Below are 57,671 nucleotides of genomic sequence, written 5' to 3'. Positions count from 1 at the left end.
GCGGACCGCCAGCCCGAGTTCACCCAGCTCGACATCGAGATGAGCTTCGTCAACCAGGACGACGTCATCCTCCTCGCCGAGGAGGTGCTGTCGTCGCTTTGGAAGCTGGTCGGGCACGAGATCAAGACGCCGATCGCGCGCATGACGTACGCGGAGGCGATGCGTCGCTACGGCTCCGACAAGCCGGACCTGCGCTTCGGCGTCGAACTGGTCGAGTGCGCCGAGCTCTTCAAGGACACCACGTTCCGGGTATTCCAGCAGGAGTACGTCGGCGCGGTCGTCATGCCCGGCGGCGCGAGCCAGCCGCGTAAGCAGCTCGACGCCTGGCAGGAATGGGCGAAGCAGCGCGGGGCAAAGGGTCTGGCGTACGTGCTCGTCGGCGAGGACGGCACGCTCGGCGGACCGGTGGCCAAGAACCTCACCGACACCGAACGCGAGGGCCTCGCCGCGCACGTCGGCGCGAAGCCGGGCGACTGCATCTTCTTCGCCGCCGGCACCACCAAGTCGTCCCGTGCGCTGCTCGGCGCCGCGCGTGGCGAGATCGCCCGCAAGCAGAACCTCATCGACCCGGACGCGTGGGCTTTCGTGTGGATCGTCGACGCACCGCTGTTCGAGCCGACCGCGGACGCCACCGCGAGCGGCGACGTCGCGCTCGGCTACAGCGCCTGGACGGCGGTGCACCACGCGTTCACCTCGCCCAAGCCGGAGTCGATCGACACGTTCGACACCGACCCGGGGTCCGCGCTCGCCTACGCCTACGACATCGTCTGCAACGGCAACGAGATCGGTGGCGGCAGTATCCGTATCCACCGCAAGGACATTCAGGAGCGAGTGTTCAAGGTGATGGGCATCTCCCACGAGGAGGCCGAGGAGAAGTTCGGCTTCCTGCTCGACGCGTTCGCGTTCGGCGCCCCGCCGCACGGCGGCATCGCGTTCGGCTGGGACCGCATCACCGCCCTGCTGGCCGGTGTCGATTCGATCCGCGAGGTCATCGCGTTCCCGAAGTCGGGCGGCGGCGTCGATCCCCTGACCAATGCTCCGGCTCCGATCACCGCGCAGCAGCGCAAGGAGTCCGGGGTGGACGCCAAGCCGGAGCCGAAGGGCGATGCCGCGGCGGCCGAGCCCGACGCACCCGCAGCCAAGTAGGCGGGCCCGCCGGCGCGATCTGCCGGCAGGACTCGATTGACCGGACGACGCGGAACAGCCGGGGGACACGATGTTGCACCTGCGAGTGATCTGTCCGGCCGAGCGCACCGAGGACGTCCTCGGTGTGCTCGCGGCGGAACCCGGCGCCACCCACGTGGTGGTGCTGCGCGCCGCCGCGATCGACCCCGCCGGTGACGCGATCCAGACCGACGTGGCCCGCGAGTCCGCGAACGACGTGATCGACGCGCTCGAGGCCCTGGGAATCGATCGCACCGGCGCGATCACGGTGGTGCCCGTCGAAACGGTGCTGTCGAAGTCCGCACACGACGCGGAGAAGGCGGCTCCGGGCGATCCCGCGGACAGCGTCGTGTGGGAGGAACTGGTCAGCCGGACGCGCGAGGAGTCGACACTCAACGGCACCTTCCTCGCGTTCCTCACCATCGCCTGCCTGCTGGCCGCGGTGGGTGTGGTGACCGACTCGCCGATCACCGTCGTCGGGGCCATGGTGGTGGGACCGGAGTTCGGTCCGCTCGCCGCGCTCGCCGTCGCGCTGATGCGGCGCAAGCTCGGTCTGGCCCGGCGATCGCTGATCGCCCTGCTCTTCGGTTTCCCATTCGCGATGGCGGCGACGCTGGTCGCGACGCTGCTGATGGAGCGGGTCGGCTGGATGGACTTCGAGAGCATCGAGTCCCTCGACCAGGTCGACTTCATCTACCGGGTCGGACCGCTCTCACTGATCGTCGCGCTCCTCGCCGGCGCGGCAGGCATGCTCGCGCTCGTGTCCGCGAAGTCGGCGGCACTCGTCGGCGTCTTCATTTCGGTCACCACCGTCCCCGCGGCGGGATTCGCCGCCGTCGCGGTCACCGTGGGCGAATGGCGCGTCGCGGCGCTGGCGGCGCTGCAACTCGGTGTCAACATGGTGGGCATCGTGATCGCAGGCGTCCTGGTTCTGGCACTGCGATTGCGCAGCGGCGGCGATCCCCGCCGGCTCCTCGAGCAGGCGCGGAAAGAGCGGTCCGTGGCACAGAGGCGGAGGGCCTGATGATCGTGTCGCCCCACGACGGCGCGGGCTACGACGAACTCTTCGACGACGGCGGCGACGTCCGGGACCCGTGGGCGGAGCTGGCCCAGGACTTCACCGGAGGCGGGCCGGACTCCGTCCGCCGCCTGCAGTCCCGCATCCGGCTTCTCGTCGACAACCACGGGATCACCTACAACCCCCTCGACGGATCGGACGCCCCGACCGTGCCGCCGCGGTGGGAGATCGACGCGGTCCCGCTGATCGTGGCGGCCGAGGAATGGGAGCAGCTCGCGGCGGGCTTCGTGCAGCGCTCCCGCCTCCTCGACGCAGTACTCGCCGATCTGTACGGACCGATGGCGCTCGTCCGGAGCGGCGCCGTGCCGGCCCGCACGGTGTTCGGACACCCGGGGTACGTCCGTGCGGCGCACGGCATCACGGTGCCGGGCCGCCATCAACTGTTCCTGCACGGACTCGACGTCGGCCGCGGGGCCGACGGCACGTTCCACGCGCTGCGCGACCACACGCAGTCGCCGGCAGGCGCCGGCTACGCGATGGCGGACCGCCGCGTCGTCGCCCGGGCGATGCCCGGCATCTACGAGAGCGTGGGCCCGCGTCCGCTGTCCTCCTTCGCCCAGTCGATGCGGCTGGCGGCGATCGACGCCGCCCCCGCGGGCACCGAGGACCCCCTGGTCGTGGTCCTCAGCCCCCGTACCCGGTCCGAGGCGGCATTCGATCAGGCGTATCTCGCGACCGTCCTCGGCTTCCCGCTCGTGGAGAGCGCCGACCTGGTGGTCCGCGACGGCCACGTGTGGATGCGCTCGCTCGGCAACCTGGAACGCGTCGACGTGATCGTCCGGCGGGTGGACGCCGACCTCGCCGACCCCCTCGACCTGCGCCCCGACTCCCGGTCGGGCGTGGTCGGGCTCGTCGAGGTGCTGCGACGGGGAGCGGTGACCGTCGTCAACCCTCTCGGCAGCGGAATCCTCGAGAACCCGGCCCTCACCCGGCTGCTCCCGGACCTGTGCCGTCGTCTCCTCGACGAGGACCTACTCCTGCCGTCGGTGCCGAGTTTCTGGGGTGGCGACCGGTCGGAGCTGTCGCACATCCTCGCGAACGTCTCGTCGATGGTGCTGCGCGCGGTGCACGGGGGGTCGCCGATCGTGCCCGCCGAGCTCGGTGCCGCCGACCGGGACACCCTGCTGGACCGGGTGCGGGCCGAACCCGAGCGGTGGGTCGGGCAGATCGTCCCGGACCCCTCGTATGCGCCGGCGGCCGACGGATCCGGGGACGTCTTCCTCGCACCGGTCGGGGTGCGGCTGTTCAACGTCGCGCAGCAGGTCGGATTCACCCCCATGGCCGGAGGTCTCGGCACGTCCCTCGTTCCCGGGGCCGAGCGCGGCGACCGGCGTCACGCCGGCGCGAAGGACGTCTGGATCCGGCTGGCCCAGCGCACCGCGTCCACCGATCCGGGGGACGCCGCCGACCGCGACGGGGAAGCCCTGCCCACGTATGCGGCGACGACGTCCGACCTGATGACGTCGCCGCGCGCACTGACCGAACTGTTCTGGATGGGCCGGTTCGCCGAGCGCGCCGAGGGTGCGGCACGCCTGATGATCGCCGTCGGCGAGAAGTACCGCGACTACCGTCTGCGACCGTGGCTCGCGGGCGGCGGAAGCCTCCCGATCCTGCTCGACACGGTCCTACGGGTCGCCGACGCCGGGAACCGCCCGCAAGGGCCCGATCGCGGTGCCGAGGCAGGCTCGGATCCGGTCGCCGACCAGCCGCGGGTGCGCTCGGAGTTCCGTTCGCTGACGGTCGACCCCGACCGGGACGGGTCGCTCGCGCATGCGGTCCGCGGCGTCGAGCAGGCCGCGCGGGCCGTGCGCGGGCAACTGTCGAACGACATCTGGGCCGTCCTCAGTTCCGTCGAACGCGCACTCGGGCAGGTCGCCGCCGACACGGCCGACGACGGTTCCCTGCTGTTCGAGGCGCAGTCCGCCGTACTCGGCGGGATGCTCGCACTGTCCGGAGTCGCCGCGGAATCGCTGGTGCGGGACACCGGCTGGCACGTCATGGACATCGGCAAACGGATCGAGCGGGCATCCACCCTGATCGCGCTGGTGGAGTCCACGCTGCGACGGAGGACGGACCCGGCGACCGAGCGGGCGGTGATCGAATCGCTCCTCGTCGCCACGGAGAGTTCCGTCGTCTACCGCCGCCGCAATCGGAGCATCCGCCCGGCCGCCGTGGCCGAGTTGCTGCTGTTCGACGTGAAGAACCCGCGGTCGCTGGCGTTCCAGCTCGAGGCGCTCCGTGCGAATCTGGCTGCACTGCCGGACGCCTCGGGTGCGTCGCGTGCGGAGCGGCTCGTCGAGGACATGGTCAACACCGTGCGACGCGTCGATCCTGCTCGACTCGAATCGGTCGACGCGAACGGGTCCAGGAAGGAGCTGGGTGAGCTGACGACCACGATGCGCGCACTGCTGAGCGAACTGTCCGACGTGATGCTGAAAGGTCAGCTGTCGCTGCCGGGCGGCACCCAGCCGCTGTGGGGTAGCGGGACCACGTGGAGCGCCGCGCAGGGCGGGGTTCCCGCATGACCGATGTGTCGCCCCGCGCGGACGGGGCAGCGGAACGGCCGGTGCTGCGCCGATACAAGATCACCCACCGCACCACGTACACGTACTCGGGGCCGGTGTCCTCGTCGTACGGCCGGGGTTATCTCCTGCCCCGCGACACCGAGGAACAGCGATGCGTGAGTTCCGTCGTCGACATCTCGCCGGCGCCCGCAGACCGTTCCACCGGGTCCGACGTGTACGGCAACCGGGACCTGTACTTCCAGGTGAGCACGCCGCACGAGGAACTGGTCGTGGCGGCCGAATCCGAGATCGAGGTCTACGGACCCGACAAGACCCGACTCGCCGCCGCACCCGCGAACGCGCCGTGGGAGTTGTCCCGCCCCGTGGGAACCGAGGGAGCGATGGCGCAGGAGTTCGTGCTCGACCTCGAACCCCCCGAGATCAGCGACGCGGTCCGCGAGTACGCGGCGCCGAGTTTCCCGCCGGAACGGCCCCTCGCCGACGCGGTGGTCGATCTCACCACGCGCATCCATCGCGACTTCCAGTACAAGTCGGGGTCGACGTCGATCTCCACGCGCGTCGCGGAGGTGCTCGAGAAGCGGTCGGGGGTGTGCCAGGACTTCGCCCGGCTCGCCATCGCCTGCCTGCGCTCGCGCGGACTGGCGGCCCGGTACGTGTCCGGCTATCTGGCGACGCAACCGCCGCCCGGCAAGGAACGGATGATCGGCGTCGACGCGACCCACGCCTGGGCGGCCGTGTGGATGCCGGGGGACCGGTGGCTCGCCTTCGACCCCACCAACGACCAGCTGGTCGACGAGCGGTATACCGTGGTCGCGTGGGGCCGGGACTACGCGGACGTGCCGCCGCTGCGCGGTGTCATATACACAGAGGCACGAAACAGCACCATTGCGGTGTCGGTTGACGTGGCGCCGATCGAAGTGCTCGCGCCGGATCAGCCGAAATGCTGAAATTCATCCGGGCTTCCGGTGGAGGACTCGATGATCCGTGTCACTAGCAGGTAAGTTGGTCCGCGATGACTGCAATACTGGCAGACCCCGTTTCAGAGGTAGTTGCCGCAGCCGAGAAGCTGCTCACCCGTCGCACAGGGGCACCCGTGACACTGGTGGATCCCGTGGATCTCGGCGGTAGTGGCCGCACCATCGTGCTCCGCGTGCGCGTGGCGGAGAATCCGTTCTCCCTTCCACGGACGTTGGTGATCAAGCAGGTCCGCGAGGAGTCCGGGGTGTCCGGCGCGCGGGCCGTCGATCCCGACGATCTCACCGGCGACAGCCGCAGCGCCTTCCTCCGGGAGGCCGTCTCGTACCAGTTCGCCACGGCGCTGGCGACGGACAGCCGCCCCGGAGCCGAACTGCTCGCATCCGACCTCGACGCCCGGCTCCTCGTGCTCAGCGACCTCGGGGACGCCACCCCGATCAGCGCCCTGCTCGAGCACTCCGACTCCGACACCGTCACCAACACCCTGATGGCGATGGCCCAGGCGCTCGGCCGCATGCACGCGGCCACCGTGGGCCGCGAGGAGGACTTCACCGCGCTGCTGCGCCGCGCCGAGGTGGCGCACTGCGACGACACCGTGGCCGAACAGGTGGAGCGCGCGGTGCCCGCCGTGCCCGGCCTGCTGTCCGAGATCCTCCGCGTCGATGTCTCCCCGGACCTGACCGATCAGGTGGCGCGTGCCGCGAAGCTGTTCGAGAGCGGCCGGTTCCGGGCGTTCAGCCCCTCCGACCTGTGCCCGGACAACATCATCGTCAACGACGAGGGCGTGCGGTTCCTCGACTACGAGTGGGGCGGTTTCCGCGACGCCATGCTCGACATCGCGTACGCGCTGGTCTCGTTCCCCGGCTGCCTGTGCAGCATCGAACTGTCCGAGGACCGGACGCAGGCGATGATCGAGGCCTGGCGTGCGGAAGTCGTGGGGATGTGGCCTGCGCTCGCCGACGACAACGTGCTCGCCGCCCGCATGGTCGAGGCGCAGCTGATCTGGGTGTGGCTCAGCACCTACCTGTTCCTACCGGAGAACCACACCCGCATCGCCGCCGTCCGCGAACACCACCTGTCCGTGCCGCGGTCCGAGGCGCTGACCCAGCGCTGGGACAAGCTGGCCCGCTCGGCCGATCACGCCGGGAACACGGTGGTCGCCCACCACGCCCGCGTCATCGCCGACAAGATCCGGGGACTGTCCGTCGGCTGACCCACGGTCCGGCCGGACTGGGTCGGACGGTGCGGTTCCAGTAGCGTCGAACTTGTGAGCGATCTTTTCGGTTCGGATGTCGGCGAGGACGAGTCGGCAGGCCTGTTCGAGACGGCGCAGCCCGACGAGGCGGCATCGGCCCCGCGATCGGTTCCCGGTCCCGTGTCGGTCGACCACCACGCACCGCTGGCCGTGCGGATGCGTCCCCGCACGCTCGGCGAGGTGGTCGGGCAGCAGCATCTCCTGGGCCCCGGCGCGCCGCTGCGGCGCCTCGTGGAGGGGTCGGGGGCCGCGTCCGTCCTCCTGTACGGTCCGCCCGGCACCGGCAAGACCACGCTGGCGTCGCTGATCTCGGGGGCCACCGGCCGCCGCTTCGAGGCACTGTCCGCGTTGTCCGCCGGGGTGAAGGAAGTGCGCGGCGTCATCGAACTGGCCCGCCGCCGCCTGCTCGCGGGCGAGCAGACGGTGCTGTTCATCGACGAGGTGCACCGCTTCTCCAAGACCCAGCAGGACGCCCTGCTAGCGGCGGTGGAGAACCGGATCGTGCTCCTCGTGGCCGCCACCACCGAGAATCCCTCGTTCTCCGTGGTGTCCCCGCTGCTGTCCCGCTCACTCGTGCTGCAACTGCAGTCGCTGACGGCGGACGACATCGAGAACCTTCTGGAGCGGGCGCGCACCGACGAGCGGGGTCTCGGCGGGGAGATCGAGATCGCGGGTGACGCGATGGACCATCTGGTGCGCCTCGCGGCCGGCGACGCCCGCCGGGCGCTCACCGCGCTCGAGGCGGCGGCGGGCGCTGCGCTCGACCAGGCCGGTGACGCGGACCGTCCGGTGCTGCTGGACCTCGCGACCGTGGAGGCGAGCGTCGACAAGGCGGCCGTCCGCTACGACCGCGACGGCGATCAGCACTACGACGTGATCAGCGCCTTCATCAAGTCGATCCGTGGTTCCGACGTCGACGCCGCCCTGCACTACCTGGCCCGGATGCTCACGGCGGGCGAGGACCCCCGCTTCATCGCGCGGCGGCTGGTGGTCCATGCCAGCGAGGACATCGGCATGGCCGACCCCACCGCGCTGCAGACCGCGACCGCCGCCGCGCAGGCAGTACAGCTGATCGGTATGCCCGAGGCCCGCCTGGCCCTCGCCCAGGCCACGATCCACCTCGCGACCGCGCCCAAGTCGGGGGCCGTCATCGCCGCGCTCGGTGCCGCGATGGCGGATGTCGCGGCCGGAAACGCCGGGCTCGTCCCGCCGCATCTGCGCGACGGCCACTACGCGGGGGCGGCGAAACTCGGCAACGCCGTCGGATACCGCTATCCCCACGATCACCCCGACGGGGTACTGGCGCAGCAGTATCCGCCGGACGAGCTGGTCGGTGTCGACTACTACCAGCCCACCACTCACGGCGGTGAGCGGGACATCGCGGGGCGCGTGGACAAATTGCGCGCGATCGTCCGCGGCACGAACCGTCAGGGTGGCCGGTTAAGCTGAATGTTGACGAACTGCGCGGTGGACGCGTGGTTCGCTCCGCTTGTTCGACCCATCGTTGCCCTCGAGACAGACAATAAGGATCACTGACGTGCAGACCCACGAGATTCGCCGGCGCTTCCTCGACCATTTCGTCAAGGCAGGCCACACCGAGGTACCCAGCGCCTCGCTGATTCTCGACGATCCGAACCTGCTGTTCGTCAACGCCGGGATGGTGCAGTTCGTGCCGTTCTTCCTCGGCCAGCAGACGCCGCCGTACCCGAGGGCGACCAGTGTCCAGAAGTGTGTGCGCACCCTCGACATCGAGAATGTGGGCATCACCACACGGCACAACACGTTCTTCCAGATGGCCGGCAACTTCTCGTTCGGCGACTACTTCAAGCGCGACGCGATCAAGCATGCGTGGGCGCTGCTGACCTCGAGCGTCGACGACGGGGGTTACGGCTTCGATCCCGAGCGCATCTGGGTGACGGTCTACCTCGACGACGACGAGGCCCGCGACATTTGGCGCGGCGAGGTCGGCGTTCCCGAATCGCGGATCCAGCGCCGCGGCATGGCCGACAACTACTGGTCCATGGGCATTCCCGGCCCCTGCGGCCCGTGCTCGGAGATCTACTACGACCGCGGCCCCGAGTACGGCAAGGAAGGCGGCCCCGAGGCCGACGAGGACCGCTACATCGAGATCTGGAATCTCGTGTTCATGCAGAACGAGCGTGGCCTGGGCATCAGCAAGGACAACTTCGAGATCCTCGGCCCGCTGCCGAAGCAGAACATCGACACCGGCATGGGTGTCGAGCGCGTCGCGTTCCTGCTCCAGGGCGTCGACAACGTGTACGAGACCGACCTCGTGCGTCCGGTCATCGCGAAGGCCGAGGAACTGTCGGGCCGCAAGTACGGCGCCGTCCACGACGACGACGTGCGTTTCCGGGTCATCGCCGACCACGCGCGCACCGCGGCGATGCTCATCGCCGACGGCGTGAACCCCGGCAACGACGGGCGCGGCTACGTCCTGCGCCGCCTGCTGCGGCGCATCGTCCGGTCCGCGAAGCTACTCGGTGCCGACAAGCCCAGCATGCGGGAGTTCATCACCGTCGTCCGCGACACGATGGCGCCGTCCTACCCGGTCCTCGACACCGACTTCGGCCGCATCGAGACGGTCGCGGTGGGGGAGGAGACCGCGTTCCTCAAGACCCTCACGTCCGGCTCGAAGCTGTTCGAAGGCGCCGCCGAGTCGGTGAAGGCGTCCGGCAAGTCGACGATCGGCGGCGACCAGGCGTTCGCGCTCCACGACACGTACGGCTTCCCGATCGACCTGACCCTGGAGATGGCGTCCGAGGCCGGCCTGACCGTCGACGAGGAGGGGTTCCGCACGCTGATGGCGGAGCAGCGGCAGCGCGCGAAGGACGACGCCCAGGCCCGTAAGCACGCGCACGCCGACCTGACCGTCTACAAGGAACTCCTCGACCGCGGACCCACCGAGTTCACCGGATTCCACGAATTGGTCTCCGAGGCACATGTTCTCGCGCTGATCTCGCAGGGGCAGCGGGTCCCCGTCGCGACGGCGGGCCAGGACGTCGAGGTCATCCTCGACCGCAGTCCCCTGTACGCGGAGGCGGGTGGCCAGATCGCCGACCTCGGTACCCTCACCGGCCCGGGCCTGCGGGTGAAGGTCAACGACGTCCAGAAGATCGCCAAGAAGCTGTGGGTCCACAAGGTGACCGTGCAGGAGGGTCAGCTCACCGAGGGCGACGTCGTGCTCGCGCAGGTCGACGCCGCGTGGCGCAAGGGTGCCACGCAGGGTCACTCCGGCACCCACATGGTGCACGCCGCGCTGCGACAGGTGCTCGGCCCCAACGCGGTTCAGGCCGGCTCGCTGAACAAGCCGGGCTACCTGCGTTTCGACTTCTCCTGGCAGGGCGCGCTGACGGAAGCGCAGAAGCAGGACATCGAGGTCGTCGCGAACGAGGCGGTGGCCGCCGACTACTCGGTGAACACGTTCGTCACCGATCTCGACAAGGCGAAGTCGATGGGCGCGATGGCGCTGTTCGGCGAGAACTACGGCGACGAGGTGCGGGTCGTCGAAATCGGCGGGCCCTTCTCGATGGAGCTGTGTGGTGGAACTCACGTGGGCAGCTCCTCGCAGATCGGCAACGTCACGCTGCTCGGTGAGCAGTCCGTCGGTTCCGGTGTGCGCCGCGTCGAGGCGTACGTCGGGCTCGATTCGTACCGCTACCTGGCCAAGGAACGCGCGCTCCTCGCCGGTCTGTCGTCGTCGCTGAAGGTGCCCTCGGAAGAAGTGCCTGCCCGCGTCGAAGCGCTGGTGGAGCGACTCCGCGTGGCGGAGAAGGAACTCGAGCAGACCCGCGCGCAGGCGGTTCTCGCCGCGGCGGGCACGTTCGTCGACAAGGCGCAGAGGGTCGGGCCGGTGCTGCTGGTCGCGGATGCCGCCCCGGCCGGTGTCGGCGGCAACGACCTGCGTGGTCTCGTCACCGACATCCGCGGCCGGTTCGGCACCCAGCCCGCCGTGGTCGCGCTGCTCGGCGACGTCGACGGCAAGGTTCCGTTCGTGGTGGCCGTGAACAAGGCGGCACAGGAACTCGGACTGGCGGCCGGCGACCTCGTGAAGGGATTCGGTCCGAAGATCGGCGGTCGCGGAGGCGGAAAGGCCGACATGGCACAGGGTTCCGGTTCGGACACCAGCGGAATTGCGGCCGCCCTCGACGCTGTCCGGGGACAAGTGGCGGACAAGGTGGGGAGCCAGTAGCGGTGGATCACGCGGAACAGGGTCCGGATCGACCGGGAGCCGACGACCCTGGGCGTGGTCGGCGCATCGGCATCGATGTGGGCAGCGTCCGGATCGGGGTCGCGTCGAGCGACCCCGACGGGATCCTCGCCACCCCCGTGGAGACGGTGCCCCGGTCCAAGGATCGGGGACCCGACGCGCCGGATATCCGGCGCATTGCCGACATTGTCGAGGAATACGAGGCCGTGGAGGTTATCGTCGGTCTGCCGCAGACCTTGCGGGGTGAACGGGGGAAGGCCGCCTCGATCGCTACTGTGTTCGCGAAGCGATTGCGAAGGAAGGTCGACCCGATACCGGTGCGGATGGCGGACGAACGTCTGACGACCGTCACTGCCGCACGGGCGCTTCGCGAGAGCGGTGTCAGTGCGAGGGGCCAGCGTCCTGTGATCGACCAGGCTGCGGCGGTGGCGATCTTGCAGGGATGGTTGGACGAGCGGAGCAGGTCGGTGAATGCAGGGGATTCAGGTGGGGACGTGCAGCTACCGGAGGGGGGCCAGTGAGCAATCATCGGCGACCCGCAGGTGAGCGACCCGAATTCGAGTACGTCCCCCGCGAACCCCGACGGCACCGCTACCTCGACGAGGACGACGACCACGTCGACTACGCGCCGCCCCCCGAGGACGACGACGTCGTCACCACGGGGCGCCACGCGGTGGTGTACGACGACCGTGAAATCGACGAACCCCACGCCGACTACATAGAGCCGGTGTACGAGCAGCCCGCGTACGAGAACCCGGTGTACGAGCAGCCGTTCGACCCCGAGCCCGTCTACGAAGACGGATACGGTCCCCGTTCGTACGGCGACGCCCGCGCCTACCGGGCACCGGCAGCCGACGAGCACGCGTACGACGAGCCTGCCTACGCCGACGAGCCGGTGCACGTCGACGAGCAGTACGAGGCCCACACCTATGCCGACGACCGCTACGACACACCGCCCGACGAGCCCGATGTCGCGTTCGCGGAGGCCGAGACACAGATAATCTCCGCGATCCCCGAGGAGATCCCGCCGACGCGCGCCCACGCCCGCACGCAGGCGCGCCGGCGCAAACAGGCCACGGGACGCGCACGCAGGGGCAAGCTGTTCGGCGCCCTCGCCGCCGCGACGGTCCTGATAGTGCTGGTCGGCATCGTGTTCGTCGGCGGCAAGATGTTCTTCGGCGGTCCCGACGCGCCCGCGGACTACGCGGGCCCCGGTGGTCCCGAGGTGGTCGTGCAGGTTCATCCAGGCGACACCGCCGAGGAGATCGCCTCCACTCTGGCCGAGCGGGACGTCGTCGCCAGCGGGTCGGCCTTCTTCAACGCCGCGGTCCAGAGCAACGCGATGAACTCGGTGCAACCCGGCTTCTACAGCCTCTCGACCCAGATCCCGGCAGATGACGCCGTGCAGGAACTGGTCGACCCCAGCTCCCGCGTCGGGCAGATGATCATCTCCGAGGGCAGGCAACTCCACGACACCACCGATGTGCAGACCGGGGCCAAGAAGAAGGGGATCTACACCCTGATCTCCGAGGCCAGTTGCGTCGGTGAGGCCGGCCAGGAGCAGTGCATCAGTTACGACGATCTCAACGCCGCCGGCGCGGGCGACCTGTCCGCGCTCGGGGTACCCGACTGGGCGAAGGACGCGGTCGCCGGCGTTCCGGACCGGGACCGCCAGCTCGAGGGGCTCATCGCCGCGGGCAGCTGGGATTTCGACCCGACCGCCGGTCCCGCCGCCATACTCCAGAGGCTGGTCACCGAGAGTTCCGCGAGCTACGAGAAGACCGGCATCCTCACCGCGGGCAACCAGGTCGGACTCACGCCGTACAAGATGCTGATCGCCGCGTCCCTGGTGGAACGGGAAGCGATGCCGGACGACTTCTCGAAGGTCGCTCGCGTCATCCTCAACCGGCTCGCCGTCAACCAGGCGTTGCAGTTCGACTCGACGGTCAACTACGCGCTCGACACGACCGAACTGGCCACCACCGACGCCGACCGCGCACAGGTGACACCCTGGAACACGTACGCCAGCCCCGGTCTGCCCGCGACGCCGATCTCCTCGCCGAGCATCGGGGCGTTGCAGGCGGTCGAACAACCGGCGCCCGGCGACTGGATCTACTTCGTGACGGTCGATTCGAAGGGCACCACACTGTTCACGAAGAGCTACGACGAACACCTGGCCAACATCGACCAGGCTCTGAACAACGGGATTCTCAACAGTGGACGATGAAGTGGTGACCGCACGCAAAGCTGCGGTGCTGGGCAGCCCGATCGCGCATTCGCGCTCGCCGCACCTGCACCTCGCGGCGTATCGGGCGCTCGGTCTCACCGGGTGGACGTACGACCGGATCGAGTGCGACGGGGCGCGACTGCCCGGCCTGGTGTCCGGGCTCGGCCCGGAATGGGTCGGACTGTCCGTCACGATGCCGGGCAAGATCGCCGCACTCGAATTCGCGTCCGAGCGCACCGAACGGGCCGTGGTGATCGGCTCCGCGAACACCCTCGTCCGTATCGAGGGTGGCTGGCGTGCCGACTGCACCGATGTCGACGGGGTCAGCGGTGCGCTCACCGCGGGTGGTGTCGGAACCATCGCGGGCGCCGAGGCGGTCGTCGTCGGCGCCGGGGGAACGGCCAGACCCGCGCTCGTGGCGCTCGCCGACATGGGCGTGAAATCGGTGACCGTGGTGGCACGCGACGCGGGTCGCGCGGCAGGCGCACTGGGGTGCGCGGAATCGGTGGGGCTCGACGTCCGGTTGCTCGGCTTCGACAGCCCGGAACTCGGTGCCCGGTGCGCGGCGGCCGCCGCGCTCGTCAGCACCGTTCCGTCCGCCGCGATCACCGAGTACGCGGACATTCTCGGGCGGGCGCCGTTCGTGCTCGACGCGATCTACGACCCGTGGCCGACCCCGCTGGCAGCGGCCGTCGAGGCGGCGGGCGGCACCGTCGTCGGCGGTCTCTCGATGCTTCTGCACCAGGCGTTCGGGCAGGTGGAGCAGTTTACCGGTCGACCGGCGCCGCGCGAGGCGATGGCGGCCGCTCTGGGCTAGTTGTCCACAGGCCGGACCGCTATCCACAGGTCGATTGTCGTGCCAGGTCATCGCGATCCACACGGTGATCCGGTCACGCATGCTGCTCGGCATGTGGTGGCTGATCGCGGCGAGTGTGGTGGCAGGTGCGGGTGCGGGCTGGGCAGCCCGCCGGACGGCCGGTCTGTTCGTGGGCACGGTGCGGGCGGGCTGGTGCGAGGCGGTGTGCACGGTCGGCGTCCCCGCCACGGTCTGGGCCGGTACCACCGCATCCGCACTGTGGGTGCTGCCGTGTGCGCTCATGTTCTGGTGGTGGTGTGTCAGTCTCGCCGCCACCGACCTGTGTGCACGGAAGCTGCCGAACCCGCTGACCCTGCCCGGATTCCTCGCGATCGTCGGCGTAGGCGCCGCGACCGGATCCGCGGCCACAGCCGTGATCGGCGGGTTCCTGTTGGCGTCGGCGTATCTCGCCCTGTACCTCGGCGCACCCGGGGCGGTCGGTGCGGGTGACGTGAAACTCGCGCTCGGGGTGGGCGCCGCCGCCGGGCTTGCCGGGGGAGAAGCCTGGGTGCTCGCGGCCGGGCTCGCGCCGGCGCTGACAGCGCTGGCGGGCTGCATCGTCCTCGCCGCCCGGCGTTCGCCGAAACCGCTCCCGCACGGCCCGGCCATGTGTGCCGCGACACTGGTTGCGCTGTTCGCCGTGCACATCGCGTGAACGAGTCCACGCCCGGCACACGGTTGGGAGGACCACCGTCACTGCCGGGCGCGGCGACATGGAAGGATATTGGGCGTGCTGCGCTGGATAACTGCCGGAGAATCCCATGGTCCCGCCCTCGTCGCGATGCTCGAGGGGATGGTCGCGGGCGTCGAAGTGACGTCCGAGGACATCTCGACCCAACTCGCGCGACGCCGACTCGGCTACGGCCGCGGCGCGCGGATGAAGTTCGAGGCCGACAAGGTCACCATCGTCGGTGGTGTACGCCACGGGCGGACACTCGGCGGACCGATCGCCGTCGAGGTGGGCAACACGGAGTGGCCCAAGTGGGAAACCATCATGTCCGCGGACCCGGTGGACGCCGAACTGCTCGCCGACCAGGCGCGGAATGCGCCGCTGACCCGCCCGCGCCCCGGTCACGCCGACTACTCGGGCATGCTCAAGTACGGATTCGACGACGCCCGCCCGGTTCTCGAACGCGCGAGCGCACGCGAGACCGCGGCCCGGGTCGCGGCCGCGACGTTTGCCCGTAGCTTCCTCCGCCAGGTGTTCGGCGTCGAGGTGCTGTCCCACGTGATCTCCATCGGCGCGTCCGACCCGTACGTCGGTCCCGAACCCACCGCGTCGGATCTGGCGGCGATCGACGCCAGCCCGGTACGCGCCTTCGACAAGGCCGCCGAGGAATCGATGATCGCCGAGATCGAGGCCGCCAAGCGTGACGGCGACACCCTCGGCGGGGTCGTCGAGGTCGTCATCCACGGTCTCCCCGTGGGTCTCGGATCGTTCATCAGCGGCGCGGACCGTCTCGACGCCCGTCTCGCGTCCGCCCTGATGGGCATCCAGGCCATCAAGGGTGTGGAGGTCGGCGACGGCTTCGAGACCGCGCGCCGACGCGGCAGCCAGGCGCACGACGAGATGCGTCCGGGCCCGGACGGAATCCTGCGTTCGACCAACCGCGCGGGCGGCCTCGAGGGCGGCATGACCAACGGGGAGGCGCTCCGCGTGCGTGCGGCGATGAAGCCGATCTCGACGGTCCCGCGCGCGCTGGCCACCGTAGACATGTCGACCGGTGAGGAAGCCGTGGCCATCCACCAGCGGTCCGACGTGTGCGCGGTGCCCGCCGCCGGTGTCGTGGCCGAGGCGATGGTGGCGTTGGTCGTCGCCCAGGCGGCACTCGAGAAGTTCGGGGGCGACTCGGTTGCCGAGACGACCGCCAACTACGAGCGCTACGCGTCGGGCGTCGCAGCCCGGCTCGCGCGATGACCACCCGGTCTGCCGTCGCATCGGGGCGGTGACGGATGATGGCACCGAAAGCCGTGCTGGTCGGCCCCCCGGGAGCGGGTAAGTCCACGATCGGGCGGCGCCTCGCGCAGGCCCTGGACCTTCCGCTGTTCGACACCGACGTGGCGGTCGAGGAGGAGGCGGGACGCACGATCGCCGAGATCTTCGTCCAGGAGGGCGAACCCGCCTTCCGCGCCCTCGAGGAAGAGATCGTCCGGAAGGCCATCGAGAGCCACGAGGGGATCGTGTCGCTCGGCGGTGGATCCATCCTCTCCGAGCGGACCCGGGAATTGTTGAAGGGCCACACCGTGATCTATCTCGAGATCAGCGTGGCCGAGGGGCTCAAGCGCACGGGGACCAACACCGCGCGCCCCCTTCTCGCCGGTGGCGACCCCCGCCAGAAGTACACCGAGTTGATGCGCAAGCGCCGACCGCTGTACCGGCAGGTGGCGTCCATCCGGATACGCACGGACGGGCGGAGCCCCGCCCGCGTGGTGCAGCAGCTGGTGGCGAAACTCGCCGAGTGATCGGCGACCCCGGCGGAGTCGCCGAGTGATGGGCGACCCCGGCGGAACAGAGACATCCGAGAATCTCGGACACGACGGAGCGGAGCAGCAGACAGTGACCGAACCGGTACGCGTACAGGTGCAGACGGCGAACCCCTACCCGGTCATCATCGGGCGCGGATTGCTCGGCGAGCTGGTGGACGAACTCACCGGCACGAGGACGGTGGCGATCTTCCATCAGCCGCCGCTGGCCGAGACGGCGGAGGCGGTGCGCGCGGCACTCGCCGAGAAGGGAATCGATGCGCACCGCATCGAGATTCCGGACGCGGAGGACGGCAAGGATCTGGCCGTGGCCGGATTCTGCTGGGAGGTCCTCGGCCGCATCGGGCTGACCCGCAGCGACGCCGTGGTCTCCCTGGGCGGCGGCGCGGCCACCGACCTCGCCGGGTTCGTCGCGGCGACGTGGATGCGCGGTGTGCGCGTGATCCACGTGCCCACGACATTGCTCGCGATGGTGGATGCGGCGGTCGGCGGCAAGACCGGCATCAACACCGAGGCCGGCAAGAACCTGGTCGGGTCGTTCCACGAGCCGTCGGCGGTGCTGATCGACCTGGCCACGCTGGAGACGGTGCCCCGCAACGAGATCGTCGCCGGAATGGCGGAGGTCGTGAAGACCGGCTTCATCGCCGACCCGGTGATCCTGGACCTCATCGAGAAGGATCCCGAAGCCGCCCTGGACCCGACGGGAACCGTTCTGCCCGAACTGATCCGGCGGTCCGTTGAGGTCAAGGCCAAGGTCGTGGCCGCCGATCTGCGCGAATCCGATCTGCGGGAGATCCTGAACTACGGGCACACCCTCGGGCATGCGATCGAGCGGCGTGAGCGCTACCGCTGGCGCCACGGTGCGGCGGTCGCCGTCGGGCTCGTGTTCGCGGCGGAGCTGGGGCGTCTGGCGGGACGCCTGGACGATGCGACGGCGGACCGGCACCGCACCATCCTGGAACTGGTGGGTCTGCCCACCACGTACGACGCGGACGCGTTCGGCCAGTTGGTCGAGGGGATGCAGACCGACAAGAAGAACCGGGCGGGCGTCCTGCGGTTCGTCGTGCTCGACGGGCTCGCGAAGCCGGGACGGCTCGAGGGCCCGGACCCGTCTCTGCTCGTGGCCGCGTACTCCGCGGTGGCGCGGGAGGAGAAGCCGGGCACCGGCGGTGCCGTCCTGCTGTGACGTAGCGGCACGAAGTGAGACGCGGCGGTGTGAGCGAGTGCGCTCACACCGCCGCGTCGTCTGTCGGTGTGGTGAAGCCGAGGCTGTTACTCGCCGCGGCGCTGGTCGTCGGTGGTGCGCTTCCCGAGGTCGACGGGGTCCTGCCAGGCGGTGTCCCCACCCTGCGGCTGATCGAGGTCGGACGTGTCCTCGCGGTAGTTGTGCACCGGTTCGAACACGGCCGTGTCGGCGTCGAACACGGCCGTGTCCGCGGTCTGCTCGTAGGCCTGGCCGGGATAGTTCTGTCCGTAGCCCTCGTCGTCGGCGACGGCTGCTGCTGCGGTTCCCCCCGCTGCGGCCCCTGCGGCCGTTCCGGCGCCGCGCGCCGTCGGGTGACGCTCGCCGCGGTCCTTCTCCGTCTTCCTGGACTCGCGGCTGACGAAGAACCGGCCGAGGAACACGGCGAGCATGGCAGGCACGAAGATCAGCAGGACCGTGAACGCGGCCCCGGACGTGATCTCGAAGAAGAACGAGTTCTGGGTGACGTTGAGGGACGGAATCAGGTTGGCCAGCCAGCTCCCCACACCCGCCACGATGCCGCCGAGCAGGGCCGCCTTCAGCCACAGCATCGTCAGGTCGGCGCCGTCCTCCGGCTCGGGGTTCCGGCGACGGTCCCGGATGCCGTCGATGCCGGCCCAGATCAGCGCCACGAACACGACGATCAGCAGTGCGAGCCATCTCAGAGCGGATCCCTGAAGGGGCCACTGTGTGATCGACACACCGAGGATCACACGAACGAAAACATGTATCAGGGCCATGCCGAGGCCGCGTACCACCCACGCATTCATGGGCACAGCGTAACGAGCGGGTTTTCACCCGTGTGGTCTAACCCACACGGCGCGCTCTGAAACCTGTTCTCGCCACCGGACGGGTGCCGTCGATCCGCGCCCTCCGGGCGGCGATTTGCCGGTACGTTTGACGACATGCCTGCTGATCATGGTTCGCGGCGCGCGGCGCTGCGCGCGGCCCTCGCCGCCCGGGATCTCGACGCACTTCTGGTGACGAATCTGGTGAACATCCGCTATCTCACCGGGTTCACCGGATCGAACGCCGCCCTGCTCGTGCACGCCGCCGACGCCGAGGGGGCCGAGGAGCGCACCGTCATCTGCACCGACGGCCGCTACCTCACGCAAGTCGGGGAACAGGTTCCCGATCTGCGGGCCGAGATCGCCCGCGCCAGCGCCGCGCACCTCATCGAATCGGTGGGTCGGCGGAGCCCGTCCTCGCTGGCGTTCGAGAGCCACGTGGTGACGGTGGACGAGTTCGCGGCCTGGTCGGTGCTCGCGCCGGACGCGCGCCTCGATCCCGTTCCGGGTCTCGTCGAGGAACTGCGGATGGTGAAGGACGATTTCGAGGTCGGATTGCTGCGGGCGGCGTGCACGGCCGCCGACTCCGCGCTCGCCGACCTGATCGAACGGGGTGGCCTCCGCCCGGGACGCACCGAGAAGGAGGTGGGCCGGGAACTGGAGGCGCTGATGCTCGCGCACGGCGCCGACGGCATCTCGTTCGAGACCATCGTCGCGGCCGGCGCCAACTCGGCGATCCCGCACCACCGCCCCACCGAGGCGGTCCTCGCCGGCGGCGACTTCGTGAAGCTGGACTTCGGCGCCGAGGTCGGCGGATACCACTCGGACATGACCAGAACGTATGTCCTGGGGCAGGCCGCCGACTGGCAACGGGACGTGTATGCGCTGGTCGCGCGGTCGCAGGAGGCCGGGCGGGACGCGTTGCGCCCGGGCGCCGAGGTGTCCGCCGTGGACGGTGCCGCCCGCCGGGTCATCGAAGACGCGGGCTACGGGGAACTGTTCCTGCACGGGCTCGGACACGGCGTCGGCCTGGAGATCCACGAAGCTCCGGGAATCGGCAAGCTCGGCACCGGTACACTTCTGGACGGTGCGGCGGTGACCGTCGAGCCGGGCGTGTACTTCTCCGGGCGCGGAGGCGTGCGGATCGAGGACACGCTCGTGGTTCGTGAGCAGGGACCGGAGCTGCTCACACTCACCACCAAAGACCTGACTGTCGTGTAGACGGTTTCGACCTTATCGAGGAGACGCGAAGCAAGTGGCTTCCACTAGTGATTTCAAGAACGGCCTGGTCCTGCAGATCGAGGGCCAGCTGTGGACGATCATCGAGTTCCAGCACGTGAAGCCCGGCAAGGGTCCCGCGTTCGTGCGCACCAAGTTGAAGAACGTGCTCTCGGGCAAGGTCGTCGACAAGACGTTCAACGCCGGCGTCAAGGTGGAGACGGCCACGGTCGACCGCCGCGACATGACGTACCTGTACCACGACGGCACCGACTACATCTTCATGGACGGCGACACCTACGACCAGATCTCGATCAGCGAGGCCACCGTCGGCGACGGTGCACGCTTCATGCTCGAGAACATGGCCGTGCAGGTTGCGACGCACGAGGACGTCCCGCTGTTCGTGGAATTGCCCGTCACCGTCGAACTGGTGGTCAAACACACCGATCCCGGTCTGCAGGGCGACCGCTCCACCGGTGGCACCAAGCCCGCCACCCTCGAGACCGGTGCCGAGATCAACGTGCCGCTGTTCATCAACACCGGTGACAAGCTGAAGGTCGATTCCCGCGACGGCAACTACCTCGGGCGTGTGAATTCCTGAGTGTCCGGTACGCATAAGAAACTCGGCGCACGGCACAAGGCCCGCAAGCGCGCCGTCGATTTCCTCTTCGAGGCCGAGGCGCGAGATCTCGATCCGGTCGATCTCGCCACCGAGCGCGCGGAGCTGTCCGGCAAGGACGACTCCGTGGCGCCGGTTGCTCCGTACACCGTCACCGTGGTGACCGGGGTGGCGGAGAACCTGGACCGCCTCGACGAGGTGATCAGATCCCACCTGCAGGACTGGACGCTGGAGAGGCTGCCCGCCGTCGACCGCGCCATCCTGCGCATCGCCGTGTGGGAGCTGTTCCACGCCACCGACGTGCCTCCGGTCGTGGCCGTGGACGAGGCGGTGGAGCTGGCCAAACAGCTGTCCACCGACGAGTCGCCGGGGTTCGTGAACGGCATCCTCGGTCAGGTCGTGCTGGTGGCGCCGCAGGTGCGGTCGGCTGCGGCCGCGACGTCGCGGCGCACCGAGACCGCCGGCGGCGAGTCGAACGACGCCGGTTCGTAAGTTCGTGTCCCGCTGCGGGCCCGCGACTGCGGGCCCGCAGGTCAGGGGTCCGGGCCTGGCGCAGTCGACGCGCTGATAAGCTGTCCGCGTCAGGCATCCTTTAACGATCCGTCCAGTGAGGCGGAGAAGGAGGTCGTTGTATGCGCGTGCCCGAAGGGTCTCGCCCCGCCGGGGAACCGGCGGATTCAACACCAGAGTCGTCCCCGTCCGTCGAGCCCGCACGCGAGCTGCTGTCCGCAGCCGATGTGGGACGGACCATTGCGCGAATCGCGCACCAGATCATCGAGAAGACCGCGCTGGACGCCGCCGACGGTGACGCGCCGCGGGTCGTCCTGATCGGCATCCCCACCCGGGGCACGACGCTCGCCGCCCGCCTCGCCGCGAAGGTCGAAGAATTCTCCGGGGTGCGCCCATCGGTCGGCTCCCTCGACATCACCCTGTACCGCGACGACCTGCGCACCAAGCCGCACCGTCCCCTCGAACGCACGTCGGTGCCCGAGGGCGGCGTCGACAACACCCTGGTGGTGCTCGTCGACGACGTGCTGTTCTCCGGCCGCACCGTCCGCTCGGCACTCGACGCCCTCCGCGACCTCGGGCGGCCGCGCGCCGTTCAGCTGGCCGTCCTCGTCGACCGGGGCCACCGCGAACTGCCGCTGCGCGCCGACTACGTGGGCAAGAACGTGCCCACCGCCCGCACCGAGGACGTCAAGGTGCTCCTGAGCGAACACGACGGCCGCGACGCGGTCATGATCTCCGGGGGGAAGAGCTAAGTGAAGCACCTGTTGTCGATCGCGGACCTGACACGGGAATCGGCTGTCGAACTCCTCGACGAGGCCGAACGCTTCGAACAGGCCCTCCTCGGACGTGAGGTGCGGAAGCTCCCGACGCTGCGGGGCCGGACGGTCATGACCGTGTTCTTCGAGAACTCGACCCGGACCCGGGTGTCGTTCGAGGTCGCCGGGAAGTGGATGAGCGCGGACGTCATCAACGTCAGCGCCTCGAGTTCGTCGGTGTCCAAGGGTGAATCCCTCCGGGACACGGCGATGACACTGCGCGCGGCCGGCGCCGACGCCCTGATCGTGCGCCACCCCGCCTCGGGTGCGGCCCACCAGATCGCGAAGTGGACCGGGCATCAGGACGACGGCGGGCCGGCGGTCATCAACGCCGGCGACGGTACCCACGAACATCCCACCCAGGCGCTGCTCGACGCGCTCACGCTGCGTCAGCGTCTCGGCGACATCGAGGGCAAGCGCATCGCCATCGTCGGCGACATCCTGCACAGCCGGGTGGCGCGGTCGAATGCACTGCTGCTGTCGATGCTCGGCGCCGAGGTGGTCCTGGTCGCGCCGCCCACGTTGCTCCCCGTGGGGGTGTCCACCTGGCCGGTGTCGGTGGCGCATTCGCTGGACGCGGAGCTTCCCGGCCTCGACGCCGTCCTGATGCTGCGTGTGCAGGCGGAACGGATGAACGGCGGATTCTTCCCGTCCCAGCGGGAGTACTCGATCAATTACGGCCTGTCGGAGAAGCGGCTCGCGCTGCTTCCCGACCACGCGGTGGTGCTGCACCCCGGCCCGATGCTGCGCGGCATGGAGATCGCGTCGGCGGTTGCCGACTCGACGAGGACCGCCGTGCTGCAGCAGGTGACCAACGGTGTGCACATGCGGATGGCGGTGCTGTTCCGGCTGCTGGTCGGAGCGGAGGAAGTTGCGGGATGAGTGGTAGCGGGATGAGTGACAGTGCAGTGACAGGAGAGACAGTGCTCATCAAGAACGTGTTGCTGTACGGCGAGGGCGAACCCACCGACGTGCTGCTCGGGGACGGCGTCATCGCCGCGATCGGTGCGGACGCGGGCGAGGACAGCGGGCCGGACGTCGACGTGATCGACGCGGCGGGGCAGATCCTGCTCCCCGGTTTCGTCGACCTGCACACCCACCTGCGGGAACCCGGCCGCGAGGACACCGAGACCATCGATTCCGGTTCGGCCGCCGCCGCGCTCGGCGGGTACACCGCGGTGTTCGCGATGGCCAACACCAGCCCGGTCGCCGATTCGGTGGTCGTCACCGACCACGTGTGGCGCCGCGGCCAGGAAGTCGGACTCGTCGACGTGCATCCCGTCGGCGCCGTCACCGTCGGGCTCGAGGGCAAGCAGCTCGCCGAGATGGCCACGATGGCGTCGGGGGTCGGCCGGGTGCGGATGTTCTCGGACGACGGCCACTGCGTCTACGACCCGCTGATCATGCGCCGGGCGCTCGAGTACTCGAGCTCGCTCGGGGTGCTCATCGCGCAGCACGCGGAGGAGCCGCGGCTCACCGTCGGCGCCGTCGCACACGAGGGCCCCACCGCCGCCCGGCTCGGGCTCGCGGGCTGGCCGCGCGCCGCCGAGGAGTCGATCGTCGCCCGCGACGCGCTGCTCGCCCGCGACGCCGGGGCGCGCGTGCACATCTGCCACGCCTCCACCGCGGGGACCGTCGAACTGATGAAGTGGGCACGCGGCCAAGGCATTTCGATCACCGCCGAGGTCACCCCGCACCATCTGCTGCTCGACGACTCCCGGCTCGAGACGTACGACGCCGTCAACAAGGTGAATCCGCCCCTGCGGGAGGCGAGCGACGTCGCCGCGCTCCGGGCCGGACTGGCCGAGGGGATCATCGACTGCGTCGCGACCGATCACGCACCGCACGCCGAGCAGGACAAGTGCTGCGAGTTCGCGGCCGCCCGACCCGGAATGCTGGGACTGGAGACGGCACTGTCGATCGTCGCGCAGACGATGGTCCGCACGGGCCTGCTCGACTGGCGCGGCGTCGCGCGGGTGATGAGTGAGCGGCCCGCCGAGATCGTCGGACTCGACGACCAGGGTCGCCCGATCGAGGTCGGCGAGCCCGCCAACCTGGTGCTGATCGATCCGGACGCCGAATGGACGGTCCACGGCCCCGATCTCGCCAGCGTCGCCCACAACACGCCGTACGAGTCGATGACGCTGCCGGCGCGGGTGACCACGACGATCCTCCGTGGCCGGGTCACCGCGAGCGACGGCCAGGCCCGCGTCCCGGTGCGGAACGGTAGGGGATGACGGTGGAGAGAATTCTGTGGATAGTCGGCCTCGTCGCGTTCTGGGCGCTGGCCATCTTCCTCATGTACATCGGGTGGCGCGGTCGTGCCCGCCGTCAGGCCGACCGGGTCGGGCAGCTTCCCGCCGTGCCCGCGCACCTCGGCGAGCAGACGATCGCCCCGGCCACCGGACTGTATGTGGGCAGCACCCTGGCCCCGAGCTGGCAGGACCGGATCGCGGTCGGCGACCTCGGTTTCCGGGCGACGGGGGAGATCTCCCGCTACGCGGCCGGGATCCTGCTCGAACGTGACGGGGCGTCGGCGATCTGGATTCCGCAGGACGCGGTCCGCGCCGTGCGCACCGAGCGCGGTCTCGCGGGCAAGGTCATGAGCAAGGACGGCGTCCTCGTGATCCGGTGGGAACTGCCGACGGGCACCGAGATCGACACCGGTTTCCGGAGCGACGACAAGTCCGTGTACCCCGCCTGGGTCGGCGCAGGGGAGCCGGACGGCAAGACAGACAGTGAAGATTCAGCGAATGCGGCGAGCTCTGGTGAGGTCGAGCAGAACGGAGAGAACGCATGAGCGGCTACGACACCGACTCTGCAGTACTGGTCCTCGAGGACGGACGGGCATTCCGGGGCACCACGTTCGGTGCCGTCGGCCAGACCCTCGGTGAGGCCGTCTTCAGCACCGGCATGACCGGCTACCAGGAGACCCTCACCGACCCCAGTTACCACCGCCAGATCGTCGTGGCCACCGCGCCGCAGATCGGCAACACGGGATGGAACGACGAGGACGACGAGTCCGTCGGCCCCACCGGCAGCAGCGCCGAGGCGAAGATCTGGGTGGCCGGGTACGTCGTCCGCGACCCCGCCCGCCGCACCTCCAGCTGGCGCGCCACCGGGTCCCTGCAGGATGAGCTCGTGAAGCAGGGGGTCGTCGGGATCGCCGGCATCGACACTCGCGCACTGGTCCGCCACCTGCGCACCCGCGGCTCGATGCGCGCCGGGGTGTTCTCCGGCGACGCACTGGCCGAGACCGACGTGCTGCTCGACCGGGTGAAGAGCCAGCCGTCGATGCTCGGCGCGGATCTCGCCGGCGAGGTCAGCACCACCAGCGGATACGTCGTCGAACCGACCGGGGGAGACGCGCGCTTCACCGTCGCGGCGATCGACCTCGGCATCAAGACCAACACCCCGCGCATGTTCGCCGAGCGCGGCATCCGGGTGCACGTGCTCCCGTCCAACGCGACGCTCGAGCAGATCCTCGACCTGAAGGCCGACGGCGTCTTCCTCTCCAACGGTCCCGGCGACCCGGCGACCGCCGACGGCGCCGTGCACCTCACCAAGGAAGTCATCGGGCAGGGCCTGCCCCTGTTCGGCATCTGCTTCGGCAACCAGATCCTCGGGCGGGCTCTCGGTCTCGGCACCTACAAGATGAAGTTCGGTCATCGAGGCATCAACATCCCGGTCGTCGAACACGAGACGGGACGCATCGCGATCACCGCGCAGAACCACGGGTTCGCGCTCGAGGGCGAGGCCGGGCAGGAGTTCGACACCCCGTTCGGCAAGGCCGTGATCAGCCACACCTGCGCCAACGACGGTGCCGTCGAGGGGGTCCGCCTGCTCGACGGATCCGCGTTCTCGGTGCAGTACCACCCCGAGGCCGCGGCGGGCCCGCACGACGCCGCGTACCTGTTCGACCGCTTCACCAGCCTGCTCGAGGGAGTCAAGAACTAATGCCACGCCGTACAGATCTCTCCCACATCCTGGTGATCGGCTCCGGGCCGATCGTCATCGGCCAGGCCTGTGAGTTCGACTACTCCGGAACCCAGGCCTGCCGGGTGCTGCGCGAGGAGGGCCTGCGGGTCAGCCTCGTCAACTCCAACCCGGCCACGATCATGACCGACCCCGAGTTCGCGGACGCCACGTACGTGGAGCCGATCACCGCCGAATTCGTCGAGAAGGTCATCGCCCTCGAGGCGGAGAAGGGCCACCCGATCGACGCCGTCCTCGCGACGCTCGGCGGCCAGACGGCCCTCAACACCGCGGTGGCGCTGCACGAGCAGGGCATCCTCGAGAAGTACGACGTCGAGCTGATCGGTGCCGACTTCGACGCCATCCAGCGCGGCGAGGACCGGCAGAAGTTCAAGGACATCGTCGCCAAGGTCGGCGGCGAGTCCGCGCGCTCCCGTGTCTGCTACACGATGGACGAGGTCCGCGACACCGTCGCTGAACTGGGCTTCCCCGTCGTGGTGCGGCCGTCGTTCACAATGGGCGGCCTCGGCTCCGGCATGGCCTACGACGACGAGGACCTGACGCGGATCGCCGGCGGCGGTCTCGCCGCGTCACCCACGGCCAACGTGCTGATCGAGGAGTCGATCCTCGGGTGGAAGGAATACGAGCTCGAGCTGATGCGCGACGGCCGCGACAACGTCGTGATCGTGTGCTCGATCGAGAACGTCGACCCCGTCGGCGTGCACACCGGCGACTCGATCACCGTCGCCCCCGCCATGACGCTCACGGACCGTGAGTACCAGGCGATGCGCGACCTCTCGATCGACATTCTCCGCGAGGTCGGCGTCGACACCGGCGGCTGCAACATCCAGTTCGCCATGGATCCCACCGACGGACGCCTCGTCGTCATCGAGATGAACCCGCGCGTGTCGCGGTCCAGTGCACTCGCCTCCAAGGCGACCGGCTTCCCGATCGCGAAGATCGCCGCGAAGCTCGCGATCGGCTACACGCTGGACGAGATCGTCAACGACATCACCAAGGAAACCCCGGCGTGCTTCGAGCCGACCCTCGACTACGTCGTCGTCAAGGCGCCGCGGTTCGCGTTCGAGAAGTTCCCCGGCGCCGACGACACCCTCACCACGACGATGAAGTCGGTCGGTGAGGCCATGTCGATCGGCCGCAACTTCACCGAGGCGTTCGGCAAGGTGCTGCGCTCGCTGGAGACCAAGCGGGCCGGGTACTGGACCGGACCCGACGTGGAGGCCACCGACCTGGACAGCCTCCTGGCGGAACTGAGCATCCCCCGCGACGGCCGCGTGTACGGCCTCGAGAAGGCGTTCGCTCTCGGCGCCACCGTCGAGCAGCTGTTCGACGCCACGAAGATCGACCCGTGGTTCCTCGACCAGATCCTGCAGATCCACGAGCTCGGCGACACGCTGCGCGAGGCGCCCGAGGTGACCGAGCGGGTACTGCGCCGCGCCAAGCACCACGGCCTGTCGGATCGGCAGATCGCGGCCCTGCGCCCCGAGATCGGCGGCGAGGACGCCGTCCGGGCGCTGCGTGAGCAGTGGAACGTCCACCCCGTGTACAAGACGGTCGACACCTGCGCCGCCGAGTTCGAGGCGAAGACGCCGTACCACTACTCCACGTACGAACTCGACCCGGCGGCCGAGTCCGAGGTGGCCCCGCAGACCGAGCGTCCGAAGGTCCTGATCCTCGGTTCCGGACCGAACCGCATCGGTCAGGGCATCGAGTTCGACTACTCCTGCGTCCACGCCGCACTGACGCTGTCGGAGGCCGGCTACGAGACGGTGATGGTCAACTGCAACCCGGAGACCGTCTCCACCGACTACGACACCGCCGACCGCCTGTACTTCGAGCCGCTCACGTTCGAGGACGTGCTCGAGGTGTACCGGGCCGAGACGCTGTCGGGCACCGTCGCCGGCGTGATCGTGCAGCTCGGCGGACAGACCCCGCTGGGTCTGGCGAAGCGGCTGAAGGCCGCGGGCGTGCCGATCGTCGGCACCAGCCCTGAGGCGATCGACCTCGCGGAGGATCGCGGCGAGTTCGGCAAGGTGCTGGTCGAGGCCGGTCTGCCCGCTCCCAAGTTCGGCACCGCCACCACGTTCGCCGGGGCCCGCGAGATCGCGGCAGGCATCGGGTACCCGGTGCTGGTGCGCCCGTCGTACGTCCTCGGTGGCCGCGGCATGGAAATCGTCTACGACGAGGCGTCGCTGGAGAGCTACATCTCCCGCGCCACCGAGATCTCCGACGACCGGCCCGTCCTGGTCGACCGGTTCCTGGAAGACGCCATCGAGATCGACGTCGACGCGCTCTGCGACGGCTCCGAGGTGTACCTCGGCGGTGTGATGGAGCACATCGAGGAGGCCGGCATCCACTCGGGCGACTCGGCCTGTGCGTTGCCGCCGATCACCCTCGGCCGCGCCGACCTCGAGAACGTCCGCCGCTCCACGGAGGCGCTCGCCAAGGGCATCGGCGTCAAGGGCCTGCTCAACGTCCAGTACGCCCTGAAGGACGACATCCTCTACGTCCTCGAGGCCAACCCCCGCGCCAGCCGCACCGTGCCGTTCGTGTCGAAGGCGACGGCGGTGCAGCTCGCCAAGGCGTGCGCCCGCGTCATGCTGGGCGAGTCCATCGCCGACCTGCGTGCGAGCGGTGTGCTCCCGGCCACCGGCGACGGCGGCTCGACCCCGGCGGACGCACCCGTCGCCGTCAAGGAGGCCGTGCTGCCGTTCAACCGGTTCCGGCGCGCCGACGGCACCGGCATCGACACCCTGCTGAGCCCGGAGATGAAGTCGACCGGCGAGGTCATGGGCATCGACGCCGACTTCGGCACCGCGTTCGCGAAGAGCCAGACGGCCGCGTACGGCTCGCTGCCCACGTCGGGGTCAGTGTTCGTCTCCGTCGCCAACAAGGACAAGCGATCGCTGATCTTCCCGGTCAAGCGGCTCGCCGACCTGGGTTTCCGGATCCTGGCCACCGAGGGCACCGCGGCGGTTCTCCGCCGGAACGGGATCACCTGCCAGGAGGTGCACAAGCACTCCGGCGAGAAGCTGGAGGAGGGTGAGCGCACCATCGTCGAGATGATCCGCGACGGCGAGGTCGACATGGTGATCAACACGCCGTACGGCAACTCCGGACCGCGCGTCGACGGTTACGAGATCCGCAGCGCGGCCGTCGCCATGAACATCCCGTGCGTCACCACCGTGCAGGGTGCGTCCGCCGCGGTGCAGGGCATCGAGGCCGCGATTCGCGGCGACATCGGTGTCCAGTCGCTCCAGGCGCTGCACGAGCGGCTGCGGTCGCCCGCCGTCGTCGTGGCTCCCGCGAGCGGTTCCGCGTCGTCGTGAGCGGACACCATCACCACCACTCCTGGGTGCATCGGCTGACATCGGCGGTCGAGCACCGGGGGCGGTTGTGCGTCGGGATCGATCCGCATCCGGGACTGCTCGAGGCGTGGGGGCTGCCCGTCTCCGCCGAGGGGCTGGAGACGTTCGCGGAGATCTGCGTGGAGGCCTTCGTCGGTGAGGTGGCCGTCGTGAAGCCTCAGGTGGCGTTCTTCGAAGCGTACGGCTCCGCCGGGTACGCGGTGCTCGAACGCACCATTTCGGTCCTCAGAGAGGCAGGGACGCTCGTCGTCGCCGATGCCAAGCGCGGGGACATCGGGTCGACGATGGCGGCGTACGCGCAGTCCTGGCTGGGTGCGGAGTCGGCCCTGTCCTCCGATGCGGTGACGGTGTCGCCGTATCTGGGATTCGGTGCGCTCGACCCGGCGCTGTCGCTGGCGGCGGAGCAGGGCCGCGGGCTCTTCGTGCTGGCCCGGACGTCCAATCCCGAGGGCGGCGACCTGCAGGCGGCGCAGACCGCCGGGGGAGCGTCCGTGGCCCAGTCCGTGGTGGACGCGGCGGTCCGGCACAACGACGCGCAACCCGGTCTGGTGGGTCTGGTGGTGGGCGCGACACGCGGACACGGCCTGGATTTGTCGAATTTTTCCGGACCGATTCTCGCGCCCGGTCTCGGCGCCCAGGGCGCGACTCCCGGTGACCTCGCCGACATTTTTCCCGATTCTCGAAAACTGTTGTTGCCGAACAGTTCTCGTGGTGTTCTCCGTGCCGGACCGTCGGTGACGGCACTGCGTGAGGCGGCCGTGAAGGTCCGCGACGAGATCGAGTCCGCACTCTCATAGCCCACCCGAATCCGGCTCTGACCTCGGGGGGTGGGTTCGCAATCGGCGCCGGGCGTGAGTACGGTCGCTATCGCTGCTGGTTATCCAGTGGTTTGGACTATTTGCCAACGACGAGACGGAGGAACCGTGGCCCTTCCCCAGTTGACTGATGAGCAGCGCGCTGCTGCTTTGGAGAAGGCAGCTGCTGCCCGCAAGGCCAGGGCTGAGCTCAAGGAGCGCCTGAAGCGTGGTGGCACCGACCTCAAGCAGGTTCTCAAGGACGCCGAGGACGACGAGATCCTGGGCAAGATGAAGGTGTCGGCACTGCTCGAGGCGCTGCCCAAGGTGGGCAAGGTCAAGGCGCAGGAGATCATGACCGAGCTGGAGATCGCTCCGACCCGTCGCCTCCGTGGCCTCGGCGATCGGCAGCGGAAGGCCCTGCTCGCCAGGTTCGACTTCGAGGCCTGAGCACGACAGTGGTAGCTGACGCACAAGTGTCAGAGAGCAAGACCGCAGTGCGGAGGGGTCGGCTGGTAGTTCTGGCCGGCCCCTCGGCCGTCGGTAAGTCCAGCGTGGTGCGACTCCTGCGTGAACGGATGCCGGAGCTCGTCTTCAGCGTGTCCGCGACGACGCGCGACCCACGCCCGGGCGAGGTGGACGGCAAGGACTACCGGTTCACCTCTCGCGACGAGTTCCAGCGGATGATCGAATCCGGTGAGCTGCTCGAATGGGCCGAGATCCACGGCGGACTCCAGCTGTCGGGAACCCCGGCCGCACCCGTACGCCGGGCCATCGAGCAGGGCAAACCGGTGCTGGTCGAGGTCGATCTCGCCGGTGCGCGGGCCGTCCGCGCCGCGATGCCGGAGGCTCTGCTCGTCTTCATGGCGCCCCCGAGCTGGGACGTGCTGGTCGAGAGATTGACCGGCCGGGGCACCGAATCCGCCGAGGTGGTGGAGCGGCGTCTCGCGACCGCGAGAGTCGAGCTGGAGGCGCAGGACGAGTTCGACGAGGTCATCGTGAACGAGGATGTCAGCCGATCGTGCGACGAGTTGGTATCCTTGTTGGTTGGACGACCGGAACAGTCCGAGTCGACCCACTAGATCTCACATCAACTAGCCAGAACTATTTCAGGAGATACCGAGTGAGCAGCACCCCCGCAGTAGCGTCCGCAACTCCCAGCCACGGCGCCCTGCCGGCTTACGACACCCCGCTCGGCATCACCAATCCTCCGATCGACGAGCTTCTCGCCCGCACGTCGTCGAAGTACGCGCTGGTGATCTACGCGGCCAAGCGTGCGCGTCAGATCAACGATTACTACAACCAGCTCGGTGACGGCATCCTCGAGTACGTCGGCCCCCTCGTCGAGCCGGGCCTGCAGGAGAAGCCGCTGTCGATCGCGCTGCGTGAGATCCACTCCGATCTTCTCGAGCACACCGAAGGCGAGTGAGCGGAGGATCTGCCGTGCCTGAACAGGCAGCGGGCCCGGGCACCGGGCACGTGACGGATTCACCGGAACCGGTTCTGGCGGGGGCAGCCCGCAAGCGGATCGTCGTCGGTGTCGGCGGCGGCATCGCCGCGTACAAGAGTTGTGCCGTCATCCGGGCCTTCACGGAGGCCGGTCACCACGTGCGGGTCATCCCGACGGAGTCCGCGCTCGAGTTCGTCGGCAAGGCGACGTTCGAGGCGCTGTCGGGCAACCCCGTGCACACGGGTGTGTTCACCGACGTTCCGCAGGTTCCGCACGTCCGTCTCGGGCAGGAAGCGGACCTCGTCGTCATCGCGCCCGCCACCGCCGACCTCATGGCGCGGGCCGTGGCGGGACGCGCGGACGACCTCCTCACCGCGACGCTGCTCACCGCACGATGTCCCGTGGTGTTCGCTCCCGCGATGCACACGGAGATGTGGGAACACCCGGCCACCGTCGCCAACGTCGCCACGCTGCGCGCACGGGGCGTGACCGTCATCGAACCCGCATCCGGCCGCCTCACCGGCAAGGACACCGGCGCCGGCCGGCTGCCGGAACCCGACGAGATCGTCGGGTTGGCGTCGTTGCTGGTGGAGCGTCCCGACGCCCTGCCCCGTGATCTCGAGGGCCGGCGGATCCTCGTGTCCGCGGGCGGCACCCGCGAACCGCTCGATCCGGTGCGGTTCCTCGGTAACCGCAGTTCGGGCAAGCAGGGATACGCCATCGCCCGGCTCGCCGTGCAGCGCGGGGCCGAGGTCACCCTCGTCTCCGGCTACACCGCCGGCCTCGCCGACCCGGCCGCCGTCGACATGGTGCACGTCCGCACGGCGGAAGACATGCGGGTCGCGGTCGGCAAGCACGCGCCCGGATTCGACGCCGTGATCATGGCCGCGGCGGTGGCCGACTTCCGGCCGTCGACGATGGTGGCGAGCAAGATCAAGAAGGGTGCGGGCGAGCCCGACTCGATCGCACTCACCAAGAACGAGGACATCCTCGCCGGGCTGGTGCAGTCCCGGCGGGACGGCGAGATCCCGTCCAAGACCGTGATCGTCGGATTCGCGGCCGAGACGGGCGACGCCGACGGCGACGTCCTCACCTACGCGAGGGCCAAGCTCGCGCGTAAGGGCTGCGACCTCCTCGTCGTCAACGCGGTCGGCGAGGGCAAGGCGTTCGAGGTCGACCACAACGACGGGTGGCTGCTCGGAGCCGACGGTTCCGAGTCTGCGCTCGAGCACGGATCGAAGGCGTTGATGGCCAGCCGGGTACTCGACGCCGTCGACCAGCTGTTCCGAACACTCTGACGGCACATCCGGCAGAGTTTCGGTGATTCGAAAGGTGTCACTCCCGCCGGGGTGGCGCTAGGGTCGTTCGCGGTATTACGCAGCTAAGCTGTTTTCACGTGCTGTTCAGGACAACTGTCGAGAGGGAATTCTGTGAGCCAGTCCGGTAGTCGGCTATTCACCAGTGAGTCTGTGACCGAGGGGCACCCGGACAAGATTTGTGATGCGATCAGCGACTCCATCCTCGACGCGCTCCTCACCGACGACCCGCGCGCCCGCGTCGCCGTCGAGACCCTGGTGACCACCGGACAGGTCCACGTCGCCGGTGAGGTCACGACCACCGCCTACGCCGACATCCCCAAGATCGTGCGCGACACCGTGCTCGAGATCGGGTACGACTCCTCGGCCAAGGGATTCGACGGCAACTCCTGCGGCGTCAACGTCGCGATCGGTGCACAGTCCCCGGAGATCGCCCAGGGCGTCGACCACTCGCACGAGGTCCGCACCGGCGAACTGAGCGACGACGAGATCGACCGTCAGGGCGCCGGCGACCAGGGACTGATGTTCGGGTTCGCGACCACCGACACCCCGGAACTGATGCCGCTGCCGATCGCGCTGGCGCACCGCCTGTCGCGGCGTCTCACCGAGGTCCGCAAGTCCGGTGTCCTGCCGTACCTGCGCCCGGACGGCAAGACCCAGGTCACCATCGAATACGACGGTGACAAGGCGGTTCGCCTCGACACCGTGGTCATCTCGACGCAGCACGCCGCCGATATCGACCTCGACAACCTGCTCACCCCGGATCTGCGGGAGAAGGTTCTCGGATCGGTTCTCGCCGAGATCGACATGCCCGAACTCGACGTCTCGAACATCCGTCTGCTCGTCAACCCCACCGGCAAGTTCGTGCTCGGCGGCCCGATGGGTGACGCCGGCCTGACGGGTCGCAAGATCATCGTCGACACCTACGGCGGCATGGCCCGCCACGGCGGCGGCGCGTTCTCCGGCAAGGACCCCTCGAAGGTCGACCGGTCGGCGGCCTACGCCATGCGCTGGGTGGCCAAGAACGCGGTCGCGGCGGGCCTCGCGGACCGGATCGAGGTTCAGGTGGCGTACGCGATCGGCAAGGCGGCGCCGGTGGGTCTGTTCGTCGAGACGTTCGGTACCGAGAAGACGGATCCGGCGCGGATCCAGCAGGCCATCACCGAAACGTTCGACCTGCGGCCCGGCGCCATCATCCGCGACCTCGACCTGCTGCGTCCGATCTACGCGCAGACCGCGGCCTACGGCCACTTCGGTCGCACCGACATCGACCTCCCGTGGGAGAGCATCGACCGGGCGGAGAAGCTGCGGGCAGCCGCAGGCCTCTGATCGGTAGTCACGGCGCGACGGGCGCCGCTCCGGTAGGGGCCGTCGCGTGAGCGCGGAAAAGGTTGCGGCAGAAGTAGATCCGGTTGCCCGGGTGCTGCCGCTGCTTCCGCTTGCCCACCTCGACCGCGAATTCGACTACCTCGTTCCGCAGGACCTCGACGAGCAGGCGCGGCCCGGGGTCCGGGTGCGCATCCGGTTCGCCGGGCGTCTCGTCGACGGGTTCGTCGTCTCCCGGAACGCGACGAGCGACCATCAGGGCCGTTTCGGCTGGCTCGAACGGGTGATCTCGCCCGAGCGGGTTCTGACCGAGGAGATCACCCGGGTGGTCGACCTCGTCGCCGGCCGATACGCCGGAACCCGCGCGGACGTCCTGCGGCTCGCGATCCCGCCGAGGCACGCGCGGGCGGAGTCCGAGGCCGCGTCCGAACCCCCCGAGGTGCCGGACACCGCAATCGAGACCGAGGCGTGGGACCGGTACGTGCACGGCGGCGCATTCCTGACCGCACTGTCGGGGGAGCGTGCCCCGCGCGCGGTCTGGCAGGCGCTCCCCGGCGAGGACTGGCCTGCGCGTCTCGCGGAACTGTCGGGGCTCGTTGCCGCCACCGGGGCGAGCACCGTCGTCGTCGTGCCCGATCAGCGTGATCTCGACCGTGTGGTCGCGGCGGTGGAAAAGCTCCTGGGCAAGGACGCGGTCGTCGGACTCGCCGCCGGTCTCGGCCCGGCGCTGCGGTACCGGCGTTGGCTGGCTGCGCTGCGCGGGACGGCCAAGGTCGTCGTCGGGACCCGGAGTTCGGTGTTCGCGCCGACTCCGCGCACCGGGCTGATCGTGGTCTGGGACGACGGGGACGACAACCATTCCGAGCCGCGCGCACCCTATCCGCACGCCCGCGAGGTGGCGCTGCTCCGCGCGTACGCCAGTGGCTGCGCGGTGGTGCTGGCCGGACACGCGCGAACCGCGGAGGCGCAGGCCCTGGTCGATTCGGGGTGGGCGCACGACCTCGTGGCCTCCCGGGACTCGGTGCGGGCGGCCGCCCCGAAGATCACCGCACTCGCGGACAGTGACCACGCCCTGGCCCGCGATCCCGGTGCACGCGCCGCCCGGTTGCCCGCGATCGCGTTCGCGGCTGCCCGGGAGGCGCTCGGCGCCGGCCGGGGAGTGCTCGTCCAGGTGCCCCGGCGCGGCTACGTGCCCAGCCTCGCGTGCGGCAAGTGCCGGGCGCCCGCGCGATGCCGGCGATGCAACGGACCTCTCGCGCTGCCGTCCGCGGCCGGCCCGGACGGGGCGGGGACCCCCGCGTGCCGATGGTGTGGCGTCGCCGACGCCGCACACCGCTGCCACGCGTGTGGAGCGAAGGCGCTGCGGGCCGTCGTGGTCGGTGCCGGACGGACCGCCGAGGAACTGGGTCGCGCGTTTCCCGGGGTTGCCGTCCGGATGTCGGGGGGCACGGACGTCGTGGACGAGGTGAAGCAGGGTCCCACCCTCGTGGTGTCGACGGTCGGGGCCGAACCGGTGATGCCGGGCGGCTACGGCGCGGCGTTGCTGCTCGACGGCTGGGCGCTGCTGGGCCGTCCCGACCTGCGCGCCGCGGAGGAGACGCTGCGGCGATGGATGACGGCATCGTCACTCGTGCGGCCGTTCGCCGAGGGCGGTCAGGTGGTCGTGGTCGCCGATTCGGGGATTCCGACCGTGCAGGCGCTGGTTCGCTGGGATCCGGTCGGTCACGCCCGTGCGCAGTACGAGGAGCGGGCGGAAGTCGGATTTCCGCCCGCCATCCACCTTGCGGCGATCGACGGCAGTGCGAAGGCGATCGCCGACCTCCTGGACCTCGCCGATCTGCCGGCGAATGCGGAATTGCTCGGCCCGGTCGAGTTGCCTGCGGGGGAGCGGCTGCCGTTCTCCGGCGACGCGCCCGAGCCGGCGGACGTGGAGCGCATGCTGATCCGGGTGCCGCGGGGCGAGGGGAAACCACTGGCCAAAGCGCTCGGAGAGGCGCAGTCGGTGCGTAGTGCGCGCAAGGACTCGCAGCCTGCCCGGGTCCAGATCGACCCCATTCGGATCGGCTAGCTCCACCCCGGGGGTGACAAAAAGGAATGGCAAGGAGGTTATGCACTCCCTGCCACTCTCAACATATAACGCACCGGGGGCCTTGCGGCAAGACCCGGGTCGTGCCGCAGAATCTCCCACCGAAGTCAGGACCAGCGGAAATCAGTATTCGCGGCATACGTGTGGGGGTTTCATGATCGACGTGATCGTTGCAGGCAGCGGACCGACCGGGCTGATGCTGGCCTGCGAGTTGCGGTTGCACGGCGTGCAGGTGCTCGTGGTGGAGAAGGAGGCGGAGCCGACGAGGGTTGTCCGTTCGCTGGGCCTGCACGCGCGCAGCATCGAGATGATGGACCAGCGCGGTCTGCTGGAGCGGTTCCTCGCGCTCGGTACGCAGTACCCGCTCGGTGGCTTCTTCGCCGGCATCAGAAAGCCGGCACCCGAGCGGCTGGACACCGCACATCCGTACGTTCTCGGCATCCCGCAGACCACCACCGAGCGACTGTTGACCGAGCACGCCACCGAAGTCGGCGTCGAGATACGGCGCGGCTGCGAACTGGTCGGCCTGAATCAGGACGAACACGGGGTGACCGCCCTGCTGGCCGACGGCACCCAGCTGCGCTCGCGCTATCTCGTCGGCTGCGACGGCGGCCGCAGCACGGTGCGGAAGCTGCTCGGCGTCGATTTCCCCGGCGAGCCCAGCAGAGTCGACACACTGCTGGGCGAGGTGGAGCTGACCGCGCCGCAGGAGACGCTGGACGCCGTGGTGGCCGAGGTCCGCAAGACCCAGCTCCGGTTCGGCGCCATGCCGCTCGAGGACGGGGTGTACCGCATCGGCGTGCCCGCCTCAGGGGTGGCCGAGGACCGCACGGTCGCGCCGACCCTGGACGAGTTGAAGCAGCAGTTGCGGGCAACCGCGGGCACCGACTTCGGCGTGCACTCGCCGCGGTGGCTGTCCCGCTTCGGCGACGCCACCCGGCAGGCCGAGCGGTACCGGGTCGGCCGGGTGCTGCTGGCCGGCGACGCGGCGCACATCCACCCGCCGGTCGGCGGTCAGGGGCTCAACCTCGGTATCCAGGATGCGTTCAACCTCGGTTGGAAACTGGCAGCCGAGGTCGGTGGCTGGGCGCCGGAGGGGCTGTTGGACAGCTACCACACCGAACGGCACCCGGTCGCCGCCGACGTGCTGACCAATACCCGCGCCCAGATGGAGCTGATGTCCCTCGATCCGGGGCCCCAGGCGGTGCGCCGGCTGGTGTCGGAACTGATGGATTTCGAGAACGTGAACCGGTACCTGACCGAGAAGATCATCGCGATCGGGGTCCGCTACGACTTCGGCGAGGGGCATGAACTGCTCGGCCGGCGCCTACGGGACGTGGGGCTGAAGCGGGGACGACTCTACGAGCTGATGCACGACGGCCGCGGCTTACTGCTCGACCAGACCGGCCGGCTGTCGGTGACGGGCTGGGCGGACCGGGTCGACCACGTCGTCGACGTCAGCGAGGAACTCGACGTGCCCGCGGCGATGCTGCGACCGGACGGGCATGTGGCGTGGGTCGGTGACGACCAGCAGGATCTGGTCGGCCGGCTGCACGAGTGGTTCGGCGCCGCCGCCGACTGAGCGCGAACGCCTCCGGACTCGGCCGGCGCAGCGCCCGCGAGTCCGGGGGCGACTTGACCACCGTCACAGAAAAGGACCTTGCCGAGTGTCTATTGCCGATATATCGTTGATGCATCAGCGATACAGAAGGAGGCTGATGATGGAAAACTTCCATTTCGAACACAGAGGTCCCCGACGGGACCGATTCGCGCGCGAGCGGACGGGACGGCCCGAGGGGCCCCACCGTCACGGACACCGGCGAGGCCGCTTCGGGCCCGAGGGTGATCCCGGGTTCGGCCCGGGAATGCACTTCGGCCGCGGACGCGGACGCGGTGGCAGGGGACGACGCGGCGATGTCCGCTCCGCGATCCTGCTGCTGCTCACCGAGGAGCCGATGCACGGCTACGAGTTGATTCAGCAAATCGTCGAACGCAGCGACGGGGTGTGGAAGCCCAGTCCGGGTTCGATCTACCCCGCGCTGTCACAACTCGAGGACGAGGGTCTGGTACTGATCGAAAAGGTGGCGGGCCGCAAGACCGCACGCCTGACGGACGAGGGCAAGGCCTTCGTCGAAGCGAACAAGACCGAACTCGGCACCCCGTGGGACGACGTGCGGGAGAGTGTCGGCAGGCCCGCCGAGGACCTGCGGGGCCTGATCGGGCTGCTGATGGGTGCCGCGGGGCAGGTCGCCGCCGTCGGTGACGACGAACAGGTTCGGCGTGCCGGCGAAATTCTCACCGAGGCGCGTCGCGCGATGTATCGCCTTCTCGCGGAAGACGATCAGAGCGAAGCCGGCAAGGCTGACACCGACTCGTAGGGCGTCGCGGTTCACCGCGGGCCCGCCGCCTCGACGCGACAGCGCGTGCACATTCTGGGAAGGTTCACAGAAATGTCACGGCGAAGTCGGGAGAGATCATGAGATTTCGGGGTGCCGGTGCGGTCGTCGCGGGTGTCGTCCTGCTGATGTCCGGCGCAGTGTCCACCGCCCATGCGGACGACTCCTCACCGCCCCAACCCGTCGTGCCCGCCACGGCCGGGCTTCCCCAGACCGGCCGTAGTGCCGCCGCCGCGTATGCGCACGAGCACCCGGGCAGCGCACCCGCGGGATCGAACGACTTCTCCTGCACACCTTCCCCGGACCACCCCGAGCCGGTGGTGCTCGCACACGGCACCGACGCCAGCGCCTACGCGGACTGGGCCGCCCTGTCGCCGATGCTCGCCGCCGACGGCTACTGCGTGTTCGCGCTCAACTACGGCGGAGCGCCGGGCGCCGATACGTACGGCACCGAGGACATCGTCGCGAGCGCGGAGGAGTTCGGGCGATTCGTCGACCGGGTCCGCAACGCGACCGGCGCCGACAAGGTCGACACGGTCGGGTACTCGCAGGGTGCGAACGTCACGCGGTACTACGTCAACAAGCTCGGCGGCGCCCCGTTCGTCGACCACTGGGTCGGGCTGGCGTCGCCCAGCTACGGGGGAGTGATGTACGGCCTCGTTCCGATCGTCCAGGCGCTTCCCGGCGGACCGGACTTCGCCCGCACGGTGACATCGGTGGCCGTCAGCCAGCAGATGCAGGGCTCGCCGTTCATGAACGCCCTCAACGCGGGCGGTGACACCGTGCCCGGTGTCGCGTACACGACGATCGGGTCTCGGTACGACGAGATGATCCAGCCGTACACGAACATGGCGCTCCACGGCGCCGGGGCCGACAACATCCTGATCCAGGATCGATGCCCCCAGGACGGCACCGGACATTTTCAGGCGCCCTACGATCCGTTCGCGCTCGACCTCGTCCGGGCGGCGCTCGACCCGGACGCGGCTCCGCTGGCTCGTTGCGAGTTCGTCCCGGTCGGTGCGGGTATTCCGCAGGTGATTCTCGACAGCAACAGATAGACCCACACGAATGAGGCGGGGAGCCGTGCGCTGCACGGCCCCCGCCTCATTCGTGTGTGCGCTACTCCGCCAGTTTCGTGACCGCCTGCGCCCACAGGAAGTACTTGTTGGTGCCGAGGTCCTTCACAGACTTGATGTCGAATGCGGCCGCGAGGTGTTCGGCGTCGGAATCGCTCACGCCCTGCAGGGCGGCGACGACAGTTCGCCGAGTGTTATGGCCCGGGGTCGACTCCCTAGACTGGTCGGCACATCGTCGATCAAAGGGGAGCTTTCTTCGTGAGTATCGTTTCGGCCCGCGCAGCGGTCCACCGTCCGTCGTGTGGGTCGCCGACGTGCGCATAGTCTTCGCCGGAACCCCCGAGCCCGCTGTTCCCTCGCTCGAACGCCTGATCCGTTCGCCGCGCCACGACGTCGTGGCGGTGATCACCCGCCCGGACGCGGTCGCAGGCCGCGGACGCAAGGTGGTCCGTTCACCGATCGGTGAACTCGCCGACTCCCACGGCATCGAGGTGCTGACTCCCGAGCGGCCCTCGGAGCCGGACTTCCTGGCGCGTCTCGCCGACCTCGCACCCGACTGCGCGCCCGTCGTCGCCTATGGGGCGCTGCTGCCGCAGAAGGCCCTCGACATCCCGGCCCACGGCTGGGTGAACCTGCACTTCTCGCTGTTGCCGGCGTGGCGCGGGGCAGCCCCCGTGCAGGCCGCGATCGGTGCGGGCGACGACATGACCGGCGCGAGTGCGTTCCGGCTCGAGGCGGGGATGGACACCGGGCCGGTCTACGGGGTGGTCACCGAGAGGATCCGTGATACCGATACCGCCGGGGATCTGCTGGGGCGCCTGGCCGACAGCGGTGCGGTCCTCCTGGAGTCGGTTCTCGACGGGATCGAGGACGGCGCGATCACCGCGGTCCCGCAGTCGGCCGACGGGGTGTCGCATGCGCCCAAGGTGGGCGTCGAGGCGGCCCGGATCCGTTGGGACAGAACAGCTGCCGTGGTTGACCGGCACGTCCGCTCGGTGACCCCCGCGCCCGGCGCCTGGACCATGATCGGCGATCTGCGCGTCAAGGTCGGTCCGGTCACTCCGACGGAGGAGCGACTGGAGCCGGGGGAGATTTCGGTGACCAAGGCCGGATTCCTGATCGGCACGTCCACGGTGGCGGTGCGGCTCGACCGCATCCAGCCGCAGGGCAAGAAACAGATGGCCGCCCTGGACTGGGCGCGAGGCGCACGACTCGACGCGGAGGTACGGGCACAGTGAGCGAATCCAGAAGGCCTGCACGTCGCGGCCAGTCCGGCTCGGGGGCCCGCAACAACCGTCCCCGACAGGCCCGCCGGCCCGACGCGTCGCAGTCCGGTCTCGACCAGCCGCGGCTCGCCGCGAGGGACGTGCTGCGCGCCGTCCGGGAACGCGACGCCTACGCCAATCTCGTGCTGCCCGGGCTGCTGCGTGAGCGGCGCCTGGACGGACGCGACGCGGCCCTCGCCACGGAATTGGCCTACGGCGCCGCCCGCGCCCGTGGGCTCCTCGACGCCGTGATCGCCGACTGCGCAGGCAGGCCGATCGCCGAGATCGACGGACCGCTCCTCGACGTCCTCCAGCTGGGCGCCTACCAGCTGCTGCGCACCCGCGTCGCCCCGCACGCCGCCGTCGCCACCTCCGTCGATCTCGTGCGCGCGGAGGCCGGTCCGGGGAAGGCGGGCTTCGTCAACGCCGTGCTGCGCCGGGTGTCGGAGCGGTCCGAAGCGGAATGGGTGGAGCGCCTCGCCCCGGCCGACCCGGTGGGGCGGCTGGCGTTCGAGCACGCGCATCCCACGTGGATCGCGCAGGTGTTCGCCGACGCGCTCGGTGCCGACGCCGGCGAACTCGAGGACGTCCTCATCGCCGACGACGCCCGGCCGGTGGTGCATCTCGTCGCCCGCCCGGGGGAGATCTCGTCGGAGGAACTCGCGCTCGCCACCGGCGGCGAGGTGGGGCGCTACTCGCCGTACGCGGTCTATCTGGACGGCGGCGACCCGGGGCTGCTCGACGCCGTCCGTGAGGGGCTCGCAGGAGTGCAGGACGAGGGCAGTCAGCTCGTCGCCCGGGCGCTGTCGCTGGCACCCTTGGACGGTCCGGACGCGGGCCGCTGGCTCGACCTGTGCGCGGGCCCGGGTGGCAAGGCGGCCCTGCTCGGCGCCCTCGCCGGAATCGAGGGCGGACGCCTCGACGCCGTGGAGCCGGTGGAACACCGCGCGGACCTGATCCGCAAGACGACGAAGGAACTCCCGGTCGACGTGCACGTCGCCGACGGGCGGGATCCCGGGCTGGCGGGCGGGTACGACCGCATCCTGGTCGACGCGCCGTGCACCGGACTGGGTGCGTTGCGCCGACGTCCGGAGGCGCGGTGGCGCCGGCAGCCGTCGGACGTGGCGGGTCTCGCGAAACTGCAGCGCGAACTCCTGGCATCGGCCGTCGAGTTGGTTCGTCCCGGCGGCGTGATCCTCTACGCGACGTGTTCGCCGCACCTGTCCGAGACGGTGGCCGTGGTCGCGGACGCGGTGCGCCGCTACGGGCTCACGGCACTCGACACGCGTGAACTCGTTCCCGGTGTGCCGGGTCTGGGAGACGGTCCGGGCGTCCAGCTCTGGCCGCACCGGCACGGCACCGACGCGATGTTCATGGCCGCGTTGCGCAAGCCGTAGGGCGGGGGCGTCCCCACTACCTGGACATCTGCCCGACTCTCGGTAGAACCTGTTCCACTTTTCCGTGAAACGTGTTCTAATTCTTCTCGCGACAGAGACGTACGTCACGAAGCGAGTGGAGGACTTCAGATGAATCGGGTAGCGGGGAAGGTCGTTCTGATCACGGGAGCGGCGCGGGGTCAGGGGCGTAGTCATGCAGTGCATCTCGCCGACGAGGGCGCCGACATCATCGCCTTCGACCTCTGCGAGGACATCGCATCCAACGAATACCCGCTGGCGACCGAGGCCGACCTCGCGGAGACGGGACGGCTGGTCGAGAAGGCGGGGCGCCGGGTCGTCACCGCCAAGGTGGACGTGCGTGACCGCGCGGCCCTGCAACGCGAACTCGACGCCGCCGTCGCGACGCTGGGCCGGCTGGACGTCGTGGTCGCCAACGCCGGGATCGCGCCTCTCGGGAACGACGTGCCCGTCGAGGGATTCGTCGATGCGTTCGACGTCGACTTCGTCGGAGTGATCAACACCATCCACTCGGCCCTTCCGCACCTCGACGCCGGCGCCTCGATCATCGCGACGGGATCGGTGGCCGGGCTGGTCCCGCAGACCGGTCTGAACGGCCAGCAGGCCCTGCAGGGGCCGGGCGGCGACGGCTACGGTCTCGCCAAGAAGATGCTGTGGACGTACACCAACTCGCTCGCGCTCACCCTGGGCCCGAAGTCCATCCGCGTCAACGCGATCCATCCCACGAACTGCAACACGGACATGCTGCAGAGTCCGCCGATGTTCCGCACGTTCCGCCCCGACCTGGAGAACCCGACCGCCGAGGACGCGAAGGTCACGTTCCCGTTCATGCAGGCGATGCCCACCCCGTGGGTCGAGCCCGAGGACATCTCGCACGCGGTGGTGTTCCTGTCCTCCGACGAGTCCCGGTTCGTCACCGGTCAGCAGCTCCGGGTCGACGCGGGGGCGGGTCTCAAGCTCGGCGTCTGACGCCGATCCGATGAGGGTCCGGGCCGGTGTGCGGGCGCCGCCCGGGCCCTCGCCTTTCGCGTCAGGTCTGGTCGAACTGCTTACGCAGCTTCGCCGGTGCCTTGATCCGCCAGGCATCCTGCAGCAGTTCGGTCAGCTGCGGAACGTCGACGTTCTCGAGGTCGACGACGATCGAACCGTGACCGTCGTAGTGCGGAGTGGTATAGAACGGCGCGCCCTGGGCCAGCAGGGCCGCCTTCTCGTCGAGGTCGCACATCACCACCAGGCCCCCGTCCGACTCGGCCCGCAACCGGGCGAGCAGCTTGCCCGCCACCTTCAGGGCCGGGGTGCGATACGACGTGCTCTCCTGCACCTCCGGTAGTGACGCACCGATCGCCACGACGTCCGTCCAGGTCGGCATGAGCCCAGTATGGACCGCGGGACCCGGGCACGGCACGCGTACGACTAAACTGCGGCCCGTGGCAACCCCGATGATCGCACCGTCCATTCTGTCTGCCGATTTCGCGCGTCTCGCCGAGGAGGCGGACGCCGTCGCCGGTGCCGACTGGCTGCACGTCGACGTGATGGACGCACATTTCGTGCCCAACCTGACGCTCGGCCTTCCCGTCGTGCAGAGCCTGCTCGCGGCGACGGACATCCCGCTCGACTGCCATCTCATGATCGACGACCCCGGCCGCTGGGCGCCGCCCTACGCGGAGGCGGGCGCGCACAACGTCACCTTCCACGCGGAGGCGACCGACGACCCCCGGTCCGTGGCCCGGGACATCCGCGCCGCCGGCGCCAAGGCCGGTCTCAGCGTCAAGCCCGGCACGCCGATCGAGCCGTACCTCGAGATCCTGAAGGACTTCGACACGCTCCTCGTCATGAGCGTCGAGCCCGGCTTCGGTGGTCAGCCGTTCATCCCCGAGGTGCTGTCGAAGGCGAAGGCCGTCCGCCGGCTCGTCGACTCGGGTGAACTGAGACTGGTCGTGGAGATCGACGGCGGCATCAACGCCGACACCGTCGAGGCCGCTGCCGAGGCGGGCGTCGACTGCTTCGTCGCCGGGTCCGCCGTCTACGGCACGAGCGATCCCGCGGAGGCCGTGCGCGCCCTGCGCGCCAGCGCCGCCCAGGCGTCACCGCACCTGAGCCTGTCGCGGTAACGGCGCTCCGGCACAACGTGAACTCCCACGTGCGGCACGAGAATTCGGCGGCGGACCTCGACGCCGCGATGCAGATCGCCATCGGCGCCGCCGAGTCGGCGCGCGGATTCACCAGCCCCAATCCGGCGGTCGGCGCGGTGGTCCTCGACGCCGCGGGACGCATCGCCGGTGTCGGGATGACGCAGCCTCCCGGCGGTCCCCACGCAGAGGTCGTCGCACTGCGGGAGGCGGGGGACGCCGCCCGCGGCGGCACCGCCGTCGTCACGCTGGAACCGTGCAACCACCACGGCCGGACCGGGCCGTGTTCGCAGGCGCTCCTCGATGCCGGTGTGGTCGCGGTGCACTACGCGGTGGGTGATCCGAACCCCGAGGCCGCGGGCGGTGCGGAAACCCTCGTCTCGGCGGGTGTCGACGTGACGTCCGGGCTGCGGGCCCAGGACGTCGAACGCGGCCCGCTCCGCGCCTGGCTGCACCGGCAGCGCACCGGACGGCCGCACGTGACCTGGAAGTACGCGGCCACACTGGACGGGCGCAGCGCCGCCGCCGACGGCACCAGCCAGTGGATCACTGGTCCCGAGGCGAGGGAACGCGTCCACGCCGACCGGGCGAAACTGGACGCGATCGTGGTCGGCACCGGGACGGTGCTCGCCGACGACCCGCGGCTGACCGCCCGGATGCCCGACGGATCGCTCGCGGCGCACCAGCCGGTGCGCGTCGTCGTCGGACTCGGCGACATCCCGGCCGACGCCCGGGTCCTCGACGACTCCGCGCCCACCCTGCTGCTGCGCACGCACGACGTGGACGAGGTCCTCGCCGCACTCGCCGAGTACACCGATGTGCTGCTCGAGGGCGGGCCCCGGCTGGCGGGCGCATTCCTCGCCGCGGGCCGCGTCGACCGCATCCAGGCGTACCTCGCCCCGCTGGTCCTCGGCGCCGGCCCGTCCGCGGTCGCGGAGGCGGGAGTGCACACGATCGACGGCGCGCTGCGGTTCCGTCACGAGTCGGTCGAAACAATCGGCCCCGATCTGTTGTTGAGTCTGGTTCCAGCAGTGTCCGAAAACCCTGACAGCCACCGAACGTAGGAGAAGCCACAGTGTTCACCGGGATCGTCGAAGAGTTGGGTGAGGTCGTCGCCAAGGAGGAACTGGCCGACGCCGCACGGTTCACCGTCCGTGGTCCGGTCGTGACTTCCGACGCGTCACACGGGGATTCGATCGCGGTGAACGGTGTGTGCCTGACCGTCGTCGAGGTGCTGGCCGACGGCTCCTTCACGGCCGACGTCATGCAGGAGACGCTGAACCGGTCGAGCCTGCAGAAGATCGACGTGGGCAGCCGCGTCAACCTCGAGCGGGCCGCCGCCCTGAACAGCCGCCTCGGCGGCCACCTCGTCCAGGGCCACGTGGACGGCACCGGGCACATCATCAGCCGCAGCCCTTCCGAGAACTGGGAGGTCGTGCGCATTGCGCTGCCCGACGCCATCTCCCGGTACGTCGTGGAGAAGGGCTCGATCACGGTCGACGGTGTGTCGCTTACGGTCTCGGCTCTCGGCGGGGAACGCGGCGACGAGTACTTCGAGATCTCGCTCATCCCGACCACGCTGCAACTGACCACGCTCGGGGCGGCGTCCGTCGGGACGCCCGTCAACCTCGAGGTCGACGTGATCGCGAAGTACGTGGAGCGGCTGCAAGCGGCCGGCCGCTGAGTCGTACTGTTGAGGAGCATCCCACGGATGCATCCGTTGTATTCGAAGATGCCTAAGTCAAGACTTTGGAGACCGAGCACGTGACCAGGTTCGACAGTATCGAGCGCGCCGTTGCGGACATCGCCGCAGGCAAGGCAGTCGTCGTCGTCGACGACGAGGACCGCGAGAACGAGGGAGACCTCATCTTCGCCGCGGAGAAGGCCACCCCCGAGTTGGTTGCCTTCATGGTTCGATACACGTCCGGGTATCTCTGTGTGCCGCTCGACGGCGCCGATTGCGACCGCCTCGGCCTGCCGCCGATGTACGCCACCAACCAGGACAAGCACGGCACCGCGTACACCGTGACCGTCGACGCCCGGGAGGGCATCGGCACCGGCATCTCCGCGTCCGACCGCGCCGCCACCATGCGGTTGCTGGCCGACCCGTCCAGCGGCGCCCAGGACTTCACCCGGCCCGGCCACGTGGTGCCGCTGCGCGCCAAGGAGGGCGGCGTGCTGCGCCGTCCCGGCCACACCGAGGCCGCCGTCGACCTCGCCCGGATGGCCGACCTGCGGCCTGCGGGTGTGATCTGCGAGATCGTCAGCCAGAAGGACGAGGGCCACATGGCCCAGACCGACGAGCTTAGGGTCTTCGCCGACGACCACAACCTCGCCCTGATCTCGATCGCCGACCTCATCGCGTGGCGCCGCAAGCACGAGAAGCACGTGGAGCGGGTCGCCTCCGCGCGCATCCCCACCCGGCACGGCGAGTTCACGGCCGTCGGCTACCGGAGCATCTACGACGACGTCGAGCACGTGGCGCTGGTCCGCGGCGACCTGCCCGGCCCGGACGGCGACGGCAGCGACGTGCTCGTGCGCGTGCACTCCGAATGCCTCACCGGCGACGTGTTCGGTTCGCTGCGCTGCGACTGCGGTCCCCAGCTCGACGCCGCCCTCGACATGGTCGCGCAGGAGGGGCGCGGTGTGGTCCTGTACATGCGCGGGCACGAGGGCCGGGGCATCGGGCTCATGCACAAGCTGCAGGCCTACCAGCTGCAGGACGCGGGTTCGGACACCGTCGACGCCAACCTCGAGCTCGGCCTGCCCGCCGACGCCCGCGACTACGGCATCGGCGCGCAGATCCTCGTGGATCTGGGCATCTCCTCGATGCGGCTGCTCACCAACAACCCGGCCAAGCGGGTCGGCCTCGACGGCTACGGGCTGCAGATCACCGAGCGGGTGTCGATGCCGCTGCGGGCGAACGCCGAGAACCTGACGTACCTGCGCACGAAGCGCGACCGCATGGGCCACGACCTGATCGGGCTCGACGACTTCGAAGCGGGAGAAATGCTGTGAGCGGTGAGGGATTGCCGGAGCTGCAACTCGGTGAGGCGGGCGACCTCCGGCTCGCCATCGTCGCCGGCAGCTGGCACGCCGAGATCTCCGAGGCGCTGATCGCCGGCGCGCAACGGGTGGCGGCCGAGGCGAACGTGAAGAACGTCACCCTGGTCCGGGTCGCCGGTGCCATTGAGCTTCCGGTGGTGGCGCAGGCCCTGGCCCGCACCCACGACGCCGTCGTCGCGCTCGGTGTCGTGATCCGCGGCGGGACGCCGCACTTCGAATACGTCTGCGACGCCGTGACGGCCGGTCTGACCCGGGTCTCGCTGGACGAGAGCACCCCGGTCGGGAACGGTGTGCTCACCACGGACACCGAGCAGCAGGCCGTCGACCGCAGTGGCCTGCCCGGCTCCGTCGAGGACAAGGGCGGTCAGGCGTGTGCGGCCGCGCTGGACACCGCTGTCACGTTGGCGCGACTGCGCCGCGCCGAGGAGTCGTTCGTATGATCCGGATCCATCCATGACCACTCCCGAATCCGAGTGGACACTCGTCGCGACGCCACGCAAGTCGCGTCGATACGCGATCGGTGTGGCGGTCCTTCTCGTCGTCGTGCATGTGACGTTCGCAATCCTGCTGCGCGGAGATTCGACGGGCGTGTACTTCCGGCTCGCCGACCAGCTGGCGTTCGCGGGCATCGGCTGCCTCCTTGCGGCAGCCGTCCTGCTGCTGACCCGGCCCCGGTTGCGGGTCGGGCCCAACGGCATCGCCGTGCGCAACGTGCTCGGGGAGCGCATCGTCGACTGGGACCTGTACGAGGGGCTGTCTTTCCCGGACGGCGCGGCGTGGGCCCGGATCGAGCTGCCCGACGACGAATACCTGGCCGTGATGGCCATCCAGTCGAACGATCGCGAGTACGCCGTGGACGCCGTCGACCGCTTCCGCGCACTCGCGTCGGAGTACGCACCGTCCTGAACCGGGGGTCGGCCCTCCGTGACGTCGCGGATGCGGGGTTGGTCGGTGGCGCCGACTAACGTGGAGGGGTGCCCGATCCTTCGACATATCGCCCCGCGACCGGAACGATTCCGGTCGACCCGGGGGTGTACAAGTTCCGCGATCCGCACGGCCGGGTCATCTATGTCGGGAAGGCGAAGAGTCTTCGATCACGGCTGAATTCCTATTTCGCCGACGTCTCGACGCTGCACCCGCGCACCCGCCAGATGGTGACCACGGCCGGCAGCGTCGAGTGGACCGTGGTGAGCACCGAGGTCGAGGCTCTCCAGCTCGAGTACAACTGGATCAAGGAATTCGATCCCCGGTTCAACGTCCGTTACCGCGACGACAAGACGTACCCGGTTCTCGCGGTCACCCTGAACGAGGAGTACCCCCGGCTGTTCGTCTACCGCGGGCCCAGACGCAAGGGTGTCCGCTACTTCGGTCCCTACTCGCACGCGTGGGCCATCCGCGAAACCCTCGACCTGCTGCTGCGGGTGTTTCCCGCTCGCACCTGCTCGGCCGGGGTGTTCAAGCGTCACAACCAGATCGGCCGTCCCTGCCTGCTCGGCTACATCGACAAGTGCTCCGCGCCGTGCGTCGGACGCGTGTCCGCGGCCGAACACCGCAAGATCGTCGAAGACTTCTGCGACTTCCTGTCGGGACGCACCGACAAGCTGGTCCGGCAGCTCGAGGCCAGGATGCAGGAGGCGTCGGAAGAACTCGACTTCGAAACGGCGGCGCGGTTGCGCGACGACGTGGGCGCGTTGCGGCGCGCGCTCGAGAAGCAGGCCGTCGTGCTCGGTGACGGCACCGACGCCGACGTCGCCGCGTTCGCGACCGACGAGCTCGAGGCCGCGGTGCAGGTGTTCCACGTCCGGGGTGGCCGCGTGCGCGGTCAGCGCGGTTGGGTGGTCGAGAAGGCGGGTGACGTCATCGACTGGGCCAGCGTCGATTCCGAGGCGGGATCGGACCTGCCGCTGCTCGTCGAGCAGTTCCTCACCCAGTTCTACGGTGAGCAGGCGGCGCTGTCGGGCGCGACCGACCAGGAGGCCGGCACCAGCGGCGTGCCGCGGGAGGTCCTGGTGCCCGTGCTGCCGCCCGACGCCGAACAGGTGCAGGAGTGGCTCAGCGGTCTCCGCGGATCCGCGGTCCGCCTCCGCGTGCCGCAGCGCGGCGACAAGAAGGCTCTCGCCGAGACCGTGCAGCGCAACGCGATGGAGGCGCTGCAACAGCACAAGCTGCGCCGCGCCGGCGACTTCACGTCGCGGTCGGCGGCCCTGCAGGGCATCCAGGAGGCCCTCGACCTGGATTCGGCGCCCCTGCGGATCGAATGCGTCGACATCAGCCACGTGCAGGGCACCGACGTGGTGGCCTCCCTCGTCGTCTTCGAGGACGGCCTGCCCCGCAAGTCCGACTACCGCCACTACGCGATCAAGGAGGCGGCGGGCGACGGCCGCTCCGACGACGTCGCCAGCATCGCCGAGGTCACCCGGCGGCGGTTCCTCCGGCACAACCGCGACGTCGGGGTGCTGCGTGCCGAAGCGGCCGGGGCGGACGCCGACCAGGTGTCGGGCGGGGACGGCGGCGACCTGGCCCCGGAGGCGGCGATCGATCCGCAGACCGGCAGGCCGCGGCGGTTCGCGTACCCACCGAACCTGTTCGTCGTGGACGGCGGAGCCCCGCAGGTGGCCGCGGCCTCGGCGGTCCTCGACGAACTGGGCATCACCGACGTCGCCGTGATCGGGCTGGCCAAACGGCTCGAGGAGGTGTGGGTGCCGGGGGAGGAGGACCCGGTCATTCTCCCGCGCACGAGCGAGTCGCTGTACCTGCTGCAGCGGGTACGCGACGAGGCGCACCGCTTCGCGATCACGTTCCACCGCAGCAAGCGGTCCCGCCGGATGACGGCGTCCGCACTCGACTCGGTCCGCGGGCTCGGCGAGACCCGGCGCAAGGCCCTGGTGACGCACTTCGGTTCCGTCGCCCGCCTCAAGCAGGCCTCCGTCGAGGAGATCACGGCGGTGCCGGGCATCGGAACGGCCACGGCGAAAGCGGTACTCACCGCTCTCGGGGCGGAGGAACCGTCTGCGGACGTCGCGGGAGTGGGGGATGATGAACCAGATCGGAACGGGCCGGGCACGGCAGAACGGAACGGCGCGGACATTCCCCGCGAACCGGTAGCACAGCACGGCCCGGCAGCACAGAGCGCTTCGCAACGGACAGGTGTCGAGTGAACGAGCAGCACGCGCAGAGTGACCGTCCATCCGCGGTCCGGCCGATGGACTTCCTTCTCGTCACCGGGCTCTCCGGGGCGGGTCTGCAGACGGCGGCGAAGGTCCTCGAGGACCTCGGGTGGTACGTCGCGGACAATCTTCCCCCGGAACTGATTTCCCGGATGGTGGATCTGAGCCTGGAATCCGATTCGCGGCTCGAGCGGCTCGCCGTCGTCATCGACGTGCGCAGCCGGTTGTTCACCGGCGACCTCGGCTGGGTCCTCACCGAACTGGAGAGCAAACCCGTGCACACACGGGTGCTGTACCTCGACGCGTCGGACGAGGTCCTGGTGCGCCGTTTCGAACAGGTGCGCCGAAGTCACCCGCTGTCGGGGGGAGGCGCCGAGGGCACCTTGTCGGAGGGCATCGCCGCCGAGCGCGATCAGCTCGCGAAGGTGAAGGCCGCCGCGGATCTGGTGATCGACACGTCGTCCCTGGCGGCGCACCAGTTGCGGCAGAAGATCGAGGACGCGTTCGGCGACGCCGAGAACCGGACCATGCAGGTAACAGTCCAGTCGTTCGGTTTCAAGTACGGTCTTCCGATGGACGCCGATCTCGTCTGCGACGTCCGTTTCCTGCCCAACCCGCACTGGATTCCGGAGTTGCGTCCGCACACCGGGCAGAGCGAGGACGTGCGGGACTACGTGTTGTCGCAGGACGGTGCCGAGGACTATCTGGCCACATATCACCACCTGCTGGATCTGACGATCGCGGGATATCGTCGGGAGGGGAAGCGCTACATGACCATCGCGGTGGGGTGCACCGGAGGGAAACATCGGAGTGTCGCGATGTCGGAGGCCTTGGCGAGCCGACTCGGAAAGGACTCCGGGCTGAACGTGCGTGTCGTCCATCGTGATCTGGGGCGCGAATGAGGCCGGTGCATCAGCCGCCTGCGATCGTCGCGCTCGGCGGGGGCCACGGGCTGTTCGCCACCCTCAGCGCCGCGCGCCGGCTCAGCCGTGACGTCACGGCCGTCGTCACCGTCGCGGACGACGGCGGATCCTCGGGACGGCTGCGCGCCGAACTGGGTGTCATCCCGCCGGGGGACCTGCGGATGGCGCTCGCCGCACTCGCCGCGGACGACCCCGAGGTGCAGGGCTGGACGGACACCATCCAGCACCGCTTCGGTGGAATCGGCGCCCTCGCCGGCCACTCGGTGGGCAATCTCATCCTGGCCGGCCTCACCGAAGTGCTCGGCGACCCCGTCGCGGCGCTGGACGAACTCGCCCGGTTGCTGCGGATCAACGGGCGCGTGCTGCCGATGTCGCCGATCGCCCTGGACATCGAGGCCGACGTGCAGGGCCTCGAGGCGGACCCTCGGGTCAGCCGCTGCATCCGCGGTCAGGTCGCGGTCGCGACCACCCCCGGCAAGGTGCGGCGCGTGCGACTGCTGCCGGCGAATCCGCCCGCCTGCCCGGACGCGGTCCGTGCGATCGACGTCGCCGACATGGTCGTCCTCGGCCCGGGGTCGTGGTTCTCCAGCGTCATCCCGCACGTCCTCGTGCCGGAACTGCTCGACACGCTGATCGCCACCGCCGCGCGGAAGGTGCTGGTGCTCAACCTGGCTCCGGAGCCGGGCGAGACCGCAGGATTCTCCACCGAGCGTCATCTGCACGTACTGTCCCAACACGCGCCCGAACTCACCGTCGACTTCGTCGTGGTCGATTCGGGTTCGGTTCCACCGGGGCGCGAGCGCGAGCACCTCGCCCGCGCCGCCGGACAGTTCCAGGCACGCGTCGTGTACGCCGACGTGTCGGAGCACGGCACCCACACGCACCATGCAGGAAAACTTGCGTCCGTTCTCGAACAGCTCTGGAGCGACCCCGATGCGGGGTCTCGGGGGAGCGAAGTGGCCGAGACACCAGAGGAAAGGGAGAGCGCTTCGTGGCAATGACAGCAGAGGTCAAAGACGAACTCAGTCGTCTCGTCGTCACTCATGTGAGTTGCCGGAAGGCCGAGGTCTCGTCGCTGCTGCGGTTCGCCGGGGGATTACACATCGTCGGCGGCCGGGTCGTGGTCGAGGCGGAAGTGGATCTGGGGTCCACGGCCCGCCGGTTGCGCCGCGAGATCTTCGACCTGTTCACCTACAGCGCCGACGTCCACGTCCTCAGTGCCGGCGGGCTGCGCAAGTCGTCCCGGTACATCGTGCGGGTCGCGAAGGAGGGCGAGGCCCTCGCCCGCCAGACCGGTCTCCTGGACCTGCGGGGACGCCCCGTGCGCGGGCTTCCAGCACAGGTGGTCGGTGGCAGCGTCGCCGACGCGGAAGCCGCGTGGCGCGGCGCGTTCCTGGCGCACGGTTCGCTGACCGAGCCGGGCCGGTCGTCGGCGCTCGAAGTCAGCTGCCCCGGCCCGGAGGCGGCGCTCGCGCTCGTCGGGGCGGCGCGCAGGCTGGGCATCTCCGCGAAGGCGCGTGAGGTCCGCGGCACCGACCGGGTGGTGATCCGCGACGGCGAGGCCATCGGCGCGCTGCTCACCCGGATGGGCGCCCAGGACACCCGCCTCGTGTGGGAGGAACGCCGCATGCGCCGGGAGGTCCGGGCCACCGCCAACCGGCTCGCCAACTTCGACGACGCCAACCTGCGCCGGTCCGCGCGGGCGGCCGTCGCGGCCGCGGCCCGCGTCGAACGGGCCCTCGACATCCTGGGTGACGAGGTGCCCGACCATCTGGCGGCGGCCGGTCACCTCCGGGTGGAGCACCGGCAGGCGTCCCTCGAGGAACTCGGCCAGCTCGCCGACCCGCCGATGACGAAGGACGCCGTGGCCGGGCGCATTCGGCGGTTGCTGTCGATGGCGGATCGCAAGGCCAAGGAAACCGGCATCCCCGACACCGAGTCGGCCGTCACCGCAGATCTTCTCGACGACGCCTGACCGTCGTCGGCGGTCGCCTCCCACCACCCCCACTCCCGGACGAACGGGACGCTCGTTGCGTCAGATCGGACGAGCGTCCCGTTCGTTCGGGTCGGGGCGGCCCGGAAAGGGTGCCCGGAGGTGACTGCGCGCGCGCGTGCCGCGCGCACTAGGGTTAGAGCCACATCGACCGATGAAACCTCGCGCCGACCACCCGTCGGTGGTGTCGTAGCGGCGCGGGAGCAGAGCTGCACAACCAGAATCATGCGCAAAGGAGCAGATTGTGACTGTCCGGGTAGGCGTAAACGGTTTCGGCCGTATCGGACGTAACTTCTTCAGGGCGGTGGATGCGCAGAAGGCGCTCGGAACCACCGACATCGAGATTGTGGCGGTCAACGACCTCACGGACAACGCTACGCTGGCGCATCTCCTGAAGTACGACTCCATCCTGGGTCGTCTCCCGCACGACGTCTCGCTCGAGGGTGAAGACACCATCGTCGTCGGAAACCAGAAGATCAAGGCACTCGCCATCAAGGAAGGCCCCGCGGCGCTTCCCTGGGGTGACCTGGGCGTCGACGTCGTCGTCGAGTCCACCGGCATCTTCACCGACGCAGCCAAGGCGAAGGGCCACCTCGAGGCCGGCGCCAAGAAGGTCATCATCTCCGCCCCGGCCAAGGGCGAAGACATCACCATCGTGATGGGCGTCAACGACGACAAGTACGACGGCAGCCAGAACATCATCTCCAACGCCTCGTGCACCACCAACTGCCTCGGCCCCATCGCCAAGGTGCTCGACGACGAGTTCGGCATCGTCAAGGGCCTCATGACCACGGTCCACGCCTACACCCAGGACCAGAACCTGCAGGACGGCCCGCACAGCGACCTGCGCCGCGCCCGCGCCGCCGCGCTGAACGTGGTCCCCACCGGCACCGGTGCCGCCAAGGCCATCGGCCTGGTCCTCCCGCAGCTTCTCGGCAAGCTGGACGGCTACGCGCTGCGTGTCCCGATCCCCACGGGCTCGGTCACCGACCTCACCGCGAACCTGAAGAAGTCGGCCAGCGTCGAGGACATCAACGCCGCGATGAAGGCTGCCGCCGAGGGACCGCTCAAGGGCATCCTGAAGTACACGGACGCCCCGATCGTGTCGTCGGACATCGTCACCGACCCGCACAGCTCGATTTTCGACTCCGGCCTCACCAAGGTCATCGACGATCAGGCCAAGATCGTGTCCTGGTACGACAACGAGTGGGGTTACTCCAACCGTCTGGCCGACCTCATCGGTCTCGTCGCCAAGTCTCTCTGAGCGAAGGTTCGGTAACAGTGGCAGTTCAGACTCTCGACGACCTGCTGAGCGCTGGGGTCGAGGGGCGCGCCGTGCTGGTGCGCTCCGACCTCAACGTTCCGCTCGACGGTGACCGGATCACCGATCCCGGACGCATCATCGCTTCCGCGCCGACGCTGAAAGCGTTGGCGGAGGCGGGCGCCAAGGTCATCGTCACCGCCCATCTGGGTCGCCCCAAGGGCGAGCCCGACCCGCAGTACTCCCTCGCACCGGTGGCGGTGAAGCTCGCCGAGGTGCTGGGACGCAACGTCCAGCTCGCCGGCGACGTCGTCGGGCAGGACGCTCTGGCACGTGCCGAGGGGCTCACGGACGGCGATGTTCTCCTGCTGGAGAACATCCGTTTCGATCCGCGGGAGACCAGCAAGGACGAGGCCGAGCGGACGAAGCTCGCCAAGGCCCTGGTCGAACTCGTCGGCGACGACGGCGCGTTCGTGTCCGACGGATTCGGTGTCGTCCACCGCGCGCAGGCGTCGGTGTACGAGGTGGCCAAGCTGCTCCCGCATTACGCGGGCAGGCTCGTCGAATCCGAGATCAAGGTGCTCGGCAAGCTCACCGAGGAGCCCGAGCGGCCGTACGCGGTCGTGCTGGGTGGGTCCAAGGTGTCGGACAAGCTCGCGGTGATCGAGGCGCTGGCCCCCAAGGTCGACACCCTCGTCATCGGTGGCGGCATGTACTACACGTTCCTGGCGGCGCAGGGCGTGTCGGTCGGCAACTCGCTGTGCGAGGAGTCGATGATCGACACATGCAAGGCGCTGCTCGAGCAGTACGCCGACGTGATCCACATCCCGCAGGACGTGGTCATCGCCGATTCGTTCTCGGCGGACGCCGAGTCGAAGATCGTTTCGGTGCTCGAGATCCCGGACGGCTGGATGGGCCTCGACATCGGACCGCAGTCGGTTCGCCGGTTCGCGGCGATCCTGACCAGCGCGAAAACCGTCTTCTGGAACGGCCCGATGGGCGTGTTCGAGTTCGAGAAGTTCGCCGCGGGCACCAAGGGTGTCGCCGAGGCGATCATCGAGGCCACCGGGAAGGGCGCGTACAGCGTCGTCGGTGGCGGTGACTCCGCCGCGGCGGTCCGCCAGCTCGGTCTGCCCGAGGACGGGTTCTCGCACATCTCCACCGGCGGCGGCGCCTCCCTCGAGTACCTCGAGGGCAAGGAACTCCCCGGCATCGCAGTTCTGGAGGGCTGAGGCATGGCACGGAAGCCGCTGATCGCCGGCAACTGGAAGATGAATCTGAACCATCTCGAGGCCATCGCGCTGGTTCAGAAGATCGCCTTCTCGCTCCCGGCGAAGTACTTCGACAAGGTCGACGTGACGGTGATCCCGCCGTTCACCGACATCCGCAGCGTGCAGACCCTCGTCGAGGGCGACAAGCTCCTGCTCACCTACGGTGCGCAGGACGTGTCGGCCCACGATTCGGGTGCGTACACCGGCGAGATCAGCAGCTCCATGCTGGCCAAGCTGGGCTGCACGTTCGTCGTCGTCGGGCACTCGGAGCGCCGGACCCTGCACTGCGAGGACAATGACACCGTGCTGGCCAAGACCAAGGCCGCGCTGAAGAACGGGATCACCCCGATCGTCTGCATCGGTGAGGGCCTCGACGTCCGCGAGGCCGGCGAGCACGTGTCCTACAACGTCGAGCAGTTGCGGGGCTCGCTCGCCGGACTGTCCGCCGAGGACATCGCGAAGGTCGTCATCGCGTACGAGCCGGTGTGGGCCATCGGAACCGGCCGCGTGGCCAGTGCCGCGGACGCGCAGGAAGTCTGCGCCGCGATCCGCGCCACGCTCGGTGACCTGGCCTCGCCGGACGTCGCGTCCGGTGTCCGCGTTCTCTACGGCGGCAGCGTCAACGCCAAGAACGTCGGCGAGATCGTCGGTCAGACGGATGTGGACGGCGCCCTCGTGGGCGGCGCCTCACTGAAGGCCGACGAGTTCGCGACGCTGTCGGCGATCGCCGCGGGCGGACCTCTGCCGTAAGGCGCCTTCGGTGCCCGTGCGCCTTTCCGGTAGCTACAGCTACCGGAAAGGCGCACGGGCGCGGAGCGCCTGTAGGGTGTACGAGGTCGTTGTTGTTCCTACTGGATGGGTGGACGTAGACAGACATGGAACTGTTCCTGGATATCCTGCTGGTGGTCACCAGCTTGCTGCTGATTCTGCTGGTGCTGCTGCACCGCGGTAAGGGCGGCGGTCTGTCCAGCCTGTTCGGCGGCGGCGTCCAGTCGAGCCTGTCCGGTTCCACCGTGGTCGAGAAGAACCTCGACCGCCTCACCGTCTTCACCGGCCTGATCTGGCTGATCGCGATCATCGGCATCGGCCTGGAGATCAAGTTCGGCTGATCGGCTTCATCATGCAGACGGGCCGTCACCGGTCGATACTGGATGAATGATCGAAACCCCACGTGAGGCCACTGAACCACTCCGCGAAGACATTCGGCTCCTGGGCGGCATCCTCGGTCAGATAGTGCGGGAACAGGCCGGGGACAGCGTCTTCGACCTCGTCGAGAAGGCCAGGGTCGAATCGTTCCGGGTTCGTCGTTCCGAGATCGACCGCGCAGATCTGGCGGACATGTTCACCCAGGTGTCCACGAGCGACACCATTCCTGTCATCCGGGCCTT

General features: G+C 69.4%; 54 protein-coding genes (1 of these 54 running past the window's edge). 51 read left to right on the top strand and 3 right to left on the bottom strand.

The annotated features are described in order from the left end of the window. The 14 genes from aspS to aroB all read left to right on the top strand — a co-directional run. On the top strand, positions 1-1,146 hold the 3' portion of the coding sequence (gene aspS, locus QM693_RS22275; protein ID WP_283353445.1) for an aspartate--tRNA ligase. Its footprint begins 663 nt before the window's first position; only the last 1,146 of its 1,809 coding nucleotides appear in the window; its start codon lies off the left edge, out of view; its stop codon occupies positions 1,144-1,146. 70 nt (positions 1,147-1,216) lie between these two features. Beyond that, positions 1,217-2,188 carry a DUF389 domain-containing protein gene (locus tag QM693_RS22270; RefSeq protein WP_105421877.1) on the top strand — a complete coding sequence of 324 codons (972 nt, stop codon included), beginning with the start codon at positions 1,217-1,219 and terminating at the stop codon, positions 2,186-2,188. Beyond that, positions 2,188-4,767: a circularly permuted type 2 ATP-grasp protein gene (locus tag QM693_RS22265; RefSeq protein ID WP_283353444.1), complete on the top strand. Its 2,580-nt coding sequence runs from the start codon at positions 2,188-2,190 to the stop codon at positions 4,765-4,767. The genes QM693_RS22270 and QM693_RS22265 overlap by 1 nt, the downstream gene beginning before the upstream one ends. Beyond that, positions 4,764-5,714 carry a transglutaminase family protein gene (locus tag QM693_RS22260; RefSeq protein WP_283353443.1) on the top strand — a complete coding sequence of 317 codons (951 nt, stop codon included), beginning with the start codon at positions 4,764-4,766 and terminating at the stop codon, positions 5,712-5,714. Before QM693_RS22265 ends, QM693_RS22260 begins: the two co-directional genes overlap by 4 nt. Positions 5,715-5,779: 65 nt before the next feature. Further along, a complete protein-coding gene (locus QM693_RS22255; protein ID WP_009480406.1) occupies positions 5,780-6,955 on the top strand; it encodes a phosphotransferase family protein in 1,176 nt (391 codons plus the stop codon). Positions 6,956-7,009: 54 nt separating this feature from the next. After that, positions 7,010-8,446: a replication-associated recombination protein A gene (locus tag QM693_RS22250; RefSeq protein WP_016880315.1), complete on the top strand. Its 1,437-nt coding sequence runs from the start codon at positions 7,010-7,012 to the stop codon at positions 8,444-8,446. 88 nt (positions 8,447-8,534) lie between these two features. Continuing rightward, the gene (gene alaS, locus QM693_RS22245; RefSeq protein WP_283353442.1) at positions 8,535-11,207 is read left to right on the top strand and encodes an alanine--tRNA ligase; all 2,673 of its coding nucleotides are present in this window, start codon (positions 8,535-8,537) and stop codon (positions 11,205-11,207) included. Between the two features lie 2 nt (positions 11,208-11,209). Beyond that, complete coding sequence (gene ruvX, locus QM693_RS22240; RefSeq protein ID WP_105421869.1) at positions 11,210-11,746, top strand: Holliday junction resolvase RuvX; 537 nt, start codon at positions 11,210-11,212, stop codon at positions 11,744-11,746. Next, positions 11,743-13,452 carry an endolytic transglycosylase MltG gene (locus tag QM693_RS22235; protein ID WP_283353441.1) on the top strand — a complete coding sequence of 570 codons (1,710 nt, stop codon included), beginning with the start codon at positions 11,743-11,745 and terminating at the stop codon, positions 13,450-13,452. The genes ruvX and QM693_RS22235 overlap by 4 nt, the downstream gene beginning before the upstream one ends. Next, on the top strand, positions 13,442-14,269 hold the full coding sequence (locus tag QM693_RS22230) for a shikimate dehydrogenase (RefSeq protein ID WP_280782181.1): 828 nt from the start codon (positions 13,442-13,444) through the stop codon (positions 14,267-14,269). Before QM693_RS22235 ends, QM693_RS22230 begins: the two co-directional genes overlap by 11 nt. A gap of 34 nt (positions 14,270-14,303) precedes the next feature. Beyond that, complete coding sequence (locus tag QM693_RS22225; protein ID WP_283353440.1) at positions 14,304-14,963, top strand: prepilin peptidase; 660 nt, start codon at positions 14,304-14,306, stop codon at positions 14,961-14,963. A gap of 75 nt (positions 14,964-15,038) precedes the next feature. Further along, positions 15,039-16,226: a chorismate synthase gene (gene aroC, locus QM693_RS22220; RefSeq protein ID WP_009480413.1), complete on the top strand. Its 1,188-nt coding sequence runs from the start codon at positions 15,039-15,041 to the stop codon at positions 16,224-16,226. A gap of 38 nt (positions 16,227-16,264) precedes the next feature. After that, a complete protein-coding gene (locus tag QM693_RS22215) occupies positions 16,265-16,771 on the top strand; it encodes a shikimate kinase (RefSeq protein WP_005241678.1) in 507 nt (168 codons plus the stop codon). 94 nt (positions 16,772-16,865) lie between these two features. Further along, the gene (gene aroB, locus QM693_RS22210; RefSeq protein ID WP_005262316.1) at positions 16,866-17,978 is read left to right on the top strand and encodes a 3-dehydroquinate synthase; all 1,113 of its coding nucleotides are present in this window, start codon (positions 16,866-16,868) and stop codon (positions 17,976-17,978) included. Positions 17,979-18,064: 86 nt separating this feature from the next. Here the strand turns inward: aroB and QM693_RS22205 are convergent, their stop codons facing one another. Then, a complete protein-coding gene (locus tag QM693_RS22205; protein ID WP_283353439.1) occupies positions 18,065-18,805 on the bottom strand; it encodes a B-4DMT family transporter in 741 nt (246 codons plus the stop codon). Between the two features lie 135 nt (positions 18,806-18,940). On the opposite strand from QM693_RS22205, the gene QM693_RS22200 reads away from it, so the two are divergent. The 19 genes from QM693_RS22200 (at position 18,941) to QM693_RS22110 (ending at position 39,775) form a co-directional block, all read left to right on the top strand. Continuing rightward, positions 18,941-20,044, top strand: coding sequence for an aminopeptidase P family protein (locus QM693_RS22200; RefSeq protein WP_009480416.1), 1,104 nt, complete (start codon positions 18,941-18,943; stop codon positions 20,042-20,044). A 34-nt stretch (positions 20,045-20,078) separates the two neighbouring features. Further along, complete coding sequence (efp, locus tag QM693_RS22195; RefSeq protein WP_105421857.1) at positions 20,079-20,642, top strand: elongation factor P; 564 nt, start codon at positions 20,079-20,081, stop codon at positions 20,640-20,642. Continuing rightward, on the top strand, positions 20,643-21,152 hold the full coding sequence (gene nusB / locus QM693_RS22190) for a transcription antitermination factor NusB (protein WP_009480418.1): 510 nt from the start codon (positions 20,643-20,645) through the stop codon (positions 21,150-21,152). Between the two features lie 140 nt (positions 21,153-21,292). Then, a complete protein-coding gene (pyrR, locus tag QM693_RS22185) occupies positions 21,293-21,922 on the top strand; it encodes a bifunctional pyr operon transcriptional regulator/uracil phosphoribosyltransferase PyrR (protein WP_283332341.1) in 630 nt (209 codons plus the stop codon). After that, positions 21,923-22,867, top strand: coding sequence for an aspartate carbamoyltransferase catalytic subunit (locus tag QM693_RS22180; RefSeq protein WP_280782175.1), 945 nt, complete (start codon positions 21,923-21,925; stop codon positions 22,865-22,867). Positions 22,868-22,878: 11 nt separating this feature from the next. Continuing rightward, positions 22,879-24,222 carry a dihydroorotase gene (locus QM693_RS22175; RefSeq protein WP_283332342.1) on the top strand — a complete coding sequence of 448 codons (1,344 nt, stop codon included), beginning with the start codon at positions 22,879-22,881 and terminating at the stop codon, positions 24,220-24,222. Then, the gene (locus QM693_RS22170) at positions 24,219-24,785 is read left to right on the top strand and encodes a PH-like domain-containing protein (RefSeq protein ID WP_120659116.1); all 567 of its coding nucleotides are present in this window, start codon (positions 24,219-24,221) and stop codon (positions 24,783-24,785) included. Before QM693_RS22175 ends, QM693_RS22170 begins: the two co-directional genes overlap by 4 nt. Then, a complete protein-coding gene (carA, locus tag QM693_RS22165; RefSeq protein ID WP_222820817.1) occupies positions 24,782-25,942 on the top strand; it encodes a glutamine-hydrolyzing carbamoyl-phosphate synthase small subunit in 1,161 nt (386 codons plus the stop codon). The genes QM693_RS22170 and carA overlap by 4 nt, the downstream gene beginning before the upstream one ends. Next, on the top strand, positions 25,942-29,310 hold the full coding sequence (gene carB, locus QM693_RS22160) for a carbamoyl-phosphate synthase large subunit (RefSeq protein ID WP_283332343.1): 3,369 nt from the start codon (positions 25,942-25,944) through the stop codon (positions 29,308-29,310). The genes carA and carB overlap by 1 nt, the downstream gene beginning before the upstream one ends. Then, positions 29,307-30,146 carry an orotidine-5'-phosphate decarboxylase gene (gene pyrF / locus QM693_RS22155; protein WP_183102180.1) on the top strand — a complete coding sequence of 280 codons (840 nt, stop codon included), beginning with the start codon at positions 29,307-29,309 and terminating at the stop codon, positions 30,144-30,146. The genes carB and pyrF overlap by 4 nt, the downstream gene beginning before the upstream one ends. A 126-nt stretch (positions 30,147-30,272) precedes the next feature. Beyond that, on the top strand, positions 30,273-30,593 hold the full coding sequence (mihF, locus tag QM693_RS22150; RefSeq protein ID WP_005262298.1) for an integration host factor, actinobacterial type: 321 nt from the start codon (positions 30,273-30,275) through the stop codon (positions 30,591-30,593). 8 nt (positions 30,594-30,601) lie between these two features. Beyond that, positions 30,602-31,225, top strand: coding sequence for a guanylate kinase (gmk, locus tag QM693_RS22145; protein WP_011598864.1), 624 nt, complete (start codon positions 30,602-30,604; stop codon positions 31,223-31,225). 41 nt (positions 31,226-31,266) lie between these two features. After that, a complete protein-coding gene (rpoZ, locus tag QM693_RS22140; protein ID WP_005241734.1) occupies positions 31,267-31,572 on the top strand; it encodes a DNA-directed RNA polymerase subunit omega in 306 nt (101 codons plus the stop codon). A 14-nt stretch (positions 31,573-31,586) separates the two neighbouring features. Further along, complete coding sequence (gene coaBC / locus QM693_RS22135; RefSeq protein ID WP_120659113.1) at positions 31,587-32,891, top strand: bifunctional phosphopantothenoylcysteine decarboxylase/phosphopantothenate--cysteine ligase CoaBC; 1,305 nt, start codon at positions 31,587-31,589, stop codon at positions 32,889-32,891. Between the two features lie 132 nt (positions 32,892-33,023). Next, a complete protein-coding gene (gene metK / locus QM693_RS22130; protein WP_120659112.1) occupies positions 33,024-34,238 on the top strand; it encodes a methionine adenosyltransferase in 1,215 nt (404 codons plus the stop codon). A 46-nt stretch (positions 34,239-34,284) separates the two neighbouring features. Beyond that, a complete protein-coding gene (locus tag QM693_RS22125) occupies positions 34,285-36,303 on the top strand; it encodes a primosomal protein N' (RefSeq protein WP_120659111.1) in 2,019 nt (672 codons plus the stop codon). Between the two features lie 172 nt (positions 36,304-36,475). Continuing rightward, positions 36,476-37,903, top strand: a complete 1,428-nt coding sequence (rox, locus tag QM693_RS22120) for a rifampin monooxygenase (protein ID WP_283353438.1) — start codon at positions 36,476-36,478, stop codon at positions 37,901-37,903. A 139-nt stretch (positions 37,904-38,042) separates the two neighbouring features. Continuing rightward, on the top strand, positions 38,043-38,699 hold the full coding sequence (locus QM693_RS22115) for a PadR family transcriptional regulator (RefSeq protein ID WP_105421831.1): 657 nt from the start codon (positions 38,043-38,045) through the stop codon (positions 38,697-38,699). Between the two features lie 98 nt (positions 38,700-38,797). Then, a complete protein-coding gene (locus tag QM693_RS22110; protein ID WP_283353437.1) occupies positions 38,798-39,775 on the top strand; it encodes an esterase/lipase family protein in 978 nt (325 codons plus the stop codon). A gap of 61 nt (positions 39,776-39,836) precedes the next feature. On the opposite strand, the gene QM693_RS37880 is transcribed toward QM693_RS22110, so the two are convergent. Next, on the bottom strand, positions 39,837-40,076 hold the full coding sequence (locus tag QM693_RS37880; RefSeq protein WP_375154205.1) for a hypothetical protein: 240 nt from the start codon (positions 40,074-40,076) through the stop codon (positions 39,837-39,839). 31 nt (positions 40,077-40,107) lie between these two features. Here QM693_RS37880 and fmt point away from each other — a divergent pair, with 31 nt between their 5' ends. The 3 genes from fmt (at position 40,108) to QM693_RS22095 (ending at position 43,442) form a co-directional block, all read left to right on the top strand. Continuing rightward, positions 40,108-41,031, top strand: coding sequence for a methionyl-tRNA formyltransferase (fmt, locus tag QM693_RS22105; RefSeq protein WP_283353436.1), 924 nt, complete (start codon positions 40,108-40,110; stop codon positions 41,029-41,031). Then, a complete protein-coding gene (locus QM693_RS22100; RefSeq protein ID WP_011598870.1) occupies positions 41,028-42,455 on the top strand; it encodes an RsmB/NOP family class I SAM-dependent RNA methyltransferase in 1,428 nt (475 codons plus the stop codon). Before fmt ends, QM693_RS22100 begins: the two co-directional genes overlap by 4 nt. Before the next feature lie 129 nt (positions 42,456-42,584). After that, positions 42,585-43,442 (top strand): mycofactocin-coupled SDR family oxidoreductase, encoded by an 858-nt coding sequence (locus tag QM693_RS22095; protein ID WP_016880326.1) that lies wholly within the window; start codon positions 42,585-42,587, stop codon positions 43,440-43,442. Between the two features lie 61 nt (positions 43,443-43,503). Here QM693_RS22095 and QM693_RS22090 read toward each other — a convergent pair whose 3' ends face one another. Continuing rightward, a complete protein-coding gene (locus QM693_RS22090; protein WP_120659108.1) occupies positions 43,504-43,842 on the bottom strand; it encodes an MmcQ/YjbR family DNA-binding protein in 339 nt (112 codons plus the stop codon). A 58-nt stretch (positions 43,843-43,900) separates the two neighbouring features. On the opposite strand from QM693_RS22090, the gene rpe reads away from it, so the two are divergent. From rpe to QM693_RS22015, 15 genes are all read left to right on the top strand, one after another. Then, complete coding sequence (gene rpe / locus QM693_RS22085; RefSeq protein ID WP_283353435.1) at positions 43,901-44,584, top strand: ribulose-phosphate 3-epimerase; 684 nt, start codon at positions 43,901-43,903, stop codon at positions 44,582-44,584. Positions 44,585-44,613: 29 nt separating this feature from the next. Then, positions 44,614-45,666 carry a bifunctional diaminohydroxyphosphoribosylaminopyrimidine deaminase/5-amino-6-(5-phosphoribosylamino)uracil reductase RibD gene (gene ribD, locus QM693_RS22080; RefSeq protein ID WP_283353495.1) on the top strand — a complete coding sequence of 351 codons (1,053 nt, stop codon included), beginning with the start codon at positions 44,614-44,616 and terminating at the stop codon, positions 45,664-45,666. An 11-nt stretch (positions 45,667-45,677) separates the two neighbouring features. After that, on the top strand, positions 45,678-46,286 hold the full coding sequence (locus QM693_RS22075; protein WP_105418502.1) for a riboflavin synthase: 609 nt from the start codon (positions 45,678-45,680) through the stop codon (positions 46,284-46,286). 80 nt (positions 46,287-46,366) lie between these two features. Beyond that, a complete protein-coding gene (locus QM693_RS22070; RefSeq protein WP_009480441.1) occupies positions 46,367-47,620 on the top strand; it encodes a bifunctional 3,4-dihydroxy-2-butanone-4-phosphate synthase/GTP cyclohydrolase II in 1,254 nt (417 codons plus the stop codon). Further along, positions 47,617-48,108, top strand: coding sequence for a 6,7-dimethyl-8-ribityllumazine synthase (ribH, locus tag QM693_RS22065; protein ID WP_005241766.1), 492 nt, complete (start codon positions 47,617-47,619; stop codon positions 48,106-48,108). The genes QM693_RS22070 and ribH overlap by 4 nt, the downstream gene beginning before the upstream one ends. Before the next feature lie 13 nt (positions 48,109-48,121). After that, positions 48,122-48,574, top strand: coding sequence for a PH domain-containing protein (locus QM693_RS22060; RefSeq protein ID WP_283332351.1), 453 nt, complete (start codon positions 48,122-48,124; stop codon positions 48,572-48,574). Between the two features lie 68 nt (positions 48,575-48,642). Then, positions 48,643-50,826 (top strand): excinuclease ABC subunit UvrC, encoded by a 2,184-nt coding sequence (uvrC, locus tag QM693_RS22055; protein ID WP_283353434.1) that lies wholly within the window; start codon positions 48,643-48,645, stop codon positions 50,824-50,826. A 44-nt stretch (positions 50,827-50,870) separates the two neighbouring features. Beyond that, positions 50,871-51,737 (top strand): RNase adapter RapZ, encoded by an 867-nt coding sequence (gene rapZ / locus QM693_RS22050; RefSeq protein ID WP_050787545.1) that lies wholly within the window; start codon positions 50,871-50,873, stop codon positions 51,735-51,737. Further along, a complete protein-coding gene (locus QM693_RS22045) occupies positions 51,734-52,759 on the top strand; it encodes a gluconeogenesis factor YvcK family protein (RefSeq protein ID WP_283332353.1) in 1,026 nt (341 codons plus the stop codon). The genes rapZ and QM693_RS22045 overlap by 4 nt, the downstream gene beginning before the upstream one ends. Next, a complete protein-coding gene (gene whiA / locus QM693_RS22040) occupies positions 52,750-53,733 on the top strand; it encodes a DNA-binding protein WhiA (protein WP_005262275.1) in 984 nt (327 codons plus the stop codon). The genes QM693_RS22045 and whiA overlap by 10 nt, the downstream gene beginning before the upstream one ends. Positions 53,734-53,995: 262 nt before the next feature. After that, a complete protein-coding gene (gene gap / locus QM693_RS22035) occupies positions 53,996-55,015 on the top strand; it encodes a type I glyceraldehyde-3-phosphate dehydrogenase (protein WP_005241784.1) in 1,020 nt (339 codons plus the stop codon). Between the two features lie 17 nt (positions 55,016-55,032). Further along, a complete protein-coding gene (locus QM693_RS22030; protein ID WP_280782161.1) occupies positions 55,033-56,244 on the top strand; it encodes a phosphoglycerate kinase in 1,212 nt (403 codons plus the stop codon). 3 nt (positions 56,245-56,247) lie between these two features. Continuing rightward, a complete protein-coding gene (gene tpiA / locus QM693_RS22025) occupies positions 56,248-57,033 on the top strand; it encodes a triose-phosphate isomerase (RefSeq protein WP_283353433.1) in 786 nt (261 codons plus the stop codon). Between the two features lie 125 nt (positions 57,034-57,158). Then, the gene (gene secG / locus QM693_RS22020) at positions 57,159-57,392 is read left to right on the top strand and encodes a preprotein translocase subunit SecG (protein WP_005241788.1); all 234 of its coding nucleotides are present in this window, start codon (positions 57,159-57,161) and stop codon (positions 57,390-57,392) included. 46 nt (positions 57,393-57,438) lie between these two features. Beyond that, on the top strand, positions 57,439-57,671 hold a 233-nt coding region (locus QM693_RS22015), incomplete at its 3' end, for a phosphoenolpyruvate carboxylase (protein ID WP_283353432.1).

The sequence above is a fragment of the Rhodococcus sp. IEGM 1305 genome, from assembly GCF_030058635.1.
GTDB lineage: Bacteria > Actinomycetota > Actinomycetes > Mycobacteriales > Mycobacteriaceae > Rhodococcus_F > Rhodococcus_F opacus_D.
Note: the sequence above shows the minus strand (reverse complement) of the source record. Positions and strands in the feature narration are given on the sequence as shown.

Excerpts from the sequence above, each read along its gene's own strand:
- QM693_RS22270 (WP_105421877.1), top strand. The coding sequence starts at position 1,217 with ATGTTGCACCTGCGAGTGATCTGTCCGGCCGAGCGCACCGAGGACGTC.
- QM693_RS22265 (WP_283353444.1), top strand. The coding sequence starts at position 2,188 with ATGATCGTGTCGCCCCACGACGGCGCGGGCTACGACGAACTCTTCGAC.
- QM693_RS22260 (WP_283353443.1), top strand. The coding sequence starts at position 4,764 with ATGACCGATGTGTCGCCCCGCGCGGACGGGGCAGCGGAACGGCCGGTG.
- QM693_RS22255 (WP_009480406.1), top strand. The coding sequence starts at position 5,780 with ATGACTGCAATACTGGCAGACCCCGTTTCAGAGGTAGTTGCCGCAGCC.
- QM693_RS22215 (WP_005241678.1), top strand. The coding sequence starts at position 16,265 with ATGGCACCGAAAGCCGTGCTGGTCGGCCCCCCGGGAGCGGGTAAGTCC.
- QM693_RS22205 (WP_283353439.1), bottom strand. The coding sequence starts at position 18,805 with ATGAATGCGTGGGTGGTACGCGGCCTCGGCATGGCCCTGATACATGTT.
- QM693_RS22200 (WP_009480416.1), top strand. The coding sequence starts at position 18,941 with ATGCCTGCTGATCATGGTTCGCGGCGCGCGGCGCTGCGCGCGGCCCTC.
- pyrR (WP_283332341.1), top strand. The coding sequence starts at position 21,293 with ATGCGCGTGCCCGAAGGGTCTCGCCCCGCCGGGGAACCGGCGGATTCA.
- QM693_RS22175 (WP_283332342.1), top strand. The coding sequence starts at position 22,879 with ATGAGTGACAGTGCAGTGACAGGAGAGACAGTGCTCATCAAGAACGTG.
- QM693_RS22170 (WP_120659116.1), top strand. The coding sequence starts at position 24,219 with ATGACGGTGGAGAGAATTCTGTGGATAGTCGGCCTCGTCGCGTTCTGG.
- carA (WP_222820817.1), top strand. The coding sequence starts at position 24,782 with ATGAGCGGCTACGACACCGACTCTGCAGTACTGGTCCTCGAGGACGGA.
- carB (WP_283332343.1), top strand. The coding sequence starts at position 25,942 with ATGCCACGCCGTACAGATCTCTCCCACATCCTGGTGATCGGCTCCGGG.
- rox (WP_283353438.1), top strand. The coding sequence starts at position 36,476 with ATGATCGACGTGATCGTTGCAGGCAGCGGACCGACCGGGCTGATGCTG.
- QM693_RS22115 (WP_105421831.1), top strand. The coding sequence starts at position 38,043 with ATGGAAAACTTCCATTTCGAACACAGAGGTCCCCGACGGGACCGATTC.
- QM693_RS22110 (WP_283353437.1), top strand. The coding sequence starts at position 38,798 with ATGAGATTTCGGGGTGCCGGTGCGGTCGTCGCGGGTGTCGTCCTGCTG.
- QM693_RS22095 (WP_016880326.1), top strand. The coding sequence starts at position 42,585 with ATGAATCGGGTAGCGGGGAAGGTCGTTCTGATCACGGGAGCGGCGCGG.
- QM693_RS22090 (WP_120659108.1), bottom strand. The coding sequence starts at position 43,842 with ATGCCGACCTGGACGGACGTCGTGGCGATCGGTGCGTCACTACCGGAG.
- QM693_RS22060 (WP_283332351.1), top strand. The coding sequence starts at position 48,122 with ATGACCACTCCCGAATCCGAGTGGACACTCGTCGCGACGCCACGCAAG.
- rapZ (WP_050787545.1), top strand. The coding sequence starts at position 50,871 with ATGGACTTCCTTCTCGTCACCGGGCTCTCCGGGGCGGGTCTGCAGACG.
- QM693_RS22045 (WP_283332353.1), top strand. The coding sequence starts at position 51,734 with ATGAGGCCGGTGCATCAGCCGCCTGCGATCGTCGCGCTCGGCGGGGGC.
- tpiA (WP_283353433.1), top strand. The coding sequence starts at position 56,248 with ATGGCACGGAAGCCGCTGATCGCCGGCAACTGGAAGATGAATCTGAAC.
- secG (WP_005241788.1), top strand. The coding sequence starts at position 57,159 with ATGGAACTGTTCCTGGATATCCTGCTGGTGGTCACCAGCTTGCTGCTG.